This window comes from Mesonia profundi, assembly GCF_031085155.1.
GTDB classification, from domain to species: domain Bacteria; phylum Bacteroidota; class Bacteroidia; order Flavobacteriales; family Flavobacteriaceae; genus Mesonia; species Mesonia profundi.
Genome location: NZ_JAVHUL010000013.1, coordinates 1 through 57,671, shown reverse-complemented (window position 1 = coordinate 57,671; position 57,671 = coordinate 1). Strand labels below are relative to the sequence as shown.

General features: G+C 35.4%; 52 protein-coding genes and 1 tRNA gene (1 of these 53 running past the window's edge). 13 read left to right on the top strand and 40 right to left on the bottom strand.

The annotated features are described in order from the left end of the window. The 6 genes from RBU60_RS06650 to qatD all read left to right on the top strand — a co-directional run. Window positions 1-1,339, top strand: partial view of an ATP-binding protein gene (locus RBU60_RS06650; protein WP_308863960.1) — the 3' portion only. Its footprint begins 749 nt before the window's first position; the window shows 1,339 of its 2,088 coding nt (coding positions 750-2,088); its start codon lies off the left edge, out of view; its stop codon occupies window positions 1,337-1,339. Between the two features lie 75 nt (window positions 1,340-1,414). Then, window positions 1,415-1,648 (top strand): LexA family protein, encoded by a 234-nt coding sequence (locus RBU60_RS06645; protein WP_308863959.1) that lies wholly within the window; start codon window positions 1,415-1,417, stop codon window positions 1,646-1,648. A 120-nt stretch (window positions 1,649-1,768) separates the two neighbouring features. Continuing rightward, window positions 1,769-3,634 carry a KAP family P-loop NTPase fold protein gene (locus RBU60_RS06640; RefSeq protein ID WP_308863958.1) on the top strand — a complete coding sequence of 622 codons (1,866 nt, stop codon included), beginning with the start codon at window positions 1,769-1,771 and terminating at the stop codon, window positions 3,632-3,634. A gap of 2 nt (window positions 3,635-3,636) precedes the next feature. Then, window positions 3,637-4,383 carry a hypothetical protein gene (locus tag RBU60_RS06635; protein WP_308863957.1) on the top strand — a complete coding sequence of 249 codons (747 nt, stop codon included), beginning with the start codon at window positions 3,637-3,639 and terminating at the stop codon, window positions 4,381-4,383. After that, entirely contained in the window at window positions 4,373-5,746 is a 1,374-nt protein-coding gene (qatC, locus tag RBU60_RS06630; protein ID WP_308863955.1) for a Qat anti-phage system QueC-like protein QatC, read from the top strand. Before RBU60_RS06635 ends, qatC begins: the two co-directional genes overlap by 11 nt. Further along, on the top strand, window positions 5,743-6,471 hold the full coding sequence (gene qatD, locus RBU60_RS06625; protein WP_121666339.1) for a Qat anti-phage system TatD family nuclease QatD: 729 nt from the start codon (window positions 5,743-5,745) through the stop codon (window positions 6,469-6,471). The genes qatC and qatD overlap by 4 nt, the downstream gene beginning before the upstream one ends. Before the next feature lie 7 nt (window positions 6,472-6,478). Here qatD and RBU60_RS06620 read toward each other — a convergent pair whose 3' ends face one another. The 8 genes from RBU60_RS06620 to RBU60_RS06580 all read right to left on the bottom strand — a co-directional run bounded on the left by RBU60_RS06620 (window position 6,479) and on the right by RBU60_RS06580 (window position 13,631). Then, window positions 6,479-6,850, bottom strand: coding sequence for a hypothetical protein (locus RBU60_RS06620; protein WP_308863954.1), 372 nt, complete (start codon window positions 6,848-6,850; stop codon window positions 6,479-6,481). A 7-nt stretch (window positions 6,851-6,857) separates the two neighbouring features. Further along, on the bottom strand, window positions 6,858-7,688 hold the full coding sequence (locus tag RBU60_RS06615) for a DUF4138 domain-containing protein (protein ID WP_308863953.1): 831 nt from the start codon (window positions 7,686-7,688) through the stop codon (window positions 6,858-6,860). Further along, window positions 7,685-8,614, bottom strand: a complete 930-nt coding sequence (gene traM, locus RBU60_RS06610) for a conjugative transposon protein TraM (protein ID WP_308863952.1) — start codon at window positions 8,612-8,614, stop codon at window positions 7,685-7,687. Before traM ends, RBU60_RS06615 begins: the two co-directional genes overlap by 4 nt. After that, entirely contained in the window at window positions 8,604-9,218 is a 615-nt protein-coding gene (locus RBU60_RS06605; protein ID WP_308863951.1) for a conjugal transfer protein TraK, read from the bottom strand. Before RBU60_RS06605 ends, traM begins: the two co-directional genes overlap by 11 nt. Window positions 9,219-9,238: 20 nt before the next feature. Continuing rightward, window positions 9,239-10,081 carry a hypothetical protein gene (locus RBU60_RS06600; RefSeq protein ID WP_116769713.1) on the bottom strand — a complete coding sequence of 281 codons (843 nt, stop codon included), beginning with the start codon at window positions 10,079-10,081 and terminating at the stop codon, window positions 9,239-9,241. Window positions 10,082-10,083: 2 nt separating this feature from the next. Further along, the gene (locus RBU60_RS06595; RefSeq protein WP_308863950.1) at window positions 10,084-10,665 is read right to left on the bottom strand and encodes a conjugal transfer protein; all 582 of its coding nucleotides are present in this window, start codon (window positions 10,663-10,665) and stop codon (window positions 10,084-10,086) included. 4 nt (window positions 10,666-10,669) lie between these two features. Next, window positions 10,670-13,072 carry a TraG family conjugative transposon ATPase gene (locus tag RBU60_RS06590; protein WP_308863948.1) on the bottom strand — a complete coding sequence of 801 codons (2,403 nt, stop codon included), beginning with the start codon at window positions 13,070-13,072 and terminating at the stop codon, window positions 10,670-10,672. A gap of 271 nt (window positions 13,073-13,343) precedes the next feature. After that, window positions 13,344-13,631, bottom strand: a complete 288-nt coding sequence (locus tag RBU60_RS06580; protein ID WP_308863947.1) for a hypothetical protein — start codon at window positions 13,629-13,631, stop codon at window positions 13,344-13,346. A gap of 189 nt (window positions 13,632-13,820) precedes the next feature. Between RBU60_RS06580 and RBU60_RS06575 the strand changes: the two genes are divergently transcribed. From RBU60_RS06575 to RBU60_RS06560, 4 genes are all read left to right on the top strand, one after another. Next, window positions 13,821-14,450: an N-acetylmuramoyl-L-alanine amidase family protein gene (locus tag RBU60_RS06575; protein WP_308863946.1), complete on the top strand. Its 630-nt coding sequence runs from the start codon at window positions 13,821-13,823 to the stop codon at window positions 14,448-14,450. A gap of 237 nt (window positions 14,451-14,687) precedes the next feature. Further along, on the top strand, window positions 14,688-15,059 hold the full coding sequence (locus tag RBU60_RS06570; protein WP_178987135.1) for an ArsR/SmtB family transcription factor: 372 nt from the start codon (window positions 14,688-14,690) through the stop codon (window positions 15,057-15,059). 11 nt (window positions 15,060-15,070) lie between these two features. Beyond that, window positions 15,071-15,676 carry a mercuric transport protein MerTP gene (gene merTP, locus RBU60_RS06565; RefSeq protein ID WP_308863944.1) on the top strand — a complete coding sequence of 202 codons (606 nt, stop codon included), beginning with the start codon at window positions 15,071-15,073 and terminating at the stop codon, window positions 15,674-15,676. After that, the gene (locus tag RBU60_RS06560; RefSeq protein ID WP_076547097.1) at window positions 15,676-15,882 is read left to right on the top strand and encodes a GDCCVxC domain-containing (seleno)protein; all 207 of its coding nucleotides are present in this window, start codon (window positions 15,676-15,678) and stop codon (window positions 15,880-15,882) included. The genes merTP and RBU60_RS06560 overlap by 1 nt, the downstream gene beginning before the upstream one ends. A gap of 64 nt (window positions 15,883-15,946) precedes the next feature. Here RBU60_RS06560 and RBU60_RS06555 read toward each other — a convergent pair whose 3' ends face one another. The 23 genes from RBU60_RS06555 to RBU60_RS06445 all read right to left on the bottom strand — a co-directional run bounded on the left by RBU60_RS06555 (window position 15,947) and on the right by RBU60_RS06445 (window position 40,175). After that, a complete protein-coding gene (locus tag RBU60_RS06555) occupies window positions 15,947-16,609 on the bottom strand; it encodes an ATP-binding protein (protein WP_308863943.1) in 663 nt (220 codons plus the stop codon). After that, entirely contained in the window at window positions 16,593-17,345 is a 753-nt protein-coding gene (locus tag RBU60_RS06550; protein WP_076547099.1) for a hypothetical protein, read from the bottom strand. The genes RBU60_RS06555 and RBU60_RS06550 overlap by 17 nt, the downstream gene beginning before the upstream one ends. 3 nt (window positions 17,346-17,348) lie before the next feature. Next, entirely contained in the window at window positions 17,349-17,633 is a 285-nt protein-coding gene (locus RBU60_RS06545) for a helix-turn-helix domain-containing protein (protein WP_076547100.1), read from the bottom strand. A gap of 275 nt (window positions 17,634-17,908) precedes the next feature. Beyond that, window positions 17,909-18,760 (bottom strand): RteC domain-containing protein, encoded by an 852-nt coding sequence (locus RBU60_RS06540; RefSeq protein WP_117158433.1) that lies wholly within the window; start codon window positions 18,758-18,760, stop codon window positions 17,909-17,911. 612 nt (window positions 18,761-19,372) lie between these two features. Continuing rightward, window positions 19,373-21,331: a heavy metal translocating P-type ATPase gene (locus tag RBU60_RS06535; RefSeq protein WP_308863942.1), complete on the bottom strand. Its 1,959-nt coding sequence runs from the start codon at window positions 21,329-21,331 to the stop codon at window positions 19,373-19,375. A gap of 51 nt (window positions 21,332-21,382) precedes the next feature. Continuing rightward, window positions 21,383-22,273 (bottom strand): cation diffusion facilitator family transporter, encoded by an 891-nt coding sequence (locus tag RBU60_RS06530; protein ID WP_274639548.1) that lies wholly within the window; start codon window positions 22,271-22,273, stop codon window positions 21,383-21,385. A 14-nt stretch (window positions 22,274-22,287) separates the two neighbouring features. Next, entirely contained in the window at window positions 22,288-22,539 is a 252-nt protein-coding gene (locus RBU60_RS06525) for a hypothetical protein (protein WP_308863940.1), read from the bottom strand. Window positions 22,540-22,563: 24 nt separating this feature from the next. Continuing rightward, window positions 22,564-22,923 carry a SpoIIAA family protein gene (locus RBU60_RS06520; RefSeq protein WP_308863939.1) on the bottom strand — a complete coding sequence of 120 codons (360 nt, stop codon included), beginning with the start codon at window positions 22,921-22,923 and terminating at the stop codon, window positions 22,564-22,566. Between the two features lie 23 nt (window positions 22,924-22,946). Then, the gene (locus RBU60_RS06515) at window positions 22,947-23,123 is read right to left on the bottom strand and encodes a hypothetical protein (RefSeq protein ID WP_308863938.1); all 177 of its coding nucleotides are present in this window, start codon (window positions 23,121-23,123) and stop codon (window positions 22,947-22,949) included. A gap of 10 nt (window positions 23,124-23,133) precedes the next feature. After that, window positions 23,134-24,450 (bottom strand): APC family permease, encoded by a 1,317-nt coding sequence (locus RBU60_RS06510; protein ID WP_308863937.1) that lies wholly within the window; start codon window positions 24,448-24,450, stop codon window positions 23,134-23,136. Between the two features lie 84 nt (window positions 24,451-24,534). Next, the gene (locus RBU60_RS06505) at window positions 24,535-24,969 is read right to left on the bottom strand and encodes a Fur family transcriptional regulator (RefSeq protein ID WP_092132089.1); all 435 of its coding nucleotides are present in this window, start codon (window positions 24,967-24,969) and stop codon (window positions 24,535-24,537) included. 37 nt (window positions 24,970-25,006) lie between these two features. Further along, on the bottom strand, window positions 25,007-27,535 hold the full coding sequence (locus tag RBU60_RS06500; protein ID WP_247078327.1) for a heavy metal translocating P-type ATPase: 2,529 nt from the start codon (window positions 27,533-27,535) through the stop codon (window positions 25,007-25,009). Next, window positions 27,532-27,894 (bottom strand): SpoIIAA family protein, encoded by a 363-nt coding sequence (locus RBU60_RS06495; protein ID WP_027126745.1) that lies wholly within the window; start codon window positions 27,892-27,894, stop codon window positions 27,532-27,534. The genes RBU60_RS06500 and RBU60_RS06495 overlap by 4 nt, the downstream gene beginning before the upstream one ends. Window positions 27,895-27,938: 44 nt before the next feature. Beyond that, a complete protein-coding gene (locus tag RBU60_RS06490; RefSeq protein WP_027126746.1) occupies window positions 27,939-28,361 on the bottom strand; it encodes a Fur family transcriptional regulator in 423 nt (140 codons plus the stop codon). Window positions 28,362-28,376: 15 nt separating this feature from the next. Continuing rightward, on the bottom strand, window positions 28,377-28,715 hold the full coding sequence (locus RBU60_RS06485) for a P-II family nitrogen regulator (protein ID WP_027126747.1): 339 nt from the start codon (window positions 28,713-28,715) through the stop codon (window positions 28,377-28,379). 108 nt (window positions 28,716-28,823) lie between these two features. Beyond that, complete coding sequence (locus RBU60_RS06480; protein ID WP_027126748.1) at window positions 28,824-30,083, bottom strand: efflux RND transporter periplasmic adaptor subunit; 1,260 nt, start codon at window positions 30,081-30,083, stop codon at window positions 28,824-28,826. 16 nt (window positions 30,084-30,099) lie between these two features. Further along, on the bottom strand, window positions 30,100-34,515 hold the full coding sequence (locus RBU60_RS06475) for a CusA/CzcA family heavy metal efflux RND transporter (RefSeq protein ID WP_308863933.1): 4,416 nt from the start codon (window positions 34,513-34,515) through the stop codon (window positions 30,100-30,102). Window positions 34,516-34,633: 118 nt separating this feature from the next. Then, a complete protein-coding gene (locus RBU60_RS06470; RefSeq protein ID WP_228547182.1) occupies window positions 34,634-35,029 on the bottom strand; it encodes a hypothetical protein in 396 nt (131 codons plus the stop codon). A gap of 429 nt (window positions 35,030-35,458) precedes the next feature. Further along, window positions 35,459-36,364 (bottom strand): hypothetical protein, encoded by a 906-nt coding sequence (locus RBU60_RS06465; protein ID WP_076547110.1) that lies wholly within the window; start codon window positions 36,362-36,364, stop codon window positions 35,459-35,461. A gap of 99 nt (window positions 36,365-36,463) precedes the next feature. Next, window positions 36,464-37,684, bottom strand: a complete 1,221-nt coding sequence (locus tag RBU60_RS06460) for a site-specific integrase (protein ID WP_076547111.1) — start codon at window positions 37,682-37,684, stop codon at window positions 36,464-36,466. Between the two features lie 467 nt (window positions 37,685-38,151). Beyond that, complete coding sequence (locus RBU60_RS06455) at window positions 38,152-38,952, bottom strand: hypothetical protein (protein ID WP_308863930.1); 801 nt, start codon at window positions 38,950-38,952, stop codon at window positions 38,152-38,154. Between the two features lie 58 nt (window positions 38,953-39,010). Next, the gene (locus RBU60_RS06450; RefSeq protein ID WP_308863929.1) at window positions 39,011-39,436 is read right to left on the bottom strand and encodes a hypothetical protein; all 426 of its coding nucleotides are present in this window, start codon (window positions 39,434-39,436) and stop codon (window positions 39,011-39,013) included. Between the two features lie 40 nt (window positions 39,437-39,476). Next, entirely contained in the window at window positions 39,477-40,175 is a 699-nt protein-coding gene (locus RBU60_RS06445) for a hypothetical protein (protein WP_308863927.1), read from the bottom strand. A 93-nt stretch (window positions 40,176-40,268) separates the two neighbouring features. On the opposite strand from RBU60_RS06445, the gene RBU60_RS06440 reads away from it, so the two are divergent. Then, window positions 40,269-40,502: a helix-turn-helix domain-containing protein gene (locus RBU60_RS06440; protein ID WP_308863926.1), complete on the top strand. Its 234-nt coding sequence runs from the start codon at window positions 40,269-40,271 to the stop codon at window positions 40,500-40,502. A 223-nt stretch (window positions 40,503-40,725) separates the two neighbouring features. Here the strand turns inward: RBU60_RS06440 and RBU60_RS06435 are convergent, their stop codons facing one another. Next, the gene (locus tag RBU60_RS06435; RefSeq protein ID WP_308863925.1) at window positions 40,726-41,163 is read right to left on the bottom strand and encodes a JAB domain-containing protein; all 438 of its coding nucleotides are present in this window, start codon (window positions 41,161-41,163) and stop codon (window positions 40,726-40,728) included. Window positions 41,164-41,295: 132 nt separating this feature from the next. Then, a complete protein-coding gene (locus RBU60_RS06430) occupies window positions 41,296-41,688 on the bottom strand; it encodes a hypothetical protein (RefSeq protein ID WP_308863924.1) in 393 nt (130 codons plus the stop codon). 261 nt (window positions 41,689-41,949) lie between these two features. On the opposite strand from RBU60_RS06430, the gene RBU60_RS06425 reads away from it, so the two are divergent. After that, on the top strand, window positions 41,950-45,132 hold the full coding sequence (locus tag RBU60_RS06425; RefSeq protein ID WP_308863923.1) for an Eco57I restriction-modification methylase domain-containing protein: 3,183 nt from the start codon (window positions 41,950-41,952) through the stop codon (window positions 45,130-45,132). A 73-nt stretch (window positions 45,133-45,205) separates the two neighbouring features. Here the strand turns inward: RBU60_RS06425 and RBU60_RS06420 are convergent, their stop codons facing one another. Next, entirely contained in the window at window positions 45,206-46,207 is a 1,002-nt protein-coding gene (locus RBU60_RS06420) for a DUF3871 family protein (protein ID WP_308863922.1), read from the bottom strand. Continuing rightward, a complete protein-coding gene (locus tag RBU60_RS06415) occupies window positions 46,179-47,051 on the bottom strand; it encodes an AAA family ATPase (RefSeq protein ID WP_308863921.1) in 873 nt (290 codons plus the stop codon). Before RBU60_RS06415 ends, RBU60_RS06420 begins: the two co-directional genes overlap by 29 nt. 241 nt (window positions 47,052-47,292) lie before the next feature. On the opposite strand from RBU60_RS06415, the gene RBU60_RS06410 reads away from it, so the two are divergent. Then, window positions 47,293-48,756: a hypothetical protein gene (locus tag RBU60_RS06410; RefSeq protein WP_308863919.1), complete on the top strand. Its 1,464-nt coding sequence runs from the start codon at window positions 47,293-47,295 to the stop codon at window positions 48,754-48,756. On the opposite strand, the gene RBU60_RS06405 is transcribed toward RBU60_RS06410, so the two are convergent. The 5 genes from RBU60_RS06405 to dnaE form a co-directional block, all read right to left on the bottom strand. Further along, the gene (locus RBU60_RS06405; protein WP_308863918.1) at window positions 48,753-49,961 is read right to left on the bottom strand and encodes a site-specific integrase; all 1,209 of its coding nucleotides are present in this window, start codon (window positions 49,959-49,961) and stop codon (window positions 48,753-48,755) included. The genes RBU60_RS06410 and RBU60_RS06405 overlap by 4 nt on opposite strands. Before the next feature lie 272 nt (window positions 49,962-50,233). Beyond that, window positions 50,234-50,307, bottom strand: a tRNA-Asp gene (locus RBU60_RS06400). 86 nt (window positions 50,308-50,393) lie between these two features. Beyond that, on the bottom strand, window positions 50,394-51,323 hold the full coding sequence (locus RBU60_RS06395) for a DUF58 domain-containing protein (RefSeq protein WP_308863917.1): 930 nt from the start codon (window positions 51,321-51,323) through the stop codon (window positions 50,394-50,396). 118 nt (window positions 51,324-51,441) lie between these two features. Then, window positions 51,442-51,759 carry a thioredoxin gene (trxA, locus tag RBU60_RS06390; RefSeq protein WP_308863916.1) on the bottom strand — a complete coding sequence of 106 codons (318 nt, stop codon included), beginning with the start codon at window positions 51,757-51,759 and terminating at the stop codon, window positions 51,442-51,444. 861 nt (window positions 51,760-52,620) lie between these two features. Then, complete coding sequence (dnaE, locus tag RBU60_RS06385; protein ID WP_308863915.1) at window positions 52,621-57,009, bottom strand: DNA polymerase III subunit alpha; 4,389 nt, start codon at window positions 57,007-57,009, stop codon at window positions 52,621-52,623. Window positions 57,010-57,671 lie beyond the last annotated feature (662 nt).

Sequence of the window (57,671 nt, the reverse complement as noted above, 5' to 3'; positions counted from 1 at the left end):
AGTGCAAAATTTCTGTATAGGGAGTTCAGACGAGGATGTAAAAGAATTTACACTACCTCATTGGTTTTTAACTATTGATGAATGGGCTTTACTACTTCAGGCAACAGAAAAAACTCAATTACCAATCTTAAGAAATGCACTTGGTTTGGCAGCTATTTTCAATGCTGAAGATGATGTTAGAGACCTGAAAAATCACATTTTAGCAACCTGCATTAGTGAGATTTTGAGAGATGAAACTAGTAGTCCTTCAAAAAAAGATAGAATTACTTCAATTCTACAAAAATTCAATACCGAAGAAATAAACTTATCAAAGGAATTTTCTTTTGTCGATGATGAAGGCAAAACTCATACTCGAATTCAGATTGATAGAGGATATGTTTTAGATATAAATGTTAGAAATTGTTTAACAGTTCATTTTGGCGAGATAAAAGGAATACTTCAACTCATTTCATATTTAGAACAAAAGAATAAAGATGGCTCTTCTGTTTTTATAATTGATAATTTCCAAATGCCATCTTATGAGAAATATCAAAAGTTCGATTTTAAAATTATTGAAGATGCTTTAGATTTAGCACTCTTATACGAAGAAGCTCACGGAAATAGACATATTAGAGATTATTGTTCTTCGCTAGTTACAAGAGTAAAAAGTATTAAGGATAGACCGGATTTCAATTTTCTGAAAAAAAATGATGGTAATATAAGTGATTATAAAAACAGTTTAATTGGATTAAATGAAGTAAAAAGCCAAAAACTAAAATCTAGTCAAATCACTATTATTGACATAAGTGCAGTAGAAGATGAAATAGTGGAAGTAATATCTTGTGTTATATCTCGTATAATTTACGAAAGCGTTAAGGAAATAAGGCCTCGAAATTCATATCCAGTAAATCTCATTTTAGAAGAAGCCCATAGATATATTTCACACAATCCAATGGGAACATTTCTTAAGGCAAATAAGATTTTTGATTCAATTGCTAAAGAAGGAAGAAAATTTGGACTGTTACTTTTAGTTTCATCACAAAGACCGAGTGAATTATCAAAAACGGTTCTATCTCAATGTAGTAATTTTATAGTCCACAGAATACAAAATCCAGAAGACCTTTCGCATATTCGACAAATAACGCCTCACATTTCAGAAACAATTTTGAGGAGAATGCCATCTATTCCGACTCAACACGCTTTGATTTTTGGTCATTCAGTCAATCTGCCAACAACTTTTAAGGTTCACGAAGCAAAACCATTACCGAAAAGTGATAATAATAGAATAAGCGAAAATTGGTTCAGACAAAAAAGTTTTTCATTAACAGAAAACGTCGAAACGTCAGATGAGGAAGAATAAAGAGCCAACGCTACATCAAAGTCGATTTTCAGATAAAATTAAGGTGGTCGAGTAGATGGTCAAAAAGGTGGTGCAATGGGTGGTGTAACAGGTGGTGCAATAGATGCTATAGATGCACTTACTAAAAGACAAAAAGAAGTACTTAAACTCATTGCAACCAATACTACTATTACTTATACTGAAATAGCTGAAGCTTTAGGCATCAATGAATCCCCTATTGGCAAACATATAAATGCGCTCAAAACCAAAGGGTTTTTAAAACGCCACGGTGGCACACAGGGTTATTGTGAGGTAAAGTCTAATAATTAACCTTACGAATTGTTTTCTTCAGAAATTCAGATATATTGAACTCTAAAACAATAAATTGATTTTTTGTTAAAAACTTTAACAATCTTACTATATTGTCGTTCAAATAAATAATAACAATATATGTGGTCTGATAATGAAACAACTGAAGACCTTTTAGGGTTTAAAGTACACGCAGATTTGATTGCCGAGGTAATAAATGATTCTGACTTATTACCGATAACAATGGGTGTTTTCGGCGATTGGGGTAGCGGTAAATCCAGTATACTAAAAATCTTAAGCGAACAATTAAAAGAAGAGGAAGATGGAACATTTGTACTCTATTTTAATGGTTGGCTTTTTGAGGGTTATGATGATGCTAAAGCTGCACTTTTAGAATCAATTATTAAAGAGTTCGAAGAAAATAAGAGATTTACCCCAGAAGTAAAACAAAAGGCCAAGAAGCTAATTAAGTCTGTTAATTGGATGCGTATTTTAGGTCTGGGTTTTAAAAATATTGCATTACCAGTTGCAAGTGCCTATTTAACTGAAGGAGTATCAATATTGCCTTTTTTAGCGGGAAAGCTTTCCAAAATTGATAGTTCTGATATAATCGATAAACTTAAAGGAGACGAAGCGGAAGGATTTTTGAAATCTTTGGTAAAAGATTTGCCAGAGGAAGACCCGTCTATGTTAGTTCGAGAATTTAGAGAAAACTTTAAGGAATTAATAAAGGAATCTAAAATAAGTAAGCTTGTCATAATCATAGATGACTTAGACCGATGCCAACCAGATAGGATTATTGAAAATCTTGAAGCAATTAAGCTTTTTCTCAATGTGGAGAATACTGCTTTCATAATAGGTGCAGACCCAAGAATAGTAAGAGATGCGATTTCCCATAGGTTTAAAGTTAGGGATGTTGAGCCAGGGACAGGAAATAGAATTGTTAGTGATTATTTAGAAAAGCTAATTCAAGTACCTTATAATTTACCCAAGTTGTCAGACTCTGAGGTAGAAACTTATATTTCTTTACTTATTTGCAAACGAGAACTAACTACCGAAACATTTCATACCGTACTGGAAACATTCTACGCTTATCGAGAAAATGATAGATATAGTGTTTTTGGACTGGCAAATATTAAGGGCGTAATCGGAACAGTTGAATTTGAAAAACTATCGAAGAGTCTGGGCTCACTTCCCGCCCTATCATCAATCATAACACAAAGTTTATATGGCAATCCAAGGCAAATTAAGAGATTTTTAAACACTTTTATTTTAAGGAATAGACTGGCCAAAGTCGCAAACATATCTGGATTTGATGAATCTATTTTGGCGAAATTAATGATTCTCGAATATACGGAACTTCCTTTGTTCGTCAAGTTATATGAATGGCAATCTACCAAAGACGGTAGACCGAATCAAATTTTAGAGTTGGAAACCGAGTGTTCCAAATCGTCTGAAGCGGATTTCAAAGAGTATTTGGGCAAAAGTGATTATAGCAATTGGAATAAAGATAAAGTAGTTAAATGGTTAAAAGTAGAACCTGCTTTATCAGAAATAGACTTACGTGATTATTTTTGGATTTCCAGAGATAATATCTCGTCTACTATTGCTGGCGCAAGCCTAATTCCGCCTATCATCAAATCCACATATAATAAACTGAATCAAGAAGGGCTGCCAGTTAAAGCAACAAAGGCAATAATCAAGAAAGATGTTATGTTGCTAAACGAATCGGAATTAAATCAGTTCCTTGAGTTCTCTGTAGCAATGGCGCAAAGAAATCAAGAAAGTCCCCTTTCGTATAAGCTTTTTCAATTTATGATAGAAGAAGGTGTTAGAGGTTCTGATGAGTCATATAAATATTTACTTAACTTAGTAGATTTAGCAAAAATACCACCTGCCATTGGCGTTGATTTGAGAAGTTTTAAAGAGAATCCAGTTTTGGGAGACTTTCTTTCAGAATTATTATCAACATCTAAATCTAAGGTAGCAAAGGCATTTAATAAATAAGTATGGGCACATCCAAATCATATTCAGCTTCGGTCAAAGGTCAACCCCAATGGGGCGAACTTAGTAGTGAGGTTACACGAAATTGCACAACAGCGAAGATACCAACGGACAACCTTAGAAATATAACAGGGAAATTTGTCCGAGTGGTTGGCGGTTCAAAACGAGCAGGAAGAGGTAATTCTCGAATTGCAGGTCGAAGCGGTATTAGAAATGCCAAAAATATCGGAAGATTTTTAGGTAGTTTTTCATCTAATGGTGGTAATCTTTCAGAAGCCCTAAAATCGATAGGTCTTACGGATTTAAAAAGTAAGTCAGCTGAAGATATTATTAACCATCTCATAGAATACTGTAGTGGTCCCGTATCTACTATTGACGATAGTGCTGCCAAAGAAGCCACGCGAAGATTATTGGAAGAATTAGCCGCAGGGACTGAAACCGCAGAGGATTTAGAAACATCGTTAAAATCAACCCTTGATAGTGAGTCTCTGGAAGAAGTAATAATTAAATATTTTAGCTATTATGTTTTAGAACATCTGTCAATAATGTTTTATGAAAAGCTTGTAGAAAGTAAAGGTAAAACGGAATGTTCAAGTCTTTTTAAGCAGATTAAAGACTTTATAAATTCTAGCTTAGCTGAAATGAATAAAACGAATTCCTTAGACAAAATAGATTGGGGTGGCGATGATGGAGATAGGGTAATAAAAAACATACAAGAGGATGTTTTAAAAGTATTTGAAGATGAGAATTAAAATAGAAGTTAATCCCGCAAAGGATGGGCAATTTTCGGAGACATTCTTATGCCAGGAAATAGACGGAGTGCAGAAAAAAGCACAATTGAATATTGCTCATTTTCATAATTTATATGATTTTACAAAGGAGACATCATCAGTAGGGTTTGATTTTTTTCTTATTGCTGCAATCGTATATGGCACAGACGATTTACTTTCACGAGAACTGTACTCGTATAATGGTTGGACTAGAGAGATTGAAATTGAATTTCCAGTAAAGAATATAGATTATTGGAAACTTGCTATAACTGAGCTCGAAGAAACCCTCGGCTTTTTAACAGGAGATGTATGGTCTATTACATTTAGACAAATGGAGGTAGAAGTGCTTTATTTACCTAGGAAAAACCGCAGGAAGAGTAACATACCAAAATATAATTATCCCAATATTGAGTTCGTCAGTCTATTTTCAGGCGGTCTTGACTCATTGATAGGGGTTATCAACAAATTGAATAGTCTAGATAATGGTAAAATAGGATTGCTGGTATCTCATTTTGACCCTACTTATACTGGTCCCAAAAAAGACCAAACTCTTATTTTGGAAGAATTTGAAAAAAGCTTTGACAATAAATACAAACATATTAGAGCAACCGTTGGTCTTTCCCAGAGATATATTAACGGAGATAAAATAACAAAAGATGCCAATCAGAGAAGTAGGTCAATACTATTCATTGGAATAGCGGCATATCTCTTGAACAAAGTACCAACCTCTAACACAATTTTAATTCCAGAGAATGGTACTATTTCTTTAAATCATCCTTTGACCAAATCAAGGACAAGTTCATTGAGTACTAGAACGACACACCCTTACTTTTTTAGAAAACTGCAAGAATCATTAGAAATTGTTAATTTGAATATTTCTTTAATTAACCCCTTCAAATTGGACACTAAAGGGAAGATGGTTGTTGATTGTGATAATACAACTATACTTCAGAAAACATATCCACTATCAGTTTCTTGCGGTAAAAGAGGGCACAAAGTCCATTGGGAAAATCGTAATGCCAAACAATGTGGAATTTGTATGCCTTGTATTTATAGAAGGGCAGCATTACACAAAAACAATTGGGATACGGACACTTACGGAAATGACCTATTAACGTTAACAGATATGAACAAGGCTAAGCCTGATGTAAAAGCTTTATTTGATTACCTTGGAACATCTATCAGTCTAAAAGAAATTAAACGGAATCTGCTTGTAAATGGTAGCATTGAGATTTCGAATCTGGATGCATATGCAAATTTAGTACATAATTCAAGGGTCGAAATTTTAAATTGGATTCGTGATAAAGGTAATGACCAATTGAAAAAAATACTTAAAATCCAATGATTGATGCTCATTGTCATATTGATTTATACCCAAATCCTGAAAAACTTCTCAGAGAACTGGATAAACAGGGAATTACCGTAATCTCAGTAACTAATCTTCCAAGTCATTTCGAGATGGGATTACCACATTTCAAATCTTTAAAGAAGATAAGGTTGGCATTAGGAATGCATCCACTATATGCAGAAAACCATTCCGAAGAATTTTCTGCATTTTTAAGATTGATTGATGTAACAAGTTACATTGGCGAAGTTGGTTTGGACTTTTCCAAAGAAGGGCTTTCGACTAAAGATATTCAGGTTATCAGTTTTCGCAGAATTTTAAAAGCGCTTCAAGGCAAGAAGAAAATACTTAGTATTCATTCAAGAAAGGCTGAACGAGAAGTACTTAATTGTTTAATCGATTTTCACGCAAAAGGAGCAATATTCCATTGGTATTCAGGTCCAATTAAACTTATAGTAGAAATCGCCAATGCTGGTTTTTTCTTCTCTATAAATAATGCAATGATTAAAAGTAAAGCTGGTCAAGCTAGAATTTCTAAAATTCCTCAAAATAAAATTTTGACCGAGACTGATGGGCCTTTTATAGAAATCAAAGGCAAGCCTGTTAAATCTAGTGATGTCAAGGAAATAATTATTTACCTATCTCAAATCTGGAATTGTTCCTATTCCAAAACAGATGAAATCATAAATAATAATTTTAACGTTTTACTATCTAGTATAAGATAGTTATAAGCTAAAAAGGCGATTTATCCTTTGAGCCTCTCGCATCCGCCAACCATCTGCCATTTTGCTTAACCAGTTTAAAAAGGCCCGGTGTCTTATCATAGGCTGTAGTATATTTTACCCAAGCCACGTCACCCATAATCGTATCCTGCAAAACTGTAAAGTTTGAATCATCCTTTACCGTCGCATTGAACATATTTATAGTATTCATATAATTAGAATATGCCTGTGGTGTTGAGTTGGCTTTTAAAGCTTCCTCATCTTTTTCATAAAAGCTTTCGATGACGATTTGGGCTGTGGCACTTGGTCCCGAAACTTTAGTATCAGAATCGGCACAAGAAAGGAACAGCAGTACGAGCGAGAAAACGACAATTTTTTTCATAACAGTATTAATTTGGGTTGTTAATATATCTATGTGATAGTTTCATTTCAATATTTCGTTCGCCATCCTTTTCATTCAATTCTAAAATCGCCCTACGGTCATTAGATAATGAAAATTTGGGCAATACATAAACGAAGCGCACAGTTTCACTTTCTGCAATTTTTGAAGGCAGATTGTGTTTGTACGTTGGTTCTTGATACAGGCGTTGCAACGATTTTCTTTTCCCTTTTTGTCTTGTTTCAATCGAAAGGTTTAAGAAATTCAAATCGTAATCCAAAGTAGAATTATTCTCAATCTGGATAACGAAGTAGAGTTCTTCCTTATCAAAAACAACATTTTCAACAGTCAAGACAATGCCTTGCGTTCGCTTCTTAATCCGACCGATACGCTGGTTTCTGTTAAGAAGATACGAGCAGAATTTTTGATAGTAATACGTTCTATTATCTACACGTTCTTCAGAAGATTCAGCAAGTATCGAATCGACCTTAATTGGTTTCTCATTTCCGATACTATTAGATAACGGAATGAAATAATTGAGCTTAGATAGCTGTTTTTTATATCTTACAATATACGAAAAAATTGAACCATTTCTATTGACTACCAGTAGATTACTTTCTTTGCCAGGCTTTGCTTGAAGAAGTCCAAAATACTGTTCTTTTTCACGGTTGTAGGTAAAAACAAAATTATCTGAACCGGTTATACCTTGCCGAATAGGTTCAGGGAAGAATAATGCAACGTTTTTGGTGTCGTTGGCATATATGGTATCGAGAACTGTAGTTGTTTGCGCTTTCGCGAAAGCGGAAATCAGTATCGCAAATATTAAAATTGTTGCTCTCATAATTTAGGTTTTAGAATTAATTTATAATTATTCAATACCGTAACTTTTACGTTTCGGTTGTTACGTCTGAGTACTTTGGATATACCACCAACTTGTGGTACGGTAGGAATGTTGATATCGCCAATAATATCGTCCAAGACTTCGGTGGTGGCTTCTGCTCGAAAATTGTTCTGTACATAAATACCTTCACTACCATCTGACAAATCAAAAGCTTTGAGTTTTGTAGGATGATGCTTAATGTTTTCAATTTCAATGAGTGCACGATTCGGCTGAAAGCTTATAAAACCGAAAATGGGTGTGTTCTTAGGCATTTCTTTACCATTAATCGTAGCTGTTTTGGTAAGGCGCATTCGCAATCTGGTATTCGCTTTGACTATTTGGTCGCCATCTACTACTACGTAAATTATATCATCAGTATTACCGATGATTGAAAACTCGTTGGGTTTTGGCGAAGCAGCAAAGAACAATTGATGTTCTAAGCCCAATTCTTTAGCTTCAATATTTTGTTCTCTTTTTACCTCAGTAGAATCAATTTTTGATACCGCTTTGCGAACAGTTCTTTTCTGTCCTAAGTTTTGGTATCGTTTCGATGTATATTGAATTTTGCCAGCTTCATAGATGCTATCTACAATACGCTCTTTTTCGCGTTCTGGTAAATCTGGGTCGTAGAATCCCAAGGAATCAATGAGCTTTTCATCGTAAATGCTGGGCGCGTTATTTTCACGAACTTTCTTTAAGTCATTTATAGCATCCAGTTTAGAGTCGTATTCTTTTTGGTTTTCCTCTAAATCAGGCACTAAGGTCTGTTTTAGGTTTTCAGTTTCAGTATCATCATCGCCCAATACCATTACAGAATAGGAAATCAGGAATATGAAAATCACAGCCAATACGGCAGCGAATACTATTTTATTCTTTTCAACTTTCATCGTTTAGTTTTTTTAAAGTGTTCTCGAAGTAATTTGTAATTAGAAGTCCGTGCGGATTGTTGGGAAAGTTTCGGTCAACCATAATCAGGTTTCCAGTTGAAAACAGTTCGTAGGTGTCAATTATTGAACCTCTGTTAATTTCAAAAATGGTGGTGGTTGTAAAACTATACGAGCCATTATTTTCGTTTATCCTTGAGTCAATACTCAATACTTTTTGAACCAATGAATACTGAAGCAACCTGTTGTAAACACCATCGGCTTTTTTCTGGCGGTAAAGATTGTCCACAGAACTATTGCCTAACCAAAGTGCTTTTTCCAAATTCCTTTCATAGTTACTGGCATCGATGTTATAGAAGTAGTTGTGGAACAGTTCTAAATGTGCCAGAGCTTCGACTCTAAAATTCTCTTTTTGAGTTACGAGCTTCAGGGGAATTATACTGCCATCTGTATTGATTGCAAAAGCACTATTGAGCGCTTTTTGATTTGTATTGAATACCATCCAAACTGAAAAGGTACTGGACAGTAAGGCACAGACAACAACTGCCAAAACGATAAACCGATTCAATTTTAGGACGTTATAAATATTCTTGTATGGTGTTTTCATATTCTTATTTTTAATCTGCCTTAGGCAGTAAACAATCTGAGCGTAAAGGACGTTGCTCGTTTGTACAATTTGAATTTCAGGAAAACAATAAATGCAACAGAACCTAATTGAACAACAGGCGCAAAAAAGCCTTGACCTGTATCGGTACCAAATAAGTTGACCCAGAAATTGGTGTTGATTTCCGTATAAATAGCGTTAACAAATACATTGACTAAAAAGAATGCCGGCACTAACATATATACAGCAGCATACAACTTGAAGAATGTATAAGCAAGCGAACGGAACTTTTCAAAAACAGCAAGGCTAATGACCAAAGGGAAGAACGCTTGCATTATCCCTAAAAGGAAAAAACGCTCTGCCAAAAACAACGGATAAATGAATAGGTCAAGAATCCAAAGTATAGTGCTTAGAATAAATGCCAATATCTTAAACCCATACAATGGTGTTACTAAAGCTTCGTATAAAAGGGTCATTGCTGAGCTTGCAGCATCAAAAAGACTTACGTCTTCCTCTAAAGGAATGTCCTGCATTTGTAATGGTAATAACGCAGGTGCTGTGCCCCTATACTGCCCTTCGATGGCTACCAATATCCCATCAAAGAACCCTAACACCTGCGTTGAGAAAATTACTAATATGACAATGGCAAAATTCTTCATCAAGTCCCCTGGGCTCAATCCCCAAGTATAACCGTCTTTATCCGCAACACCTTCATTGTACTTTTTCAGGATGTTAACCAAAAAAAATAGGACAGCGAGCGTTTTCATTCCGGCAATAGTGTATTGCGAGAAGTTGCTGCTCTGTATGGTCTGGAATACCGCATCGATGTATTCCAACCCAATCCCTAAAAGTATAGTTGCGGTCATTTTTAGTAATCTGTTTCTCGGTTATTTACTTTATCCTGCATTTTTCTGAAAGAAATAATATCTCGATACCGTTTTGTTTTAGTGGTAATGGTAGAAACCATTTGTTTCGATTCTTGCTCTTTAACTTTGAGTATTTCGGCACGTTCGGCGTCGCTCATTTTTAGATAATCGCTGGATAAAACTTCATCAATAAAATCTACCGTTTCTAATGAGTTTTGGACTATTGCATCGAACGATTCCATAACTCTTGAAACTTCATTGGGTTTGATGTAGGGCGAGTTTAAAATGTCCTGTAAATCATTTTGCATTACATTGATAAGGCGCTGATTGTTGTCTGCAATTTCTTGGACAGCGTTGAGTTGTTGAACTACGCTTGATACTTGCTCGATGGCTTCTTTAGCATCCTTTAGGAATTTTACAGACTTAATCATTTGAGCGGTCTGTTTACCTGATTCCAATAGTTGTTTTACCAAACTGATAAAATTGGTATTGTCATAAGTGGGCATTCCTTGTGCGGTAGCATTTCCCGACATAAATAAGGTCAAGGCTACTGTCATTACTAAAATTTTGATTTTTGTCTTCATAATATTATGTTTTAGATGTGAATTGAATTATTGCTTTTTGCATATCGTTATGCTCGTTGTAGAGCTTCATTATCTCTTCGTTTTCCTGTCCATCGGTCAGGTAAGCTGCATATACTTCCTTCGGAACTTCAAGACGGAATATGTTACTTTCCCTACCGATTTTAATAAACATTTCGGTGTACTTCCGTGGTCCGGAAAGGTTGTTTTTGATGGACTTTAATTGGTTTAAATCGTGGCTTGAAAGGTTGAGTCTTTTAACCAGTTCGTCATAACCTTTTTCATTGTTAAGGCTGTAAATGACCTGCGTATTTTCCAATATGCTGGCTGAAGTTGAATTGTTAGGCAATTGATTAATGGATTGTAGAATAATCCCAATCGCACCGTTTTGTTTACGTATGGCTTGATAGTAAAATTCTACGCTTTCCAGAACATTTTCAAACTTCAGTTGCTTGGCAAACTCGTCGAAAAGGATGATACCTTTTTCAGCCCTATTTTTCCAAATGGTTCTTTGGATGGCTGACTTAATCAGCTTCAACATTACGGACAAAATTTCCTTATTGTCTTTTACTTCATCCAGTTCAAAAACAATCAATCGTTTGTCCTCAATCTTGTAGGTCTGGTCTTCGCTTACTTCAAACAGAAAACTATATAGACCATCACCGACGTATTCAGACATTACGTGCAAAAAGCTCGTGACATTGAAGTAGTCGGGATGGATTTTTAAGGTGTCCAGAAGGTCTTTCTGATTCCTTTCTATAAAGCTGTAAAAACCATCTAACGAGTGATTTTCAGAAGTACTATCGTAATAGTGGCGAAGTATCTTTTTAACTGATACCGATTGGGCTTTTGTAACTTTTAAATCTGAAGCAAAGAGTTCAAACAGGAACACCGATAAGTCTTCCAAACGTTCCGGTGTGAGGTCATTTGTATCACTTATGTAAAATGGATTGATGCCTAAGTTCTTTCCGCTTTCGTAGCGCAGCACCGTATATTTTTCAGGATAAAGTTTGGCGAATTTGGTGTATGAACCACCCAAGTCGATAATAACCAAACGAACGCCACTTTCAAAATATTGACGTAGAATGTTATTGGCCAAAAAGGATTTGCCCTCGCCAGTTGGTGCAAAAATGGCAAAGTTTCGTGCCTTGATGCGTTTCTTCTTTTCATCCCAGACATCCTTCAGTACAGGAATGTTATGCTCACGGTCATTAAAGATGATTCCGGTGTTATCGCTTTTATAATTGGTATTATTGATAAACAGGCAAAGTGCGTGTTTTAAATCGGTTACGTATAAATCGTTGTTTGAGAAATTGGACGAGAAGCAACAGTAACTGTTCAGTATATAATTTTTACGTTCTTCGCCTCTTGGATAATAAGGGATGATATCCAATTCTTTAAATTCAGTCTTGATTTTTGAAGTTATCTTGTCAAGCTCTTTGGCTTCCTTTGCCCAATACACTATGTTAAAATGACCACGAATGATTCTGGCATTATCATCGGCATTGATTTGGTCAAGGATGTGTTGGATTTTCCCCAGAACCACTTTGTTCTGTGAACCGAAATTGGAACTCTTGTTGAGTTCTTCAATCTTCTTATCCAGTAGTTTGCGCCACTTTTGTTTGTCGTCCAAATAAATAATCTGATTAACAATATGATTTTCATTAAGCGTAAGCCCTAAGCCATCAACAAACCCTTGATGAAACACAAAATCGTCAGAAGTGAATTTCTCATTGGTTTTGCTACTCTGTACACTTTCGCCAAAGCACAGTTCGCTATTGATGGCAAGGGCATCAAAATGGTTTTCGCCAATATTGACGCTTTTTTTGTCCAGTAAAATATCGGTATCATAGCCTTCATTAAAACCGTTGAAGTAACTGTTTGTGAGGTGCTGTATTTCTTTGGCTTTAAGCGAAACAAAATCCATCTTTCGGCTATTGTTGATGAAGGAAACCGAATCGCTTACCGAGTTGGCGAAACTCTTAATATTGTCATCCAGTTCCTGTACGATTCCCTTTGAAACTTTTCTGAAGGGATTGACGTATTTCGAGTTGTTAAGCGCCTTGTTTTTGGTCAAGATGAAGAATAAATAACATTTGTGCTCAATATGTCCACGCCCTTTAAAATGCTTGTGAGTAGCTTTTTCGAGAAAAGTTGTATTCGGAAGTTGTTCCGAAGTATAAGATTTCTTCAGGTATATATCCTGTTTGTGAACCACGGTTCCCACAGGCAGCGACTTCAAAGCCTGAAACCAAGCACCGTGCATATCTTCAAAATCCTTTTCTGAAAGCGAATAGATTTCCGGTAAATTTCCTTTATAGCACAAGACTACGTTGCCATTATTGGCAAATACGATATTGTTCTGAATATCTACAATGGGTTGATATGACGAAAGGTTAATCTTGTTCATAATCGAAGCCAGAGTTTCTTTTGTTACTAATGATTTGCGGAAATGCCTTTGCCATTTGGAAAAGCTGTGGATTGTGGGCTATCCGTGTCAGCGCCACATAGAGGGAAGCATTGAAAACCAACACACCTATTATTATCCCAAAGCTGAAAGAGAAAATGATGATAAGCAAAGAAGCCAAAATGGATACCATCATCAAGGCAAACAGGGAAATAGGCAGTCCAAAAATGACCGCCCTTTTCCTGATGTTTTTATAGACCTCGAACCGTTTCATTTATACAACGATTCCTATTAGGTAAGTAAAGATTCCGACTACTGCACCTGCAATCAATACAAATACTAAAACTCGGGTAATCCCCTTTTTTAAATCTGCATTTTCCCCAAAAAAATGTCCTGCGTTGAACAGGAAACCTACAAGGAAGATTACACCGAGTAGTATTGGAAAAATAGTTCGGATAGTGTCGCCAACATCATTAACGGAATCTTCAATGCCACCAATTTGAGCAAAAAGCGAAGTGGATAAGAGCGAAAGAATGGATGCTAAATAGAGTGATTTTTTCATATCGGAAAAGTTTAAATTTTTAGTTCATTTTCGTTATTGGAAATTTACATATATTTGAACATAAATAACTGAAAATCAAATATTTGTGAATAAAATATTATTTGATGTTGATTGAATTCCGTTGCTATTATTTGACATCAAATCCTATGGAATTTTGAAGTGAAGTTGTTGATAACCCGAAAATTGAAAATGAAAAAAGTGCTCAAAAACGTCAGTTTTGTGATTTTGCTCTTAAAAATCTGTATCATTTTTGGACAGGAAACAGCCATTCAAAAAAGAATAATTATTGATGTTGGACACGGTGGAAAAGATTCTGGTGCGATAGGTGTAAATGGTATCCAAGAAAAAGATGTTGTACTTGATATTGTAAATGAGATTTTAAAGCTAAATAACGAATTGGATAAGCCTCTGGATATTTATTTGACCAGGTATAAAGACACACTTATTTCATTATCGGATAGAACCAAACTTGCTCAGCTTCTAAAAGCTGATTTGTTTGTGTCTTTGCATTGTAATCATTCGGATAATCCGAATGCTAGGGGTGTTGAAGTTTACGTGACAAATGCAGAATCCAAATATTCAGATGATTCTACTTGGTTTGCTTTTCAAGTGCAAGCCGTACTCAATAAAGAATTGGGATATGAAAGTAGAGGTGTCAAGTTCGCGAATTTTCAGGTACTTCGAGAAACGGTTGATGTTTGCACTTCTGTGCTTATAGAATTAGGGTTTTTGAGTAATAAAGATGAAGGCAAGTATATTTCAAATTCTAACAATATCCAATTGATTGCCACAGCCATTTTGTTATCTATACAAAACTAATACTATTATGAAAGACCTATTTTTAGAATTAACAAAGAGTTTAAAAGCGATTGTAATCCAATTTATTTCTGAAGTGATTTTCTTATATAAGTCTTTCAGAAATTAGATTATTTCCGCATAACACCCGCTATCTTATTTAAGACAACCAACTAAAAGTTAGAGCAGAATAGAATTTAATATTTAAGTATTTGCTTAAATAAGTAATTAACTGAATCTTTGCTCGTCTAAAGCATTAATATGAAACTAGAAATATCCTGTACAAGAGCTGAGGCTGACCATAAGCAGTTACTAAACTGTAGAACTACCATTGACGGTATGGCTAATGGTTTCGATAAAATATCGAAACTACTATCCATTTCAGGTAATGAGGTGCGCTTAAAAATCCTATTCTTATTAAATATGGAAAATGAACTATGTCCTTGCGATTTATCTGATATTTTAGGTATGAGTGTGCCAGCAGTTTCACAGCATATACGAAAAATGAAAGATGCAGGTATTATAAGCTCAAGGAGAGAAGGGCAAACCTTATACTATTCATTGAACGAGGATGAGACGGATATTCTGAATAGTATTTTTAAGTCAATCAAATTAGAAAGAAAAATAGCATAAATTTTATAACAATGAACACAGAAAGAACCTCAAAAAATGTAGCCTACACAGGTTTGTTTGCTGCTGTAGCCGCATCATCCTGTTGTATTCCACCAGTTATCGCATTAATTGCTGGAATTGGAGGGAGTGCATCCGCTTTATCTTGGATGGAACCTTTTAGACCCTATTTAATTGGTGTCGCTATCATAGCAATTGGTTATGCGTGGTATGATTATCTAAAACCTAAAAAAGCAGATGATTGCTGTGAAATAGATGCAAAGCCAAAGTGGTTTCAAACTAAAGGGTTTTTAATAGGAATTACATTATTTGCGGCTATCTCAATAAGCTTTCCATACTACTCTCATATTTTTTATCCAGTTAATAAAAAAGAAGTGGTTATAGTGAATCAATCCAATATTCAAACGGTAAATTTTGATGTAAAAGGGATGACTTGTGCTTCTTGCGAACAACACATTACGCACGCTGTTAATGAATTAGAGGGTATTGTAAATGTAAATGCTTCCTATGAAAAAGCTAACGCAAAAGTAGAATTCGATAATTCGAAAACTACTAAAGAGGATATAGAAAAAGCAATTAATTCTACAGGCTATAAAGTAACCTACAAAGAAGAAAACTAATGGAAGTCCAATTAAAATCAGAAATTACCTGCCCAAACTGCGGACATAAAAAAGTAGAGGATATGCCAACAAAAGCTTGTCAGTTTTTCTACGAATGTGAGAATTGTAAAACGGTTCTAAAACCAAATGAAGGGGATTGCTGTGTTTATTGCAGTTATGGGACAGTTTCTTGTCCACCAATTCAAGAAAACAACAGTTGTTGTTAAGTAAATAGGTTTTAAATGACCATCCATTAAACAAGCGCCAATTTGAAAAATAGTATTCTAAAATTTACTTCCGCTTATCCCCAGCTTTTGTATCAAAAGCAATCAAATTAAACAGTTCGCGCATTCTACTACGAACACGGTTTCCATACCGTTCTTCCAGTTCTTCAGCATTTAGGTTTGTAGTAGCGTGGGTTTTGACTTTGTGTTTGGTCTCAAGGTAAAGTTCGTATCGGGAAAGTAATACTTCGCCCATCACATTCAAATCTTTACCATAGAATCGTCCTGCAGGTTCAATGCCTAAATCATCAAAGCAGTAGAATTTGGTGCTGCCATAATCCTCAATGGTTTTAAAGCCTAGATGGTTAAAGCTAAAAGCAACATTCCTGCACGGAATCATTTCATAAGGTCGTTGCATTGGCACGATATATCGCAATAGTTTCATCAAAGTGGTCTTTCCACATCCCACAAGCCCGGATAAAAGAATACCCTTGTTAGTGTCGATATCATCTTTCAGGCAATTTTCTTTGTCCTTGATGAAATAGTGACATAGTTTGCGGATGATAACCGTGTCCTCATCATAGATTCTAAATTGTTTGCCAAAGAGCAACTTTCCCTTTGCATCCAAATAAATCAGGATTTTATCAAAATCGTATAACACGCTTTTACCATCAAACTTTCCAAGCGAATATTCCACGCCACCTTCGGTAATTTTAGAGGGGTTGTCCATAATCTTTGTTTTTAGTGGTACGCAAGTTGTCCTTAATATGGGACGGTTGCTTTGTGTTTGGTTTGTTTTCCTCATTGAATAATTCAGTTCTGTCCATCCAGTTTTTAGCCAAAGCTTGCCAATCTCGTATCGGTTTTCCGTCGCTTGTTTTCCAATCGTTCGATTCGTAGTGGTCGAAGAATTTTTTTCCTTCATCAGCATCAAAACCTTTTTCTTCAAAAAAAATAAAAACGGCCTGCCTGCCCTTTGGTTGTTTTATATTGTTTACTTGTTTGGTATTGTTTATAGTAGATACCAATGCTTGTCCACTCACGGGACGGTGCGAGTCCATTACTTGTCCATTTGTGGTATGGTGTTGGTACACTACTGGTTCATTTCTGGGATGGTAGTGTCCCGCAAGTTGTTCTAATATGGGACTGTACCGTCCCACATCAGGCTCATCACTTGTCCCAATTATGGCCATCTTGATTTTACTGCCTTTGTAAGGATTGTTGGAAGGGAAGTATGATAGATAATTCCAAGAGTCCAAATCCGTAACGCATCTGTGATAGGTTGATTTAGAACCAATTTTGGCAGCCCTCATTAAATCTCTGCGGTTCACATAAAATTCGTCCGCAAATCGGCTACTATTCCATTCTTGAAATAATGCCATATACAGGGTTATGTGCGTGGGATTGAGGCGGTCATCAAAATAGAACGTTGAAAAAGCCGCATTGAGTAGCTTTATATAGTTCATCGCTTAAGAATTTATGCTGTGTTGAACGCGGTTGGCGTTCATCACATTTTGGATTTCCTCTGCATCATAGTAAATGATTCCGCCAACTTTTGTGTAGGGCAACGTACCATTGATACGCAGATTTTGAAGTGTTCCTGGACTTACTTGTAGTAAATCCATAACCTCGGAAGATTTAAGATATTTCTTCAGTTTTCCAGTAGCTTGCTTGGAAAGAAGGTTTTTGATGTCATCGAGCAATTCCATTTTGAATTCCCGAAGGTCGTCTGTAGTAATTATTGATGTCGGCATAATAGAACGGTTTTAATAGTAAGAGACTATCGCATCGCTGTCAAGTAATTTGATAGCCTCTGACCTGATTTGACTTTCGTTCTACAAAATTGAGATAGTTTGATGGATTTTATTCACAAGATGCGGCTACTTGGGTATTTTTTCTCTCTCATTTTCAATGTAATACAATAGAGGGTTTTGGTACTTTCCCAAAAAATACCACATCTAAAAACCACCAAAAAAAATGATTTTTCCCTCAAAACGAGAAACACCCAAGTTGAAGCATCTTGGGTGTTTTATTTTATGTTATCAGTATCATCCATCCTTTTGGTCAACTGCTTTTTCAGTATATCCAAAAATTTGGTTCTACCATTTTTACGCATTCGTATTTCCAGAAAAGCTCTGTAATAATCGCCCAAGTCCACTTTAAACGTTTTTTCAACAAAATAGGCAATATCTTTAATGTCAACAGTACCATTATTTATGACATCTGTGCTGTGCAAAGCGTATATCAGTTCAATTAAATATATTTTGTGGGCTGTCCAGGTAATTTTGGTTTTACTTTGTAACAATCTTAAACTTGCATAATTTCCATTATTTTCCAATTTATCAATTTCCCGTTTTAAGTGTACAATCAAAAGGTCGTAGGCTAAAATTGTGGCTACGGTACTATCGTGGCTTGTTGCAAATTGTTCATCTACAAAAAAGTGAAATGAATCCGGGAATAACCGAATATCTGCCTTGCCTCTCAAAAAATATTGTTCATCAAATACAGTTGCTTCCCTACGGTAATAATGGTAAAAATCGAGATTGTCGTTAAAATAAGTTTGAAGTTTTTCAATATAATTGTTCAAATATTTTACTTGAGATTTATTACTTCCCCTCGGTCTTTTACCTTCAATATTAAATAGTTTTACATAATAGATGAGTTTGCTATAAATTTTCGGTTTAGTACATTTAAAGAAATGTATTTCCTCTGATTTGGTTTTAAATTCATAGTCAACTATGATACTTCTAACTTTCTTAAGGGTTTGCTTTGCAAGTTTAATCCCTTTTTCAGCTCTCACTAAAATATCTTCTTCTTCTATTTCAAGAACATTTAATTCAGAGTCTAATTTTTTTAATATGTCGTCGTAATTTGTTGTCATTTATTTTCGGTATCATTATTACCGTTTCATATTTTGCAAAAACGTTGCATTCAAAATTATAAGTAACGTTAAATTGGGAAAGTTAAAACCAGTCAATTTATCCTTCACAACTCTTGCATATTTTATAGCTATGCTAAATATTTTCTTTAATTTTTATTAATCACTTAAACAGATATAAAATACTTTAGGAACTGCAAGAACAGTACAAAGCAGATTAACAGGATAACAACGATTAGAATACCAATCCAAATTATTTTATCTTTTTTGGTAATGCTATTTTTTACAGCTGGTACTTTATTGTCTTTTTTTTTTCGTCTATCTCGTCTATTTTCTAACATAGAATATCATTTTTGCTATGAACCAACCAACCAATCACTTCCACTTTATATGCTGTAATCCCACAAACCACTTGGAACATTAAATTCTCGCACTTAATCAATGCTTATGAATATTCCCTTTTAGTACAAAATAGTATAATAGTAATGCAGCTATTACCACAAAGATTATTGCAAGAATCCCATTGAACTTATCTTTTTTTGTGATTTTGTTATTCGATGATTTTTTAACTTTCTTATTTCTTTTATTTCTCTGTTTTTGATACATCGTTTTTGATTATTTCCATTTCATCTTCTGCAATCGCACAGCGTTTAAAATAGCCAACAAAGCCACTCCCACATCCGCAAATACAGCTTCCCACATTGTCGCCAGACCGCCAGCACCCAAAACAAGTACCACAGCTTTTACTCCAAAAGCAAGCGCAATATTTTGATATACAATACGTCTGGTTGAACGACCTATTTTAATAGCTTTTGCAATTTTGCTCGGTTGGTCTGTTTGTATTATAACATCTGCGGTCTCAATGGCGACATCGCTACCTAAACCACCCATTGCAATACCTACATCACTTGCTGCCAATACTGGTGCATCGTTTATACCGTCTCCAATAAAGGCTACTCTTCCGTCATTTTCGGACATCAGCTTTTCGACTTCGTTCAATTTATCTTCTGGCAACAATCCGCCTTTTGCGGTATCAATGCCCATTTCTTTTGCGACTTGTTGCGTAATGGAATCCTTATCGCCCGAAAGCATTATGATTTTTGAAATACCAGATTCCCGAATTTGTTTAATGGCTTCGTGTGCATCATCCTTTAACTCATCTGCAATGATTACATAGCCTGCAAATTTGCCTTCAATGGAAACCATCACGATAGATTCTACAATGCTGTCGGTTTCAGATAGAACTTCGATATTGTTTGAAATCATCAATGCTTTATTCCCAACCAATACGGTTTTGCCGTTTACTGTTCCTTTTAAGCCTTTTCCTGCTATTTCAGTTACTTTGGTAGCTTGAAAATCTTCGCCATCGGCTTTATATTCCATAATTGCCTTGGCAATGGGATGAGTGGATTGTTCTTCCATCGCCATTAGGTATTTCATAAATTCAGGTTCTTTCCAACCAATGGCTTTTATTTCTTTGATTTTAAAAACACCTTTGGTCACGGTTCCTGTTTTGTCCATAACAACGGTATTAACCTTTGTCATTTCATCCAAATAAGATGCGCCTTTGAACAAAATCCCGTTTTTTGAAGCTGCTCCCAATCCACCAAAATAGCCCAACGGAATAGAGATAACCAAAGCACACGGACAGGAAATAACCAAGAAAATCAATGCTCTGTACAACCAATCGCTAAAGACATAATCGTCCACAAAAAAGTAGGGTATAAACGTTAATCCAATCGCGAGAAAGACAACGATTGGTGTATAGATTCTTGCGAACTTTCTAATGAACAATTCGGTTTTTGATTTCCGTGCTGTGGCGTTTTGCACCATATCAAGAATTCTTGCAATGGAACTATCCTTAAATTCTTTGGTAGTCTCGATTTCAATAACGCCATCCAAATTGATGCTTCCTGCAAAAACTTTTTCTCCTTTTGCAATGGTATCAGGTTTGCTTTCGCCTGTTAAGGCTGCTGTATTGAATGAGCCTTTTTCGGACAATAAAACACCATCCAAAGGGATTTTTTCGCCTACACGAACTTGTACTTTTTCGCCAATTTGAACAATTTCGGGATTTACAGACACATAATTGTTGTTCCTATAGACCAAGGCTTCATTAGGTCGTACATCCAATAATGCCTTGATGCTTCCCTTGGCTTTTTTAACGGCGGCACTTTGGAACAATTCGCCTACCGCATAAAATAACATTACTGCCACACCTTCGGGATATTCGCCAATGGCGAATGCACCTATGGTTGCGATGGACATCAATAAAAACTCGGTAAAAAAATCGCCATTTTTGATGCTTTTCCAACCTTCCTTTATTACAGGAAAACCTACTGGAAGGTATGCGACTGCATACCAGACGATACGTATCCAATCTTTAAAAAATGCTACGTCAAAATAATCCATCGCAATACCAATAATCAGCATTACAAAGCTGAAAATTGCTGGTACATAAATTTTAAATTTCCCTATGCTTTCTGGACTGCTATGGTTGTGGCCATCATTGCGCTTGTGAGTATCTGATGAAGTTTTATTCAAATCTCTTAAATTCAGTTTCTTTTTTTTCATTCTTTACTAATCTTTAATTCAAATATGGCGTAAAATACAATGGAAGTGCTATTATTTATCTTCGGCAGGTTCTATGTGGATATGGACATCAATCAATTGTGAAAAGTTTTTAAATAAGTTATTTTTAACCTCGTGAGCAATGGCGTGACCTTCCGTTACTGTCTTATTGCCATCTACCCACATATGCATATCAATATGAAATGCTGTCCCCATTTTTCGAGAATAGCAACGTTCTATTCTTACAACATCTGGAAATGCTTCAGCCACCGCAGTAACTTTTTCGCAAAGTTCTGGCTCTATGGCTTCGTCCAATAATTCGCCTATGGAAGACCTTCCAATTTTATACGCATTATAAAAAATAAATACAGCAGCAATAAGGGCTGCAAAATCATCCGCAATCTCAAAACCTTTTCCACCAATTAGAGCAATGGATATACCAATAAAAGCAGCGATTGAAGTTATGGCATCGCTCCTGTGATGAAAGGCATCTGCCTTTACTGCGGAACTATTTATTTCATCTCCTGTTTTGAGAACGTATCGGTATAAGAGTTCCTTCGTAGCAACCACTACAACCAAAATAATCAATGTATAGGGTGCAGGACTTTTATGTGGCTCAAGAATGTGTATGACGCTATCTCTCACTATAATCCCTCCTGCAATCGTCAAAGCTATCGCAATACCTATCGCTACCAGTGCCTCAATCTTTCCGTGACCGTAAGGATGGTTTTCGTCTGGTGGTTTAGACGACCATTTTAAACCTGCCCAAAGCATTGCAGAAGTTAATACATCTGAAGCAGATTCAATGGCATCGGCAATCAATGCATAAGAATGGCCAAAAACACCTCCAAGACCTTTTATTATAGCCAAAAATGCGCTGATTATTATACCTACAAGCGTAGTTTTCAATCCTTTTTTCGATATAGCATTTGGGTTTCTTTGCATAAACATTTCTTTAGCTATTTACTTTTCATCCCTACAAAATACATCAGCGCCAAACTGGCACCTAATAGTCCAAACAGAATATTCTCGAAAATTTGATTCCCATTGATATTCAAAATTTCAATGAAATTATTTATTAAATAATCCCACCAATTAATTTCATAATTCTGGCTGCTAAACGTGAAAATTGTTATCCCAAAAGGTTGAAGGATAAAAACACCTATGGCAAAACCAATTAGTATGGTAATAAGAATATTTTTTTTATTCATCGTCTGTCTTTTATGGAAGTAAGCTTACTGGCTCTCAATCCAACTTTTGGCATCTTCCTTTTGGTCTATATTGAAATACTTAATTTTGGCGTTCGTAAAAGGCTTCATAAATTGGGTTATCCATTCCTGCCATTTTTTATCTCCTACCATTGCTATTTTTTCATAGTCCTTGGCGTGGGCCGTGTCCATTTTCAGGTCTTCCCATAAACCAGGCAAGTCCCAACCCGTAAAATTGTCCATCTCAAAATACCAACGAACCTTCATCCCCTTGTCCAGTATGGCGTGGATAAGTGGGTGGATTTTTTCTATATCTTCTTTTCTCAATTTACCCGAAGCTTTTGTTACAACAATATTTTTTTCTTTTAACTCGATTATTTGTAACATTTTATAAAGTTTTTAATTAATTATTATCCTTCTAAATCGTAAAACCATTCTTCAGCCCTTACAACTGCTTTTTTGATGGCCTTTTCTCTTGAAAAGCCTTCCTTTTCGATTAATTCTTTCGCAATTTCGATGGCCTTTTTCCTTACCGATGGGTTAAGGGTGTCAAGCTCTGCTCTAAATTCTTCAAATGTCCAGTCCATAAAAAATGTATTAATGGTTAAACAATTCGTTTTCTTCTTTGGGGTCTATATCTTTTTTTTCTCTTTTATCCAAAAAATAATCGAGTATTATTCCCACTATTATCGCTCCTACAAAGGCAGCGTAAACCAATCCATCATACTGAATAATTAGAGTTAGGCTAACTAATATGGCCAAAATGGGCAGTACTGGAACTTTGCCAATGGACAATGGCACTCTGAAAGGTCTGTTCTGCGTTGGTTCTTTAAAACGTAAAACAATGAGTGCAATATTTACGGCGACAAACACAAGCAGTGCGCCTAAAGAGGACATACCCGCTACAATTTTAATATCGCCCAACAGTAAAAAACAAGCGACCGCAGCCATAACCACAAATGTGGTTACCCAAGGTACTTTTTGTGCATTTACTTTAGTCATAAATTTTGGAAGTTCGCCCACGCTTGCCATTCCGAATAATAACCTACTTATGGAAATGATACCGCTAAACGCAGCATTGGCTGTAGCAAATAATGCTGCAACTGCTAAAACTACTGGTAGCCAAGAGTTAAGATTCGATGCTGCCAAGGACAATGGCGAATCTACCTTTGAAATAGCTAAAGGGTCAGCTATGTTAAGTACCGTAAAAGAAATGAGTAAATAAAAGATAGTGGTAATTACCATTGTCAGCAAAAAGGCACGAGGAATTGTTTTTCCTGGATTTTTAACTTCTGAACCCAAAGATGCCATATGTTCAAAGCCAGTATAGACAAAAAACAAAGTTGCCGTAGCCGCAAGTGTTCCAGAGAATGAGTTGATTTGAAAAATTTCAGCTTTTGGCAGGCCTGTTTCTTTAAGGCCTATAAAGATAAGAATGAGCAAACCTAACAATTGAATACTGACCATTATAATATTAGCAGTAGATGATTTCTTGATTCCTGTAACACTTATCAGGGCAAGCAGCAGCAGTACACCATAGCTTATCAATAATCCCGGTACTTCAAAAAAGGTATTGAAATATCCCGAAAATGCCAATAGTACGGCTGCAATTGTTGCCGAACTATGGAAGGCAACGGTCCAACCCGTAAGAAAGGAAGGAATGTCGATTTTTGGAAATGCTTTCCTTACAAATATAAATTCTGCGCCTGCATTGGGGTAGGTAGATGATAATTCTGCATAAGACATTGCAGAAATACTGGCTGCAACTGCCGCAAAAATAAAGCTCAACCAAATATCGGTTCCTGCCTGTCCAGCTGCCGCGCCAATCACGGTATAGATTCCTGCGCCCACAATTGTGCCAACACCATAAAACGTAAGTCGAAGCGTACCCAAGGATTTTTTTAGTTCTACCATAATATTTTTTAAGTTAGAGAAGGTGGAAGAAACCTGAACCTGACCATTGGGCGCAAGGGTTCAGAGTTCTGGAACTCCCACCTGTTATTTTTGCCTGCATTTTTCACATATTCCCTTTAATACCAGATTCACATCGCTCACTTCATAATCGTCTGGCAAGCTTTCTTCCGATATCTTATTCGGTAAACAGATTGTTCTCCTACAATCGGTGCAATGAAAGTGCATATGTAAATCTATACCATATTTAACTTTGGCGTTTTCATCAGAAATCGCATATTTTGCCACTCCGACCCCATCATTAATCTGATGAATTAGCCTTTTATCCTCAAAAATTTTGAGGTTGCGATAAAAGGTAGTTCTGTTTGCTGTTTTATTGGTTTCGCTCTTTTGAACAAAAGCCTTTTTCAAATCGGAAAAGGACACGGCACTTTGTTTCCTTTTCAGGAACTTGTATATCTTCGACCTCATTTTAGTAGGGCGAATACCGTGATATGATAATATTTTTTCCGTTTTGGTCATTTTAACCTTGATTCAAAAGCAACCCTTTTTATTAAATTTATTTCTTATAAGCCAAAAGCCTTAACGCATTAAAAACCACAAGTAATGTTGAGCCTTCGTGGATGACCACTGCAATACCGATATTGGCCCAACCCATAATGGTCGATGGGATAAGCAATGCCACAATACCGAGGCTGACCCAAAGGTTTTGCTTGATAATGGCCTTTGCCTTCCTGCTCAAACCTATGGCAAAGGGCAGTGTTTCCAGTTTATCAGCCATTAGGGCAATGTCCGCAGTTTCCAAGGCCACATCACTGCCCGCTGCACCCATTGCGATACCTACGGTGCTGTTTGCCATTGCAGGGGCATCGTTCACACCGTCGCCTACCATTGCGACTTTGGATTCCTGTTCTTTTAATTTTTTAATGGCATCTACTTTTTCCTCTGGCAACAGGCTTCCCCAGGCATCGGTCAACCCAATTTCTTTAGCAACGGCATCGGCAACCTTTTGATTATCCCCGGTTAGCATTATCATCCGCTTGATACCGATTTCCTTTAATTTTTTCAGTGTTTCCTTGGCCGCTTCCCGTGGGGTGTCCATCAGGGCGATGATACCTATATATTCTTTGTTCCTTCTTATGAGCATCGTAGTATTTCCACCACCTTCAAGTTCTTTTACTTTATTCGATATATCTTCGGATGGTTTTGCTTCATCGAGGTCTTCGTACAAGTCAAGGTTTCCAATATAGATTTTATCCTTGCCCAAAGAAGCTTTGATACCTTTTCCGAGAACTGCTTCCAAATCTGACGCATCGATAATATCAGTACCTTTCAGACGCTCTTTCCCATCCCTTACGACGGCTTTGGCCAAAGGGTGGTCGCTCAAGTTTTCAACGGCAACGGCTATCTTTAACAGTTCATTTTCTTCAATATCCCCCAATGGTACTACTTCGGTAAGTTTGGGCTTGCCTTCGGTAAGCGTGCCTGTTTTATCAAAAGCCAAAGCGGTCAATTCGCCCAAATCTTCCAGCGGTCTCCCACCTTTAATGAGTACACCACCACGCGCTGCTCGCGCCACACCGCTCAATACGGCACTTGGTGTTGAAATGGCCAGAGCACAGGGACTTGCAGCTACCAATACCGCCATTGCACGGTAAAAGCTGGCACTAAACGGTTCATCAATGACCAGAAAGGCAAAGAGCAAGACACCAACCAATATCAGTACGGATGGCACAAAGTATTTTTCAAACTTATCGGTCAACAGCTGTGTGGGGGACTTTTGGGTCTGCGCCTCGTTGACCAGTTTAACCAATCGGGACAGGGTAGAGTCTTTGGCTTCTTTGATTACCTTAATTTCCAACATACTATTACCGTTGATAGTTCCAGCAAACACACGGTTTTCATCCTTGATATCATCGTCTGCCGAATAGTTTCTGTCCTTATCTTCCACAGGGATTTTGTCCACAGGTACACTTTCCCCAGTAATTGGTGCTTGGTTTACACTACTTTTTCCGTTGACCACGACGCCATCTGCGGATATTTTACTATTGGGCTTGACCACTATAATATCGCCAATACTCAATTTCTCAATCCCAACTTCTACAGTCTTACCATCTTTTTTAAGCAAGGCTGTTTTTGGTGCAAGGTCTGCAAGCGCGGCAATGCTTTTTCTTGCTTTGTTCATTGCGTAATGTTCCAAGGCGTGCCCAAGGCTAAATAAAAACAACAACAGTGCACCTTCTGCCCATTCTCCCAGAATGGCGGCACCAATGGCAGCGACCAGCATTAAAAAATCAATTTCAAAACCACCCTTGGCCACAGTTTGAACCGCTTCCTTGGCCGTAAAGAAACCACCGAAAAAGTACGCGCCAATGTACAAAGTAAGACTGACCCAATCCGGGATGGATTCCACATAAGAAAGCCCGAAACCTATCCCGAGAAGTGCCCCACAGATAATGGAAAAAATAAGCTCCGTATTTTTACCGAAAACCCCACCGTGGGCGTGCTCTTCTCCTTCCTCGTGGGTCTCGCCCTCCTTGTGCTCGTGGCCCTCTGTGGAAGTTTGCTCTTTAGTATCTTCCTTCTTTGAACGTTCCTGTTTTTTTTTGGATGCTTCGGTGTAATTATTTTCGTTTGAAGAACTCCGCTTAACCTGAAGGTCTTCCTTTTCAATCTGTTTACTTATTTCATCAAAATTTGTTTGCTTTTTATCAAACTCAAGGCGCACCATTCCAGAGGCCGAAACGGAAGCCTCCAAAACCCCATTGATTGCCAAAAGACTTTTCTCTATGGAACGTGCCTGTCTTGTATGTCTGATTCCTTTAACCTCAATGAGCAAATGCCCGTATTTTTCGGTAATTTCAGCACCAGTCCGTTCGGCGAGGGATTGAATGCGGTCTATAGAAATGATATCGGGGTCATAATGAAAACAGAGCTGTGGTGTGTCATCTTCCTTTGTATCGGCAACGTGTACTTTTTCGATGCCCTCTTTAGCCTGTAATTCTTTTATAAGCCGCTCAACACAAGTATCTTTTTCGTTTGGAACTTGCGGAAGGATAACTGGAATTTTTAGTTGTATTTTTTTCATTTTTTACTATTTTTTTTTATCCATTCTTTGGCATCGTCTTTTTCTTCTGGCTTATAAAATTTTATATGAGCTTCTGAAAAAGGAAGCAATGCCTCGGTAAATTGCTCCTGCCATTTAACGCTACCCACTAAAGCAACACGCTTTAAATGCGTTTCATTCGGAAGATTTAATTCAATGCCCTTCCAATAGGCACTTACCGTCCAGCCTTCAAAATTTTGCATTTCAATGTACCAGGAAACTTCCTGATATGCAGTTATATGTTCTGTTAAGACCGGTATCAAGTTTTCATAATCCTTGGCATCCAGCTTATTCTCTGCCACCATATATACAGTAGCCTCTTTTTTATAGATTGTTATCATTGCTCACTATTTATAAATGATAATTGAATTTAAAAACCAAACGTTTAATCCAGATTGTCGCTGCATTTTTCGCAAATGCCCTTTACCACCAAGTTGATATCCTCGGTAATATAGCCATCAGGTAAGTTGATATGAGGGATTTTATGCTCTGTTAAACAGACAGTTTCATTACAATTGTTGCAATGAAAGTGTAAATGAAGGTCGTTGCCGACCTCGCACTCACAATTTTCTTCGCAAAGGGCGTATTTTATAACACCTGTCCCATCCTCAATTTGATGCACAATACCTTTTTCTTCAAACGCTTTCATAGTCCTAAATAGGGTGCTTCTTTCACTGACCTTAAAATCCTTTTCCAAATCGCCAAGACTGATGGCTACCTTTAATTCCACCAAACGTTTATAAGTCATTAGGCGCATAGCCGTAGGTCGTATCCCTTTGCTTTCAAGTAGTTGGACTATTTTTTCCATTTGCAACAAAGTGTTTTATAGGTCGTACCGTTTTAAGGAATCTCCAGATTTAATCTGAAAGGCATCTTCAATATTTGCTATATAAATAATACCATCTCCAGGTCCGTCGGTTTTGGCGTTGGCTATAATTGTTTCAATGGCCACTTGGGCTTCCTCATTTTGGCAGACCAGTTCCAACTTAACCACTGGACTATCTGTCACGTGAAAATCCAACGACGGTCTTGCACCTTTTGACTTAAAGGCGCCAGTTCCTTCTGCTTGTGAAAGGGTCATACTTTTAAATCCATTATCTGATAGTGCTTCAATGACTCTTTGGATTCGGTTCGGTTTTATAAATGCTTTTATTTCCTTCATATTATGAATATTTTAAATCAATTTTGAACCGAGCCTGTTTTCTAATTTTTAACTAACTAATTAAGACGATAAACAAACCCGGAATCAAAATCTTTGATTATTATTGAATTAATGTCCGTGTTCCAGTTCGCCTTTAACCATTTCCGAAGAGAGATTATAAGCTCCGTTTATGACAACTTTGGCGTCCTTTGAAACTTCGGCAGGCAGATTGACTTCAACAAAGCCTAAATCAGTAATACCAACCGTTACGGGTATCATTTTAAATTTCATTTTGTTCGCTTCCATTTCTCCATCTTCATCCAGAATAAAAATAAAGGATTGCTCGCCTTCTTTTATAACGGCGGCTTCCGGTACGGCGAAACCTTTTTTCTCACCTTGCACTATTCGCCCTTCCACGTACATACCCGGCAATAGGTTTTTATCCTCGTTTTCAATATCTGCCAGAACTTCCAAAGCTTTTGGGTCGGTGTTAAATGTTTTACCCACAGACCGAACGGTTGCTTTAAGCAGTTCATCTGGACGAGAGGCCGTAGAAAAATATATCTGTTGTCCTTTCTTGATTTGCTTTATGTCCTTCTCATATATTTTGAAGTTGACATAAATCTTTGAATTATCGCTTATTGAGAACATTTTGGATTGTTGCGCCACGTAATCGCCAAGGCTAATCATTACTTCATCCACATAGCCACTTATGGGTGTGGTAATGGGAACAGCGGAATATATTTGGCCTTCAGCCACTTTGTCCGGATTAATGCCCAACAGTCTCAATTGGGACCGCAAACCATTGACGCTGGATGTTGTGGAACGAAATTTTGACTGCGCCATCTGAAATTCCTTTCCAGAAGAAACACCTTTGTCATAAAGAGTCTGCTTGCGCTCAAAATCCTGTTTCAAAAAGACCAGTTCGTCATTTTTTTCCTGATATTCCTGTTGCATTGCAATGATATCTGGGTGTTCTATATATGCCAATACCTGTCCTTTACTTACATTATCTCCAGGTATTACTTTTATGGAACTCACATTTCCACCAACAAACGGACTGATATTCGCCTTATCCTGTGGGAAAAGTTCCAGCGTACCTGTTACCTTAATGTTGTTCCCTAAATTCCGTTCCTCCAAAGATTTCATTTCCAAACCGATGGTTTCAGCTTGTTGCTTTGTAAGTTCTACAACGCCTTCTTCCTCGCTGTGACCACCTTCTTCCTCTCCTTCAACGTGGCCTTCTTCGCCGTGTGCATCTTCTCCAACTTCATTGGTCTTTGATACACCTTCGGCTTCATTATGTCCAAGTTCAGATTTTTGGGCATCATTACAACTCATAAACATAAGTGTAAATAATACGGTACTAACTAATAGTATATTCTTCATTTCTCTTTTTTTAAGGTTATAAATTGCCCAATTGATATTGCATATCAATGGTCTGCTGGTTATACTGATTGATGTATTGTAAATGGTTTTGTTTAATACGGATGGCACTATTAAGAATGGTGATATAATTGACGTAATCTATTTCGCCTTCTTTAGAAGCCAACTGCGCTGTGGTAATTTGTTCTTCTGCCAACAATAGTGCGCCTTCTTCGTAATATTGCAAAATCTTCTTTGTTTTTTCGAGTGATTTGGTCAATTGTGAAACACGACTTTCTGTAACCGCTTTTTGCTCCAAATATTGATTCTCTGCTACCATTGCGTCTGCCTTGGCTGCCTTAACCCTTGACTTCTGCGGAAAAAACCATAACGGAATACTAATACCTGCCTGATAGGTATTAAACCCTGAAACATCATCCACAACCTGCCTGCCATATGATAAACTGAATTTCGGTAGGAATTGCGATTTTTCAACGCCCACATTTGCTTTACTTACTTCGGCATTTTGCAAGGCATATTGCAACATTGGGTTATTGGCAACCGAAGTTGAATCCAATGTCGCCATAAAATCCAATGGCTCGTAAAAACCATCTACCGTCTCGATGGTTTCATCCGTTCCCAAATATTGTTTTAAGGCACGTTTGGCAATTTCAATATCATCAAAAGCTTGTTGCCTCAACACTTGAATCTGTTGAAATTCGGAAGAGGCTGAAATAAATTCCAACTTGCCTGTTTCTCCAGTGTCATTCCGAAGTTGGGCAGCGGACTTAAAATTGGCATAAATACTGTCCAATTGGTCTGCAAAACGCAACTGTGCCTTGTAATAATTAATTTGGTCATAGGCTTGCATCACATTGCGCACCAACTGTTGTTCACTGGCCACATAAAACTTTTCTCCCAAGGCAATGCGCTCTTTATAAAACTTCGATTTTGAAAATCCTGAAAGCAAATCGATATTGCCCTGTTGCACGCCAACGGTTGTTTGCACTCCAGGAAGATTATTGCCATATTCTTCTTTGCCCGTGAAAACTTGTGTGCTACCAAGGTCAAAACTCGTTCCCTTTAGTGCCTTTTCCCGTTCAATAAATGCCTGACTTTCCTTAAGCGATGGATAATTCTGTTTTGCCATAGCAATGGCCTCATCTACAGTCAAGGTTTTTGGCATTGTTCCATTTTGATTGGTGTCTTGGGCAAAAGCAGTTCCAGAAGCCATCAAACCGCCAACCATCAATAATACGGTTACAATGTTCGTTGATTTGTTGACATAGCTTACACCTCCATCGTTATTGTTTCGTTCCTTTCTCGATTCAAGCCAATAATAAAGAATAGGAATAACCACCAAGGTCAGAAATGTTGCCGTAAGCATTCCTCCAATGACTACTGTCGCCAAGGGCCGCTGTACTTCGGCACCACCAGAGGTAGAAATCGCCATTGGGATAAAGCCCATAATTGTTGTAATGGCTGTTAATAAAATTGGACGTAAACGTTCGTGCGTAGCTTCATATATACGTTTTTTTAAATCTGTCATTCCACTGTCTTTTAATTCATTGAACTTATTTATGAGTATGAGTCCGTTTAATACGGCAACTCCGAAGAGCACGATAAACCCGACTCCGGCAGAAATACTGAAAGGCATTCCACGAATCAACAAAACGAAAACGCCACCAATGGCCGCCAAAGGCACTGCCATATAGATCATCAAGGCTTGTGTAACTGAATTCAAAGCAAAGTAAAGCAGAACAAATATTGTTAATAGAACGATTGGGACTACAATCATCAATCGGTCTGATGCTCGTTGTAGGTTTTCAAATGATCCGCCGTAGGTTACAAAATAACCTGGTGGCAGTTTAACATCCGTTTCCAATTTTTGTTGAATTTCCTCGACCATCGATTTTACATCGCGCCCACGAACATTCACGCCCACGGAAGTACGACGAGAGGTATTGTCTCTTGAAATCTGCATTGGTCCGGGTTTATAGCTGATATCTGCCACCTCCTTTAATGGTACTTGTGCACCGTTTGGCAGGTCTATATAAAGGTTTTTTAAGCTATTGATGTCTTGTCGATATTCCTCTGCCAAACGAATGACCACATCGAACCGTTTTTCCCCTTCAAAAATGACTCCTGCCTGTTCTCCTGAAAATGAAGCACTTACATAATCATTCAGCTTATCAACGGTTACACCGTATTGTGCCATTTTCGCACGGTTATATACCACCGTCATTTGTGGCAAACCACTTGTAGCCTCCACATTAATGTCAGCCGCTCCGGGAACGGTCCTAATTACTGCCGCGATTTCCTGTATCTTGTCTGCCAAAACGTCCAAATCTTCTCCGTACAATTTGATGGCCACGTCTTCACGGACACCAGTCAGCAATTCATTAAAACGAAGATCTACAGGTTGTGTAAACACAAAATTTACGCCGGGAACTACTGAAATTTTTTCTTGAATCTTTTCTATGAGTTCTTCTTTACTATCTGCGGATGTCCATTTACTCTTGTCCTTTTCAAGAATAATATAACTATCGGCAATATCCATAGGCATTGGGTCTGTTGGTATTTCAGCCACACCAATCCTTGAAACTACTGTTTTTACTTCCGGAAACTCATTGATTAAATTCTGAAGTTTCTCTGAGGCCTCAATAGATTCTGAAAGACTGCTCCCTGGTTTTATCAATGCTTGAAATGCAATATCGCCTTCATCAAATTTAGGGACAAATTCTGCTCCCATATTGCTAAAAATAAATCCTGCAATCAAAAGCAAGGCAACCGCGCCTATAACCACACCTGCCCGAAAGCGAAGTGCAAAATTTAATATAGGCAGATAGATACGATTCAGAACCCCCATAATTTTATCACTGAACCTATCAATCTTGTTTTCAAATTTGGCAAACCAACTATTTTGATTTTTAGCAGGTTTTAAAAATAATGATGACATCATTGGTACGTAGGTAAGGCAAAGAATAATTGCCCCTAAAACGGCAAAACCAAATGTAAATGCCATTGGTCGAAACATTTTCCCTTCCACACCGGTCAAAAACAGAATAGGTGTAAAAACTATAAGAACAATTAGTTGACCGAAGAAGGCAGAATTCATCATTTTACTTGAAGAGTCATAGGCGATTTCATCCATTTCAGCTTGGTTAATGGCGGTTGTGGATTTTTTCATCCGTTGATGAATGTGGAAAACCGCTCCTTCCACGATAATCACCGCACCATCTACAATAATCCCAAAATCGATCGCACCCAAGGACATTAAATTTGCCCAAATGCCAAATTGTTTCATCAAAATAAATGCAAATAATAGGCATAAAGGGATTATCGACGCTGCTATCAAGCCACCACGGAAGCTTCCTAAAAGCAAGACCAAAACAAATATGACAATAAGGGCACCTTCTATTAGATTTGTTTTAACGGTACTTGTGGTTGCCTCAATAAGTTCACTTCGACTTAAAAAAGCATCAATATAAACGCCTTCCGGCAGGGATTTTTGAATTTCTACAATACGCTTTTCCACATTTTCGATCACGTCGCCTGGGCTTTCGCCTTTCAGCATTAAAATTTGTCCGCCCACAGATTCGTGTCCATCTTGGGTAAAAGCGCCATAGCGTACTTGGCTGCCATATCCAACCTTTTCAGCGACATCCCGTATTAAAACGGGACTACCGTTTTGAGTAGTTACAACTGTGTTTTCCAAATCGGCGATACTTCGGGCCAAGCCTTCGCCACGGATAAAATTGGCTTGGTTATTTTTTTCTATATAGGCACCTCCAGTATTGGCATTGTTCACTTTAAGGGCTTCAAAGACCTGGTTCATTGTAATACCGAAACTTTTTAGCTTATTGGGGTTTATGGCTACTTCATATTGCTTCACAAATCCTCCAAAAGCATTTACCTCGACGACTCCTGGAACTAATGCCATTTGGCGTTTTACAATCCAATCTTGGATGGTACGAAGCTCCATTGCATCGTATTTATCTTCGTAGCCTTCCTTTACTTTTAGGCTGTATTGGTAGATTTCGCCCAAACCTGTGGTAATTGGGGCCATAAATGGCGTGCCGAAGCCTTCGGGGATTTCTCCGGCAACTTCGGTTAATTTCTCTTGCACTAATTGCCGGGGAAGATATGTGCCTGCCTCGTCCTCAAATACGATAGTAACAACTGACAATCCAAAACGAGACACCGAACGCAGCTCGATAACGTCTGGTAGATTTGCCATTGCCAATTCTACCGGATAAGTAACAAATTGTTCAATGTCTTCAGTACCTAAATTTGGGGCAACTGTAATAACCTGTACTTGGTTGTTGGTAATATCGGGTACAGAACCCAGATTTATAGTGGCCATAGACCAAATGCCCGTACCTACAAGTGCCACTATAAAGAGCCCAATAATAAACTTGTTATTAATGGAAAATGAAATGATTTTGTTAATCATAGAAAAAGTATTAATTCAGTTTAAACATCGCAATGCAAAGAAATGCAATGCGTTTATGATGCGATACTTACTTTGAAAAGCATCACGGTAGGATATAGCTATCCTAAAAAAAACTGAATTATACTTTAGGGGGTTGGAAAAGCGATTCCAGATATCTGGAAGTGAAGTTTACTTTATGTAAGTTAAACTGTTTTTTCTCTTCAAACTTTAGTCGATTGGTTAAAACCGAATTGTTGTTCGCAATAATTAATACTAAAGGGTGACAACATTGATGATGGGAATGGACTGGTGTATTCTCCTTATCTGGGTTATTATGATGCCCTTCATTTTTTGCATCATTGTCAATGTAATCTTCAACTACATATTCAAGGAAAGAGTCTCCATAAACTTTATGGTCTTGATAATGGGTAATAATGCTTGAAATTTCTTTAATTGGTCCACAAAAGTCCATATCAATGCTAATTCCCTGAAAAAAGAATAAAATTGACATTGATATGGAAAAGAATATTTTCATAAAGTTTGACAAAGATACAAATTAATCGATGCACAGGCTGTGCAAAGATTAATCAGCAGTATGAAATCAGAAATTAATCACACTATTTAATGTATCATCTGCCTCTTTGTGGATGAAGTTTGTTTGATAGCGTATGGTTGTTGTGAAAGAAAAATGTCAATATAATTTTTACAGCATTTGAATAGGAATTTGTAATAGGCTCTTTAACACCGCAATGAAATATTACAGAATTGGATGTGTGAAATAGGTTTTCAAATAACATTCTTGGGTAATCGTCATTGTCCATAAGCCAATTCACGGTCTCATCTTCACTCTCAAAAGTTCGTGTTACACTATCATCTGGCTCAAGATTATTTACGAAGAAGGAAACTGTAGATTTACCATAGATACGTTGTTTATCTGAAAACACGTATTGCGTAACCTCATAAATTAAAATGGCAATACTTGACTTGTAAATTCTTTGAATATTTCGCTCGCTAATGCCTTATCAAATGCCTTGGCTGTTACTAAATCGCCAAGTTTCGATTTTAATAATTGACCAAATGACTTTTTGCTCAAATGCGGAATGTCATCGCGAAGCTCATCGAACTCGTCGAAAATAATTTGCTGTCCAAAACCTAAACCTTCAATTTTCGAGAGAACCTGTTTTATAAGTTCTTTCAGTTCCTCATCGGAATTACTAATTTTGGAATAGTCCGTTGTCTGGGCTTTTCTTGATTGCTCAATGGCATATTTACCTTCCAATTTCAGTTTGGCATTTACATTCCTGCCATTCATACATTCAATAAATCCTCGGTTTTCAAGCATTCTTCCATAGTCCCAATCTTCGCCACGACCGTTTAATTTAATTCCATTGCCTTCAAGAATCCAGTTAATAGAATGGTATTTACCATCTTTATAAAGGTCATATAGTTTTGAAAGTATTAGTTCGAGTATGCCTTCGGTGTCAAGATTTTGACGTTCATTCAAATCAATTTCATCTGGCCTTACAATTGCATCTGAAATGAATAACATTTTCAAGTAGTAGTCAAGCCCGTTGATTTCATCTTTTAGGGCTTGAATTTCATTTTTAATTTTTTGGTCAGTCCCTAATTTAAAGCCAGTATTATATCCTCTTTGAGCTTTAAACTCATTTGCAAAATTTCTGTTTTCTGGTTCAAAAGATGCTCGAACATAGCTAACAACAGTATTTTCCCAAGATTGTTTTTCTTCCTTAAAATTATTAAATTCATCTTCTGTTTTTGAAGACCTATATTTATCGACAATTGCATTTCCAGTAGATACAAACCCATCGATTTCTTCTTTAAAATCTTCCCATTTTACCTTTATAATCATACACACTATTTTAGTCTGTAAAGGTAGTGGAATGAAAATGCAAACTGTTAAAATCTCAATTGAAGATTTCAACAGTTAGTAAATGCTTATAAAATTTCATCAACCAATTTTTGATTTGAGAAGCGCCATATCATCACTCACTTTCCTCTCAACGACCCTTGCATAGATTTGTGTTGTGGATAGTTTGGTATGCCCTAATAATTTAGATACTGTCTCTATTGGAACACCATTGCTTAAAGTTACTGTGGTAGCAAAAGTATGGCGCGCCATATGAAAAGTCAGGTTTTTTTTGATACCACATAGGTCAGCGATTTCCTTTAAATAACTGTTCAATTTCTGATTAGATAACTTGGGCAAAAGATTGGATGTGTCATTGGTTCTATAATGGTCTTTGTATTTATCTATTAAGATTGCAGCTTTGGGTAATAGTGGAATTTTGAATGGTGCACCTGTTTTTACTCTTTCGGCCATTATCCAAGGACTACCATCTATACCCATTACAATATTATCTTCATTTAATTGTACAATGTCAACATAAGAAATACCGGTGTAACAACTAAAAACAAATAAATCTTTCACAACCATAAGACGCTCTATGGAAGAAGACAAATCTTCAATACTTAATAATTCAAAATCTGTAAGGAAACCACGTTCTTTCTTTTCAATTTTCATTTTAAAATTGACAAACGGGTCTCTTTCAATCCATTTCATCCGATAGGCAAGAGTAACCATTCTGCGTAAACGCTTAATATGCTTCATTGCGGTATTATTGCCAATTTTAGATTGTCCGCTTTTAGGTACATACGACCGAAGAAAATCTTCAAAGCCCACGATAAAACCATATTCAAGATTGAAAAGTGGGATGTCTGTCAGTTTGTATTCCTTTAGAATATATTCCATCATATAACGTTGACTGGTCTTATATTGACCCATCGTATTCCTATGCAACTTATGTTGCATCTTTTCATTGTAGTAATCAACAAGGTTTTGAAAGGAAAAACGTGTTTTATCTTCGCCTAAAAATTTGGCTTTGACCATTTGGGAAGTGAAAGGCACTTCATCCCTCTTGAAATCTTCGTAAATCCTATATACTTTTGATTGTACTTCGTTCAAGTAAAGATTGAGAATACGGGAATCCTTATCGGTCCCACTTGCTCTTTGTAGTTTTTCATCCCAAGTAGAAATATTGATTTTCTTCTTGAGACTAATGTTGACACGTTTACCGTTTAAGGTAACCCGAATGTAGATATTTGCTTTGTTGTTTACAGCACGTTTTCCGTACACCCAAAACAATATTGAAAATGTTGATGAAGTTCGCATAATTGTCGTCTTTAATGATTAAACATTTAGTGAGACGAAAGTCAAATCAACTATACTAACACCAGTAAGTTACGTCAATCTGTCAACATAATCGCAGATAAAAAAATATGTTGACGATTTGTGACCTTTTAGATGCAAATGATATGAAATTATATGATTGCCCTAAAAACATAAAACCTTGCAAATCATAAGATTTACAAGGTTTTGAGGGAATTTGATTTCCCATTTAGCGGTCTGGACGAGACTCGAACTTAACCTCTCTCATTACTAATCTACAGTAAGTTACAATTTAATAAAATTGTTTCTACCTTTTTGCATACCTTTTAGTACCTCAACTAATTCTATAAATCTTTAGTTAAACATTATTAATAACTAGCTCAAGAAAATCTTCTTAGAACTAATACATTAAAATTAAATAATTTAGTTTTTTCATTTTTCTCTTTTTAGTGATCAATTTATAATAACTCTTATTCTATAGTATAAGTATCTTGATGAATACTGTACATAAATACTTGATTATTCAAAATTTCTATATCATAACTTTCAAATAATTCAATATCCAAACTAACATCTTTGATCCTAACACCATAAATGTATGTTTCTCCATTGTCTATTACCTCATACTTAAAACCTATCTTATCATAGCACTCCAACACTTGTAGTTCTACTACATCAGTATTAGTTTGAGTATTAACAACTGTGGTAGAAACATCACCATTCAAATCGCTAGAATAATAAGTGATAGTTAATGGGAACACTTCTTCTGAAGAACTATCTCCATTTACCAATATTTCAAATTGTTTGGTTTCCTGCATATCATCATAACAATTCTCTTCATTGTGTTTATAATGTCTTATTACATTGTTGTTTGAATTATTGGAATAAAATCTTGTTAATTCAAGAGTACAATCATTAAGTAGTTTAAAATAATGCTTTAAAGTTGGATTATTCTCCCAATTATTATCCCACTCTTCATCTGAGTCAGGGTAATATTGAATTAGAACATTATCATCTATTACTTTCCAAGCTCCTTCATAAGTCCAAGTCTGACTTCCATTTTCATCATCTCTAGTATTTACATATACAGCAGTTCCGTCGGATTTATAAGTGTATGTGTTGTCTTGTAAGTTTGGAGATATATTCCAAGTTCCAATTATTGCAGAGTTCGTATTATTTCCATCTACATTAATTACTTCATCATCTTCACTAGAACAGCTTAGAGTAAGTCCTATGCTTAGCAGTAAAATTAAATAGTTTAGTTTTTTCATTGTTTAAATTTTTATAGGTTAGTATTTATTATTTTTAATATTCATCTGAATAAGTGAATTAGTGATTCTTTTTGGTTTTTATAATAGGTAAACTGGGGTAACGGGATAGTACTAGTGAGAAATAGTCATTATTTAATTTGACTAAACTAATTGCCATCTTATTAATATAAATATATGGCCGTGCCTCTTTTATATTTGGGTCTTGAAATAAATTTTCATCTTCTGGTAATTCTGCATTAATAGACTCTTCAAAATGATTAAACAAACTGCTATGAAATCTGTAACTCACTGTTTCCAAAGCATTTTTATTAAACCATAAGTAACAGGTAGACTCTAAAATTCTTTCAAACAAAAAGATTTCAGAATATCTATAACTTCTGTAAAAAAACAAATTGTCAGTATACTTCTTCTTTAACTCTAAATCAATATTTATTTGATCAAAAGGAGTGCCTATTTTATAAGGAAGGGAGTCTAAAAAATTCATAAATACTAGAACTTTATTTTAAACATAAAGGTTATTCTTGTTACAGGTTTCTTTTTGATTTACTTAGATTTTTAAGTTTTATCTCGTACTCTTTCTTACTTAGAACACCAGCTTTATAAGCTCTTTCATATTTAGCAGACATACTGTCTTTATGGTGCGCTTTCTTAACATTATCTACAAGCTCATTAAACTCTTTAGAATATTCAGTTTGTATTTTTCTTAAAGGAAGATAGTATTCAGTACTCTTTACACTTTCATTAGTTATTCCAGTAGTTATTTCTTTTAAGGAAGATAATTTTTCTCTTGTTGTATCATTTAGTAATTTAATTTCTGCTCTTTTAACTCTTGGCACCTTATATAATGTTTTACCAAGTCCTAATACAATAAGTGCTGAATGGAATTCAATAAAACCTAAAACAAACCATAAAAAGCCATTTCTGTTCATTTTTACAGCCTCAATTGAAGCATAGTAGGCTAATAATCCTTTTATGAAAATAATGGTTGCAAAAAAAGCCCACCTAGGAATAGAAAAAATAATTAAAGAATACCAAGCTATGACTATAATGGGAATACTAATTAGAGCTATTTTAATTAAATCCTTATTTATTGGCTCAATAACTTTGGTAATTTTATCTATTTTCTCAGCTCCTGAAATAGCTAAAAAAATTAAGGTGAAAATAATTATTGCAATGATATAAGGCAAAAGTAATGTAACTGAATATTGGGTAATTTCTTCCATATTGTTTGTTATTAATTAAGATTAAATGTTGCCATATACGGCATTAAGGTTGACAAATATAAACTTTTCCTTGACTTGTCAAATAAGACAAGTATGGAAAAGTCAGAAGTACTAAGACTAACTGGTAAAAAGATTCTAAAAATAAGAGAGCAAAAAGGGTTTACGCAATTAGATCTAGCAGCTAGAATACAAGGTGATTTTGATACTACTAATGTTTCTAGAATTGAATCTGGAAGAACTAACCCTACCATATATACTCTTTTCAGAATAGCTGAAGCTTTAGAAGTTTCCTTAGCTGATTTAGTAATTGATGAGGTTAAAGATTAAAAATAGCTATTAGATAGTTCTATGCTTTAAAGCTCCATTTCTTACTTCTATTTACCTTTTAGGTTACTAAATCATTTAAAACCTCATCAATATACTCAATTTTTTAAAGTTTTAGCTATAGTATAATATCTATGATATTTATAACCTCAACACAAAAGCTTCTAATGAGGCTAATCTACACAAACATACACATACACAAATTGCTGGAATGGAAATTTTGCAATTATTGTAACCTTCCCTCATCAGCTAGACTATAATAAGACTCTTTTGTAATGATTAAATGATCTAGTAATTTTATATCTACTGTATCAGTAGCTTTAATAAGTCTAGAGGTAAGTTTTAAATCTGCTTGACTTGGTTTTAAATTGCCACTTGGGTGATTATGCACTAAAATAATACTGGTTGCTATAGCTTTAAGAGCTACACTAAGTATTAATTTAATATCTACTATAGAAGAAGAAACACCTCCTTTAGATAGACTATAAATGCCTACTACACCATTTGCTCTATTCAATAAGATTACTTTTACTTCTTCTTGAAGCTCAATTATATCCTTATCCCAATTATTTAAAGCTATTGTGTAGGCATCTGCACTACTAGAAGCTTTTAAGTGAGCACTATGCTCATTTATATAAGAAACTTTAATCTCTGATATTTTCATAATTCATCATAAATTAAAAAGTGTCCAAAACCCGAATGCATATATAATACAGTTGCGAGAATTGGACACTTAGATTAATAATAATACTAGCTTTAAAAAGACTAGTCTAGTTAGAAGAAAAATATTTAAAGTTTACACATCTGCATACTCTCCATTACTGGAAAAAACATTCTCATCTACTTCTAAGTTTTGATTGATTGAAAGCTCTTCTTCTAGTTGAGAGGTTTCTTTAGAAGGAACATATACCCATCTATGATGTAATAAGATTTCCTCTCCTGTTTCCTTAATTAAATAAGCATAAGGTTCTACCTCTTGCTTCTCTATTTCTCCAGGCATTTCTGTTCCAATTAGAGACTTACAGGTTTCTTCTTCAAAGGTAGAAGACACCCAAGCTTTTTTTACTGTAGCATAAAACTGATTAGTAGATTTGCTCTTAATCATTTCTATACTTCCTTGAAGCTCTAATAAATAAAAAGATGTGTCATCATCTCTCTTTAATTCTTTGTAGTTAGTGATACGTACCATTGGTTTATAATTTTTGAGTTGAATAAAATTCCTTTCCTAGAAACACTTTGAAGTCAAAACTTGCTATCACCTAAGTTTTAAATACACCTCAACAATAAAATTCTATATAAAAAGGACGCGGGGGAGTTTCCCTGCAAAAATAAGTGGGGGTTGTTTATGAGGTATTGGTGTACTCTTAAAAGCTTTCTGAAAATTTTTTTTATAAATTAATTTTTAAAGTCTTAAGCTTTGTATATTTAAAATTCTAACTAACTACTCAGAATGTCATTATTTCAAGATACTGTTGTAAAAAAATATTTACAAGCCCTAGACCAAGCAACTATAGAAGCAAAATGGGAACAGTTTAATGCCTATTTTAAAAATCCAGAGATACAAACCAATATAAGAAATAGCAAAGAAGAGCAATTTCAGGAAGGGTTTTTAAGAGAGCTCTTTGTTAAGGTTTTAGGCTATACTCTAAATCCCAATCCAGATTTTAACCTCAACACAGAGTATAAAAATGTAAAGGATTCTAAAAAAGCTGATGGAGCTATTTTAGTAAATAACCAAGTTAAAGGAGTTATTGAACTTAAGGGTACAGAAACTACAGACTTATCCAAAGTAGAAGTTCAGGCATTTGGTTATAAAAATAACCAACCAGAGTGTGTCTATGTAATAACCTCAAACTTTGAAAAAATAAGGTTCTACATTGACAATGCTATTGAACATATAGAATTTAACCTTTTCACACTTACAAAAGAACAGTTTAAGGTTCTTTATTTAGTTCTAGCTTATGAAAATATAAGTAAAGACATACCCAAAAAAATAAAGGATGAATCTATTAGTCAAGAAGATAAAATTACTAAAGAACTTTATAAGGATTATTCTTTATTTAAAAAAGAACTACATCATAGTCTAGTAGCTCTAAATCCCAATTATGATGCTCTAGTATTATTTAAAAAATCACAAAAGCTATTAGATAGGTTTTTGTTTTTATTCTTTGCAGAAGATAGAATGCTTTTACCTCCTAACTCTGTTAGGCTTGTATTAAGTGACTGGAAAGATTTAATAGATAGAGATGTTGACATACCCCTATACACTAGATTTAAAAAGTATTTTGGTTATCTTAATACAGGTTATAAAGGGAAGCGTTATGATGTATTTGCATATAATGGAGGGTTATTCAAACCAGATGAAGTACTAGATACTATAGAAATAGATGATGATTTATTATATAGACACACTAAACAGCTTTCTGAATATGATTTTCAAAGTGAAGTAGATGTAAATATACTAGGGCACATTTTTGAAAACTCTTTAAATGAACTTGAAGAAATACAAGCTGAACTTGAAGGACAAGAAATTGATAAATCTAAAAGTAAAAGAAAAAAAGATGGAGTTTTTTACACTCCTAAATACATCACCAAATATATAGTTGATAATACTGTAGGAAAACTCTGTGAAGTAAAAAGATTAGAATTAGATATTACAGATGAAGCATACCAACCTGCTATTAAAAGAAGTAGAAAAAGATTAGAGAATCTTCAAAACTATAGAGATTGGCTCTTACAACTTACCATTTGTGATCCTGCTTGTGGTTCTGGTGCTTTTTTAAATGAAGCATTAAATCATTTAATTGCAGAACATAGATATATTGATGAACTTTCTGCCAAGTACAATAGGGATGCTTTAATGCTTAGTGATGTAGAGAATAGTATTCTTGAGAATAACCTCTTTGGGGTAGATCTAAATCAAGAAAGTGTGGAGATTGCTAAGTTATCTCTTTGGCTTAGAACTGCACAACCTAACAGAAAACTAAATGACCTCAGCAACAATATTAAATGTGGTAACTCTTTAATAGATGATCCAGAAGTTGGGGGGGTTAAGGCTTTTAATTGGCAAGAGGAATTTCCTCATATTTTTGAAAAAGGAGGTTTTGACGTTATCATAGGAAACCCTCCATATGTTAGAAAACAGGGTTTAATGGAGCATTACCCTGAGATGTGTGAATTTTATGAAAATAAGTACCAATCTGCAACAGCTAACTATGATATCTATGCTCTATTTATGGAGAGAAGCTTTGATTTAATTAATGAAAAAGGAATTGTTTCATATATATTACCTCATAAATTTTTAGTTACAGATTTTGGTGTTGGTATCCGACAGTTTTTTGTAGAGAAATGTGCAGTTGAAAGTATTTTACATTTTGGCTCAGATATGGTTTTTTCTGATGCTTCTACATATACTTGTATTATAAACTTAGATAAAACTCAAAAAAATAAGGTGCTATTTAAAAAAATAAAACCTATTGAAATCAATGATCCTTTTAAGTGGGATTATGTATTATATGAAAATTTATGTGAAGATAATTGGGATTTACAAAGTCAAGAAATATTTGATACTATTAATAAGTTAAAGCAGCAACCATATACAGTTGATAATGTTTTTGTTAGAATTTTCCAAGGTATAGCAAGTGGGGGTGATAAGTTATTTACAATAGAATTGATTGAGAATAATGGCAATACAGGTTTATTTTTCTCGGATATATTAGATGAAGAAATAGAAATAGAATTTGATATATTAAAACCATTTATAAAAGGAAATCAAATATCAAAATATCAAAATATTGCAAACACATTATTCACTATTTTTCCTTATAAAATTAATAAAAATAAAACTATACCTTTAAAATTCAATGATATAGAGTCAGAGTTCCCATTAGCTGCTAAATATTTTAGAAAGAATGAAAAATTCTTAAGAGGGAGAGAAAAAAGAAGATTTGATAATGAAGATGAATGGTTTTTGTTTAGTAGAAAACAGGGTATTTCTGGAGTAGAGATTCCAAAAATTATGACTCAAGAAATTTCTTTAGGGTGTAATATGAGTTATGATGAAAAAGGAGAGTTTTATCATCCTACTACGATTTACTCTTTTGTAAAAAATGATGACTTCGTAGTTGATGAAAAATTTTATTTGGGTATTCTAAACTCTAAAGTTATGTGGTTCTTTTTAAAAAACACAGGAACAGAACTTAGTGGAGGTTATTTTAGGTTTAAAACTAATTATTTAAAACCCTTTCCTTTACCAGAAATTCCAAATAACCCAAATTTAATTATTGATAGCACTAACCAAATGTTGAGTTTTAATAAAGACTTGCAAAATGTGTCTACTAAATTTATAAGGACTCTACAAAGGAAGTTTCCAGAACAATTAGAAAAAACATCTAAAAAACTAGATAACTGGTATGAACTAGATTTTACAGAATTCATAAAAGAGCTAAAAAAGAAAAAAATAAAACTCTCTTTGGGGGAAGAAGCAGATTGGGAAGATTACTTCTTAGCAGAACAACAAAAAGCCCAAGCATTACTAAATAAAATAAACCATACAGATAAAGCAATAGACCAAATGGTATATGAGCTTTATGATTTAAATGAAGAGGAAATAGCAATAGTTGAGAATAGCTAGATTTGTATTAGTGAAGAGGAGTACTTAGATAAAAAAAATAGCCCAACCTCTAATTAAAGAAGTTGGGCATCACTCAACTCAAAAACCAATGATAATTTTCATCACCATTGATAGCCTTAATGAGTCCATTAGAAAAATCAAAAGCACTGATATTCCTATTTAAAAAAGTGTCAATATAGCTACTCTTATTAGCCTGTGTGAAGAGGTTATATACCTTCCAAAGATTAATATCTCCCTTTGCATTTCTACAAAAAGATTCATCTGTATAATAATCTTTAGCTACAGTAGAGATTTGTCCATCATTCATTAATAAATCAGGAATTAGTATTCTCTCTTGTTTAGGTAAATAGTTATACAATCTAGCTCTTCCTATGAGCTGGGCGAATTGATGTTCAGTAAGATTGTAATTTGCTAAATCTTTTAAAGTACGCATATGATCTATAGCCTTGTAGTCACTAATAACTTTAGTGATTTTAGATTTCATACTGTCTAAACTATCAGCTTTAAGCTCTTCTACATATCCATCACTAGACACACATAAATTGCAGCAAACCAAATTTTGAAATCCTATAAAGAATTTAAATTTCTCATAGGTTTTCTTATTGTATAAATTCTCTTGGTTGTAGGCTCTAACCCCTCCTAGAGTTAAAGCAATTCTATTTCCATCTATTACAGATGTTACTGAAGGTATGCGTATAATAAAAGCCATTCTTTCATAATACACAGTCCTTTCCTCATCAAGCAGCTCTTTTGCTGGCTTATAAATGGCAGAAGGCACTCTACCTTTAATTTGATGAGAAACCCTTATTTCAGGGTTCTCAATAGTCTCTCTTTTAAAGGTTTTACCTATACACTCCTGAACAACCTCAACAAACTCTTGATGTGCAATGGTTTTTTCATTGTCTTTACTAAATACAGGTATAATACAATCATTTTTTAAATGGTTCATATTAACCTCTATAGTATTAGCTTCTATAAAAGGTTTATTCTCAAAGGATGGTATAGTTGGATGATTAAGTCTAGGTACACTAGATTCTATAATAGGTCTATTTTTGATTACTGGTAGTAGTTCCATTTTGATTAAAGTTTTTAGGGTTTAACAATATTTCATTAGTTTGTAAATTATCTTTTTGATTTTTAAAGTCATATTCAAGGAGCTCTCTCCAAGGCTTATAATGAATGTATAATTGCCTTAGCAACTCTATATCTTTACAGTCTTTTATTTTAGCTCTAGCTTCTTCTAGATTAGTACCACTATTGCACCATTCAAGTATCTTCTTTCCTGTAGCAGGATTAATAGTAAACTCCGGTTTATTTATATACAAACCTGTTCTATCCTTACTTGATATAGCAAAGTGCTTATTATCAATATTAAATAGAATAGTAAACTCATAGTCTACTCCATCTTTTTGTACTGCTTTAAGTCCTACCTTTTCAGGAATATATTTACCATCTTTTTTATTTAAGACATATTCTTGTTTAGTACGCATAGTAGCTACAATGTGAGCATCTGCTTGAAGTATTTTATTTATAAAAGCTTTATGTAATGGCATTACTTTAGCCCAATTAGCAAAGCTATTTCCTGCTAAGCTTGAGTGGTAGTCTATAAGGTAATCCCAACAATGTGAAATACTGTCTATAATTATAACATCCATTTCTGCTTGTAGGCAAACATCTATAGCTTTGATGTATTTTTCTGGAGTAAAAGGAGACTCTAATGTAAGTACATTGTAGTTTCCTAAATGAGCATATAAATCTGCTGAACCATTTTCTGTATCTATAATGGCTACTTTAGATAAAGCCTCATTGCTTAATCCTTTTGCTAATAATAAGCTGCTGTAGGTTTTCCCTGATCCAGCAGCTCCTTGTAAAGCTAGTTTTATCTTAGCTTTTTTTCTTTCTGATTGTCTTAGTTTCATAATGTATTGGTTTTTAAAAATTTACAGTAAATATTAAGGTTTTATGGGAGTTATTTTGTATCTTTGTAATTCCAAAATGACTCCCAGAAATGGGCTACTTCGAAAAAATATTACAGAGATTTAGATTGAGAATACTGATATAATTAAATTGTTTCTTATCTAAAATTGTTTAATAGAATTATCTGATTACCAATGTAGTTTTCCTCATTCGTAATCATAATTCTTCATTCAATTTTATATAATGAATAAAGAAAATTATGACGAGGAAAACTCAGTACAAATTATTAATACAAGTAAAGATGAATATCCAAGAATGTATTTTGTATACATACCTAAAAATTTGGATATTGATGAATTGGTTGAGAGATACCCACCTAACATAAATAGATTTAATAAAGATAAGTTAGCTTATGTTGTAAGCTTGATTTATAGCATCCCTATGAGGTTGAAAGATTATGATTTTCAATTACAGGATGGATATACACCTATAAATAGCGTAATACTTAAAACAAGAGTAAGGGAGTACAAAGAATATCTTATTTATTTAGTAAGAGTGGGGGTTTTAGAAAAAAGAAGTTTATTTAAATATCAAGCAGGCTTGACTTCATCTGGTTATAGATTTACTTTGAGATATAATAAAGATATTAGAAAGTACATTATAACTTGGAAAAGGCTCATTAAGGCTATTTGCAAAAGAAAAAGAACTTCAAAAGAAGTATTTGTTCCTATTACTGCTAATACTATGGATTACTTAGAAAAGTGGTGGAACGATGATCTAGAATTTGATTATCTCGGAGCAAAAAAATGGTTATTCAACTTATATTTGGAAGAAAGAGAAAATGAAATTCCACATTGTGAAAGGAAGTATTATAGCAGAAAAATAATCATAGAGAAATTTAAAGATCGAGATTATATCTTACATCAAGACAGTACATCTGGAAGAGTCCATACTATATTAACTCAACTAAAAGGAGAACTTAGACAATTTATTAAGTACAAAGGAGAGCCATTAATGGCAATAGATATTAAGAACTCACAACCTTACTTATCATTAAGTATTTTAAATCCTACAAAATATAAAGATAATGGAATTAGAGATAAAATATATAAATATAATAATGAAGCATCATCCACTATAATGTTGGCACTTTGTAATTACCCAAACTATGATACGGATGATATAAAGGTTTTCACTGAACTAGTTGCTAATGGGAGATTCTATGAAGCATTTGGAGATCAATTACAGAAAAAACAACTAATAGATGAACCTTGTCCTTCAAAAAGAAGAAAGAAAGCTAAACAAATAATGTTCAGCAGTATGTTTGGGCATAATAATGAAAAATGTAAAGTGATTGATCCAGAAACTAAAAAAGTAAGGTATTTTCCAAATGAAGGAATGATTTTATTTAAAGAACAGTTTCCTTCTGTACACCATATCTTTAAAATTATTAAAAAAAATAAACACAATGCTCTTGCTTGTATACTACAAAACTTAGAAGCAGAAATAGTGCTTCATAAAGCCTGTAAAATTATTACAGATATTAGACCAGAAGCACCATTATTTACATTACACGACTCTATAATAACAACTGAAGAAAATGTTCATTATGTAAAAGAAGTATTATCAAAAGTGTTATTTGAAGCAATTGGAGTTGCTCCTGCAATAAAAATAGAACACTGGAATGAAAAAATGGAGGCTGCTTAATGGCCTCCATCATTTTTTAATTTAAAATTAAGTTTAATCATTTGCTCACTGACCTTCTTTTTGACTATTTTTCCATAATGTTCTTGGGTAATAGTTATTTTTGAGTGTCCCAACAATTCAGAAACTATTTCCATTGGTACATCATTGTAAAGTAAAACAGTTGTAGCAAAAGTTTTTCTTGCTATATGATGAGTCAATCTCTTCTCAATACCAACAATTAAAGCAATTTCTTTTAAATAAGAATTAAATCTCTGATTAGATATTCTAGGCAATATATAATTAGACTTCACATTAATATATTTCACTATAATGTTGGCACTTTTAGGAAGTAGAGGAATTGAAATATAACTGCTAGTTTTCTTCCTATACATTTCAATCCACTTAAAGCCATCAAAACCTAAAGTAATATGTTCTTTAGATAAATTAGACATTTCCGCATAGGCTAAACCAGTATAGCAACAAAAAATGAACATATCCCTTATTTGAGATAATCTTGATTGAGAAAAAGTATACTCCTCTAAAGATTTTAGTTCTCTTTGATTTAAGTAAACAATTTTAGTCTTAACTTTTTTAGGTTTATGTGCATAAAATGGATTTCTGTTTATTATTTGTTCTCCTACAGCTGCCCTAATCACACTCTTAAACCTTTGAGTAGCCTTATTAACAGTAATCTGCTGATGCTTCTTTTCTGTCTTTAAGAAGTACTCAAATTCACTTAAGAAGTTCATTGTAAGGTTATTTAAAAGCACATCACTTTTGTCATATTTCCATTTCACAAACTCCTTTAAATGATTAGAAATATATAAGAATTTGTTCCAAGTAGCCTGATTAAGCTCTATATCTATTAGTTTTTTCTTTTTAGCTAACTCTAGATTATAGTATTCTATAACACCATATTCTTTAGATTTAGTTTCTCCTTTAAACTCCTTATAAATGTCATTCACTGTAAATGGAGTTTGAGAAATCTTAAGCTTTAGAAAAACTGATTTTATCTCTGAACTAATAATCTCTAACTGATCATTAATTTGGTTATTCTTAGAAACTTGCTTCTTAGCATCCCAGTCAATTTCTTCTAAAGATATACCTGTAGAAAACTGTTTGCGCTTTTTATTATAGGTTAACCTACAAATTACTGAACATTTATTTCTCTTGTTCTTTTTTGATTTTTGTAAATAAAATAAAATTGAAATCTTGTAGTCGTACATAATTATAATTTTGTAAGACCTACAGAAATAGATGGATAAGGATTAGTAAAAGGGTATACCTAATTTTATTTAGGGTATACCTAAAAGCATACCTTAAAAGAGCAAAACCTCTCCCAAACAAAAAAAGCCTCTCCCTATAACAGGAAAAGCTCTTCATTGGTTTAACACTACTTAAACCTAGATGCCAAGATTAACTTGACATACACAACACAACTTCGTAAAAAAAGCCTCCATATAAATGAAAGCTTTTTACACCCGATGATTCGGGATTGCGGTCTGGACGAGACTCGAACTCGCGACCCCCTGCGTGACAGGCAGGTATTCTAACCAACTGAACTACCAGACCGTTGCTTAATTGCGAGTGCAAATATATACTTCTTTATTACTTCACCAAAATTATTTTGAGCTTTTTTTTAATTAGTTTTCACTTCATTATTTAAATTTTTGTCTTTCAATAAGATAGGTCGTCAAAATTTTATTAAAATTATCATGAATATTTACAGGCACATACTTTATTCGGTACTGAAGACACATCTGAGCCAAGTGTTTCATGTATCTTTTTACCTCTTTTTGATATTCTTCTTTTACATTTTCCGCGTAAAGCGGAATCACCTCCCCCGTTTCTACATCCGTAAAGCGTTTTGGAGCCTCATCAAAGTCAAAGTTGACCTCTTTCTCCTCATCAAACGTGTGAAACAACACCAACTCGTGCTTATTGTATTTTAAGTGTCTCAAGGCTTCAAACAACCGTTGCTCGTCCTCATTGGACTGAAACATATCCGTAAAGAGAAAAATCAAAGAACGCCGCTTTACCTTTTCTGCAATCTGATGTAAATAGGTATAGGTTTCGGTTTTTCGCTGCTGCGGATTTTTTTTTAGCGTTTCTTCCAACTGGTGCAACAACAATTGAAAGTGACGTTCACTTCCCTTTTCGGGCAAGTAATATTCGTACTTCTCGCTATAGATACTCAAGCCCATAGCATCTCGCTGCTTTTTGAGCAACTTCATTAAACTTGAGGTCGCTAGAGCAGCAAAGCCTATTTTATTATACTCACTTAGACTCTGTTCCTTTAATTTAGGGTAATGCATCGAAGAGGAGTTATCTATAATCACATGACAGCGCAGGTTGGTTTCCTCTTCATAGCGCTTGGTATATAACTTATCAGTCTTCGCGTAGAGCTTCCAATCAATATGCTTGGTACTTTCCCCATTGTTGTAAATCTTATGCTCTGCAAACTCGGCTGAAAAGCCGTGAAACGGACTTTTATGCATCCCCGAGATAAAGCCTTCCACAATTTGATTCGCCAAATGGTCTAAATTTCCAAAACCTTCACTTTTATTGATTTCATCTTGCAGCTTCATGATCGACTTTCTTTTTGGTTGCATTGGGTCTAAAAATAAAAAAGGTTTAGCAGTTAAGCTAAACCTTTTTTATATAATACCAATTGTTTATTCAAATTAGGTATAATGGAAAGATTGACTATAATAATTCGTCAATTGCTTTTGCATATGTGTCTTTAGGAGAAACTCCTACTTGGCGACCTACTAATTCCCCTTTGTTAAAAACCAATACCGTAGGAATATTTCTTACGCCGTATTTGGCTGCAAATTCTTGGTTTGCATCTACATCAACTTTTCCTACTACCGCTTTACCTTCGTAGTCTTTACTAATTTCGTCAATGATAGGTCCAACCATTCTACAAGGTCCACACCAAGCAGCCCAGAAGTCTACCAATACAGGTTGATCACTGTTTAATACTTTTTCTTCAAAATTAGCGTCTGTTATCTCTAATGCCATAATTTAAAATTTTTTTATATTACAAAAATAGTCAAATATTTTACATCTACCTTACACTTAAGAATGGGTTTCTATTATTTGCCTATCAATTTAAGTTATACGTTGGTTTAAACCGGTGACTGCTTTTATATATTATTGTTTTTTGGACTTTTGGACTTAATAATTATTCCCCACTTTACCCTTATCACTTATAGTTTTTCACTTTTTTAAGTCTATTCACTCCTTTCTACTCCCCCCATATCACGTCTCAAAACGATCACTGAGTAAATTCCTGCAAGCCCCGAAACTTCGGGCATATCGAAGTCTCACTTCTAACTTTTAATGTATATGAATTATTAGTCGACAATCATTAGCGTTTTAGATGTAAGTTCTTCTTCTTTTCCATTACCGAAAAGAAGCAAAAGTCTAGGCTTACGAAACTAGCGCTAAATTGTAAGTTTGCAAGCTAAATTTTAGGAACTCACCCGATTATCATCGGTCTCAGACAGCCTAAAATTTTTACGCTTACTGCACTGCCAATTTTACGCGCAACTTTCGATAGGCCGGTTTACTTTCTTTTCATGTTTTCGTTTTTTATTTTTAAAATTTTTCTCGTTTTGTAATCTCTAACTTCCAATTTCCGACTTTCTCTTTTCACTTTAAACTTTTCACTTTTCGTTTTTCACTTTTTTTAGTCTAAAAGTCTTTGGTCTAGGTTCTAGACTCTAGTATCTATGTTCTATTTCCCCCATCTCACTACTAAAGACGGTGGCTGAGTGATTTTCAAGAGAAAATTGTATCGAAGCACACTTTTCACTTTAAACTTTTAATTTTTCACTTTTTATAGGTCTTGTGTCTATTTTTTCACTTTACAACAAACCCTTAATTCAATTTATACTTAATGTTTTGCGATTCCAGCTCTGTAATCAACTCCTCACAAATTTTTACTTTTTGTCGTTTGCTGGGCATATGCAGTTTAATTTTTTCTTGAAGCTCATAGACGACAAAGTTAAGCAAGTGATCTCCCTTGTGCATATGGAATAACTCTTTAAGGGAAATGATTTTTTGCTCACTCAAGTCATCTACATCCAATTGAATGGTCAGCTTTTTCGCATTCTCTTCAATGACATCATGCAAAAGATTGAAATCCCTAAACTGTATTCTAGCATCTCCTTTTTTGCCCGTATCTTTATTTACCCAACCTTCTTTGACAAAAAGCCGTATACGTACAAAGTTGTTGATCATCAAAAAATGACGGTATTTTAAATACTCCTCTCCAAAAATCCTAAACTCATAAGATTCATTATAATCTTCTACCGTAAACATAGCCCATCCTTTTCCGTTTTTACTCACTCTATGCTGCACATCACTCACCGCCACGCCCAACGTAAGCTCTTTATTAATTTGCATATTTAAGTCACTTAAATACCCTAAAGAGGAATTGCAAAAATATTTCATCTCCAACCTAAAATCATCCAGCGGATGTCCCGAAATATAAATTCCCACCACTTCTCTTTCTTTACGGAGTTTCTCCATAGTTCCCCACTCTTCGCAAGGCGGAACTAGCGGTTCTGGAATTTGAACATCACTCGCTTCCCCAAATAAACTTACCTGAGAAGAGTTTTGATTTTCTTGAAACTTGGCTGCAAACTTCACCACCTTTTCTAAAAATGTAATGCCATCGCCTTCTTCATGAAAGTATTGCGCTCTGTGGGTGGGTTTAAATCCATCAAATCCTCCTGCCAAAGCTAGGCTTTCAAAAGCTTTTTTGTTGGCTGCTCGCAAGTCGATGCGTTTGGCCATATCAAAAATAGAGCGGTAGTTTCCGTCTTCTTTTCTATTTTCAACAATGGTTTGCACAGCGCCGCTTCCTACCCCTTTAATCGCTCCCATTCCAAAACGAACCGCGTTGTTTTTGTTTACTGAAAACTTAAAATAGGATTCATTCACATCGGGACCTAATACTTCCAATTTCATCCGCTTACATTCTTCCATAAAGAAAGTCACGTTTTTGATATTGTTCATATTATTAGAAAGTACTGCCGCCATATATTCTGCGGGGTAATGTGCTTTTAAGTAGGCTGTCTGGTAGGCAATCCATGCATAACAGGTAGAGTGAGATTTATTAAAGGCATAACTCGCAAACGCCTCCCAGTCTTTCCATATTTTCTCCAACTTTACGGGATCGTGTCCTTTCTCTGCCGCCTGATTAATAAACTGAGGCTTCATCTTATCGAGTACCGCTTTTTGCTTTTTCCCCATCGCCTTACGCAATACATCGGCTTCACCTTTGGTAAAGTTAGCTAGCTTCTGAGAAAGTAACATCACTTGCTCCTGGTACACCGTAATCCCGTAAGTTTCCTGCAGGTACTCTTCCATATCCTCCAAGTCATACGTAATTTCTTCATCCCCGTGTTTTCGAGCAATAAAACTAGGAATATACTCCATAGGCCCCGGGCGGTACAAAGCATTCATCGCAATAAGGTCTTCAAAAACCGTAGGTTTTAACGCTTGCATGTGTTTTTGCATTCCAGGAGATTCATATTGAAATATCCCTACCGTTTCTCCGCGTTGGAACAAAGCATAAGTCTCTTCATCGTCTAGCGGAAAATTTTCGGGATCCAAATCAATTCCGTGTTTTCCTTTTACAATTTTTACGGTATCCTTGATGAGCGTTAGGGTTTTTAATCCCAAGAAGTCCATCTTTAACAATCCCGCATCTTCTACGACTGAGTTGTCAAACTGAGTCACATATAAATCTGAATCTTTAGCTACAGATACCGGCACATAATCGGTAATATCACCCGGAGTAATAATCACCCCACACGCATGAATTCCTGTATTTCTTACCGAGCCTTCTAAGATCCTGGCTTGGTTTACCGTCTGCGCTTCCAAATCACTCCCCTCTGAAATATTGAGCAGCTCATTTACCTTATCTACTTCTTCACTTCTAAACTTAGCTTTAATCCCCTTTTCATCTAGCGCAAAAATCTTGTGCAGCTTAGACATTTCAGGAATCAATTTCGCAATGCGGTCGGCGTCCCCTAGAGGCAAATCTAACACCCTCGCTGTATCCCGAATCGAAGATTTTGCGGCCATCGTTCCGTAGGTAATGATTTGCGCTACTTGATTGGCACCATATTTCTGGATCACATAATCCATCACCCTACTTCTACCTTCATCATCAAAATCAATATCAATATCGGGCATACTTACACGATCCGGATTTAAGAAACGCTCAAAAAGTAAGTCGTACTTAATAGGATCAATATTCGTAATCTTTAAACAGAAGGCTACCGCACTTCCTGCTGCAGAACCTCTTCCGGGTCCCACTGAAACATCCATCTTTCTCGCCTCTCGAATAAAATCTTCTACAATTAAGAAATAACCTGGGTAACCCGTATTTTCAATTACCGAAAGTTCAAAGTTTAAACGCTCTCTAATCTCTTCCGTAAGTTCCCCATAACGCTCTTCGGCTCCTTTAAAAGTAAGGTGTTTTAAATAAGCATTTTCTCCGCGTTTTCCTTTATCTTCTTCATCTTTCACATCCAAAAACTTCTCTGGAATGGTAAAAGCAGGCAATAAAACATCCCTAGCTAAAACAAAAGGCTCTACCTTATCTACCACCTCCTGAATGTTGGTAATGGTCTGCGGCAAGTCTTTAAAGAGCTCTTTCATCTCTCCCGCCGACTTAAAGTAATATTCTTGATTTGGTAAGCCGTAGCGATACCCTCTACCTCTACCTATAGGGGTCGCTTGTTTTTCACCATCTTTTACACAGAGTAAAATATCGTGGGCATTGGCATTTTCTTTATCGCAATAATAAGTGTTATTACTGGCAATCATTTTGACTTGATGCTGCTCGGCAAACTTTACCAAAACAGGATTCACGCGGTCTTCATCTTCTTGTCCGTGACGCATCAATTCAATATATAAATCGTCTCCAAACTCCTCTTTCCACCACAGTAGGGCTTCTTCGGCTTGGTTTTCTCCTATATTTAGCACTTTACTAGGCACTTCTCCGTAAAGATTTCCGGTAAGGACGATAATATCTTCCTTGTATTTCTTAATGACTTCTTTATCGATTCGCGGCACATAATAAAAGCCCTCAGTGTACGCAATAGAAGACATTTTGGCTAAATTGTGATAGCCCTTTTTATTCTTGGCGAGCAATACTACTTGGTAGCCGTTATCCTTTCTAGATTTATCTAAGTGATTTTCACAAACGAAAAACTCACAGCCTAGAATCGCTTTTATTTCTCGCTCCTTAAACTCTTCTCCGCTCTCTAAAGCCGCTTCTCTTTTTTCATTTACTTCTGCATTGTGTTTCGCTACTGCGGAAACAAAATGAAAAGCGCCCATCATATTCGCATGGTCGGTTAAAGCCACCGCAGGCATATTCTTTTTGGCTGCAGCTTTTACCAAATCCTGCACGCTAATGGTAGATTGTAAAATGGAAAACTGACTGTGATTATGCAAGTGCACAAAGTCTTCGTCTTGAAGCACCTCAATATTTTCCTGAATCTCTTCTTCGGAAAGGTCTTGTTGGGGTTCTTTCTCGGCCATTTTTTTACGAATGACTTCCGAAGCTTTCTTAAGATTGATGTGTTTTAAACCTATTAATGGAATAGGCTGCGGATTCTCTTCAGAGAAATTTTCAAAATACCCCGGACCTGCATCTAATTCTTCCGAAGTAAATACCCGAAGTCGAATCAATTCTAGAAAACAACGCGTCGTTGCTTCCACATCGGCAGTAGCGTTGTGTGCTTCTGCAAAAGGCTGATTAAATAAGTGTTCATGTAATTCCGTTAAGGTAGGCAGTTTAAATTTCCCGCCTCGTCCTCCAGGAATCTGACAAAGCTTCGCTGTAATTTCGGTACAGGTATCTAAAACGGGGAGTTCTGTTAAACTGCTTTCCACACCTTCCCGGTAAAATTCGGCGCCCATAATATTAAGGTCGAAGCCTACATTTTGCCCGACAACAAATTTGGTTTTCGCTAAAGCTGAATTAAATCTCGCCAGACCTTCTTTTAAGGAAATCCCTTCTTCTTGCGCCAATTCGGTAGAAATTCCGTGAATTTTCTCGGCATCATACGGAATATTAAATCCGTCTGGACGAATTAGAAAATCTTCGCTCTCTACCAGATTTCCCATTTCATCATGCAGCTGCCAAGCGATTTGTATCGCTCTTGGCCAGTTATCTGAATCGGTGATGGGAGCACCCCAACGCTTTGGTAATCCGGTAGTTTCGGTATCGAAGATTAAAAACATGTATGCCTATTTTTTTGCAAGTATTGAACGTATAAAATTAGGAATTCATTTCAGTTTTAGAAAGTTTAGTTATCAACAAAAAAAGGATGTTTTTTTTAGTTAGGTTGGGCGAGCTTAATTTGACGTTTTGTTTTTCTCATTCATAAAATCCTGAATAAAAGCCTCCCGCCCCCTACCGGTCGGGCAGGTCTTGCAGTCTGATTTTTTTTTTAGGATGGCAGGAAAGAAGAGAAATTGAAAATGAAATCGAAATCAAAAATTCTCTTAAGTCTAAAAGTCGTGGATCTAGTTTTCTTTACTTTTTAATTTTGCTGTTTTTTTTAGGTCTATGCTCTACTACCTATTTTCTCACTACTAAAAAGGTGGCTGAGTGATTTTCGAGAGCCCTGAAGTTTCGGGATGTATCGAAGCCCCACTTTTTATATCTATTATTCCTGTTGAAATTCCTTTTCACAACCACTCCTGTTCCCACTAGTGGGAACATCCCCTCCTTTTTTAAGGAAGAGAGCTTTTTGTTGAGAATTATATTAACCCGTTGTGCATTTTAAATAATACTGATTTTTATGTTATTGATGTTTCTATTAAACCCGTTGTGCATTTTAAATAATACTGATTTTTATGTTATTGATGTTTCTATTAAATATAAATCTATTGATATATTG

Bases quoted from the DNA above. Each gene is read 5' to 3' on its own strand.
- RBU60_RS06645 (WP_308863959.1), top strand. From the start codon at position 1,415: ATGGGTGGTGTAACAGGTGGTGCAATAGATGCTATAGATGCACTTACT.
- RBU60_RS06640 (WP_308863958.1), top strand. From the start codon at position 1,769: ATGTGGTCTGATAATGAAACAACTGAAGACCTTTTAGGGTTTAAAGTA.
- RBU60_RS06635 (WP_308863957.1), top strand. From the start codon at position 3,637: ATGGGCACATCCAAATCATATTCAGCTTCGGTCAAAGGTCAACCCCAA.
- qatC (WP_308863955.1), top strand. From the start codon at position 4,373: ATGAGAATTAAAATAGAAGTTAATCCCGCAAAGGATGGGCAATTTTCG.
- qatD (WP_121666339.1), top strand. From the start codon at position 5,743: ATGATTGATGCTCATTGTCATATTGATTTATACCCAAATCCTGAAAAA.
- RBU60_RS06620 (WP_308863954.1), bottom strand. From the start codon at position 6,850: ATGAAAAAAATTGTCGTTTTCTCGCTCGTACTGCTGTTCCTTTCTTGT.
- RBU60_RS06615 (WP_308863953.1), bottom strand. From the start codon at position 7,688: ATGAGAGCAACAATTTTAATATTTGCGATACTGATTTCCGCTTTCGCG.
- traM (WP_308863952.1), bottom strand. From the start codon at position 8,614: ATGAAAGTTGAAAAGAATAAAATAGTATTCGCTGCCGTATTGGCTGTG.
- RBU60_RS06605 (WP_308863951.1), bottom strand. From the start codon at position 9,218: ATGAAAACACCATACAAGAATATTTATAACGTCCTAAAATTGAATCGG.
- RBU60_RS06600 (WP_116769713.1), bottom strand. From the start codon at position 10,081: ATGACCGCAACTATACTTTTAGGGATTGGGTTGGAATACATCGATGCG.
- RBU60_RS06595 (WP_308863950.1), bottom strand. From the start codon at position 10,665: ATGAAGACAAAAATCAAAATTTTAGTAATGACAGTAGCCTTGACCTTA.
- RBU60_RS06590 (WP_308863948.1), bottom strand. From the start codon at position 13,072: ATGAACAAGATTAACCTTTCGTCATATCAACCCATTGTAGATATTCAG.
- RBU60_RS06580 (WP_308863947.1), bottom strand. From the start codon at position 13,631: ATGAAAAAATCACTCTATTTAGCATCCATTCTTTCGCTCTTATCCACT.
- RBU60_RS06575 (WP_308863946.1), top strand. From the start codon at position 13,821: ATGAAAAAAGTGCTCAAAAACGTCAGTTTTGTGATTTTGCTCTTAAAA.
- RBU60_RS06570 (WP_178987135.1), top strand. From the start codon at position 14,688: ATGAAACTAGAAATATCCTGTACAAGAGCTGAGGCTGACCATAAGCAG.
- merTP (WP_308863944.1), top strand. From the start codon at position 15,071: ATGAACACAGAAAGAACCTCAAAAAATGTAGCCTACACAGGTTTGTTT.
- RBU60_RS06560 (WP_076547097.1), top strand. From the start codon at position 15,676: ATGGAAGTCCAATTAAAATCAGAAATTACCTGCCCAAACTGCGGACAT.
- RBU60_RS06555 (WP_308863943.1), bottom strand. From the start codon at position 16,609: ATGGACAACCCCTCTAAAATTACCGAAGGTGGCGTGGAATATTCGCTT.
- RBU60_RS06550 (WP_076547099.1), bottom strand. From the start codon at position 17,345: ATGAACTATATAAAGCTACTCAATGCGGCTTTTTCAACGTTCTATTTT.
- RBU60_RS06545 (WP_076547100.1), bottom strand. From the start codon at position 17,633: ATGCCGACATCAATAATTACTACAGACGACCTTCGGGAATTCAAAATG.
- RBU60_RS06540 (WP_117158433.1), bottom strand. From the start codon at position 18,760: ATGACAACAAATTACGACGACATATTAAAAAAATTAGACTCTGAATTA.
- RBU60_RS06535 (WP_308863942.1), bottom strand. From the start codon at position 21,331: ATGAAAAAAAAGAAACTGAATTTAAGAGATTTGAATAAAACTTCATCA.
- RBU60_RS06530 (WP_274639548.1), bottom strand. From the start codon at position 22,273: ATGCAAAGAAACCCAAATGCTATATCGAAAAAAGGATTGAAAACTACG.
- RBU60_RS06525 (WP_308863940.1), bottom strand. From the start codon at position 22,539: ATGAATAAAAAAAATATTCTTATTACCATACTAATTGGTTTTGCCATA.
- RBU60_RS06520 (WP_308863939.1), bottom strand. From the start codon at position 22,923: ATGTTACAAATAATCGAGTTAAAAGAAAAAAATATTGTTGTAACAAAA.
- RBU60_RS06515 (WP_308863938.1), bottom strand. From the start codon at position 23,123: ATGGACTGGACATTTGAAGAATTTAGAGCAGAGCTTGACACCCTTAAC.
- RBU60_RS06510 (WP_308863937.1), bottom strand. From the start codon at position 24,450: ATGGTAGAACTAAAAAAATCCTTGGGTACGCTTCGACTTACGTTTTAT.
- RBU60_RS06505 (WP_092132089.1), bottom strand. From the start codon at position 24,969: ATGACCAAAACGGAAAAAATATTATCATATCACGGTATTCGCCCTACT.
- RBU60_RS06500 (WP_247078327.1), bottom strand. From the start codon at position 27,535: ATGAAAAAAATACAACTAAAAATTCCAGTTATCCTTCCGCAAGTTCCA.
- RBU60_RS06495 (WP_027126745.1), bottom strand. From the start codon at position 27,894: ATGATAACAATCTATAAAAAAGAGGCTACTGTATATATGGTGGCAGAG.
- RBU60_RS06490 (WP_027126746.1), bottom strand. From the start codon at position 28,361: ATGGAAAAAATAGTCCAACTACTTGAAAGCAAAGGGATACGACCTACG.
- RBU60_RS06485 (WP_027126747.1), bottom strand. From the start codon at position 28,715: ATGAAGGAAATAAAAGCATTTATAAAACCGAACCGAATCCAAAGAGTC.
- RBU60_RS06480 (WP_027126748.1), bottom strand. From the start codon at position 30,083: ATGAAGAATATACTATTAGTTAGTACCGTATTATTTACACTTATGTTT.
- RBU60_RS06475 (WP_308863933.1), bottom strand. From the start codon at position 34,515: ATGATTAACAAAATCATTTCATTTTCCATTAATAACAAGTTTATTATT.
- RBU60_RS06470 (WP_228547182.1), bottom strand. From the start codon at position 35,029: ATGAAAATATTCTTTTCCATATCAATGTCAATTTTATTCTTTTTTCAG.
- RBU60_RS06465 (WP_076547110.1), bottom strand. From the start codon at position 36,364: ATGATTATAAAGGTAAAATGGGAAGATTTTAAAGAAGAAATCGATGGG.
- RBU60_RS06460 (WP_076547111.1), bottom strand. From the start codon at position 37,684: ATGCGAACTTCATCAACATTTTCAATATTGTTTTGGGTGTACGGAAAA.
- RBU60_RS06455 (WP_308863930.1), bottom strand. From the start codon at position 38,952: ATGAAAAAACTAAACTATTTAATTTTACTGCTAAGCATAGGACTTACT.
- RBU60_RS06450 (WP_308863929.1), bottom strand. From the start codon at position 39,436: ATGAATTTTTTAGACTCCCTTCCTTATAAAATAGGCACTCCTTTTGAT.
- RBU60_RS06445 (WP_308863927.1), bottom strand. From the start codon at position 40,175: ATGGAAGAAATTACCCAATATTCAGTTACATTACTTTTGCCTTATATC.
- RBU60_RS06440 (WP_308863926.1), top strand. From the start codon at position 40,269: ATGGAAAAGTCAGAAGTACTAAGACTAACTGGTAAAAAGATTCTAAAA.
- RBU60_RS06435 (WP_308863925.1), bottom strand. From the start codon at position 41,163: ATGAAAATATCAGAGATTAAAGTTTCTTATATAAATGAGCATAGTGCT.
- RBU60_RS06430 (WP_308863924.1), bottom strand. From the start codon at position 41,688: ATGGTACGTATCACTAACTACAAAGAATTAAAGAGAGATGATGACACA.
- RBU60_RS06425 (WP_308863923.1), top strand. From the start codon at position 41,950: ATGTCATTATTTCAAGATACTGTTGTAAAAAAATATTTACAAGCCCTA.
- RBU60_RS06420 (WP_308863922.1), bottom strand. From the start codon at position 46,207: ATGGAACTACTACCAGTAATCAAAAATAGACCTATTATAGAATCTAGT.
- RBU60_RS06415 (WP_308863921.1), bottom strand. From the start codon at position 47,051: ATGAAACTAAGACAATCAGAAAGAAAAAAAGCTAAGATAAAACTAGCT.
- RBU60_RS06410 (WP_308863919.1), top strand. From the start codon at position 47,293: ATGAATAAAGAAAATTATGACGAGGAAAACTCAGTACAAATTATTAAT.
- RBU60_RS06405 (WP_308863918.1), bottom strand. From the start codon at position 49,961: ATGTACGACTACAAGATTTCAATTTTATTTTATTTACAAAAATCAAAA.
- RBU60_RS06395 (WP_308863917.1), bottom strand. From the start codon at position 51,323: ATGAAGCTGCAAGATGAAATCAATAAAAGTGAAGGTTTTGGAAATTTA.
- trxA (WP_308863916.1), bottom strand. From the start codon at position 51,759: ATGGCATTAGAGATAACAGACGCTAATTTTGAAGAAAAAGTATTAAAC.
- dnaE (WP_308863915.1), bottom strand. From the start codon at position 57,009: ATGTTTTTAATCTTCGATACCGAAACTACCGGATTACCAAAGCGTTGG.